Raw genomic sequence first — 57,671 nt, forward strand, 5'->3', positions numbered from 1 at the left:
GAGTGATGTACATTAAAAACTTAAGGATAGTAACTACGTCTAAGTCTTTTCCTGCTAATTCTTTAATGTATAGCCATATGGCTTGTAAAACAAAAATCAGCATGAGTATTACAAACACGCTGATAAAAGTTTTTAAGTAAGAGGTTAATATGTATCTATCTAGTATTTTCACCCCAAAAAATTAATCTAATTTGTTGATGTAGTAGTCCTTATATTTTTCTTGATCAAATGTAAATAAGGATTTTGATAATGTTTCGTTAGTTTTAAAAGAATTAACAGTTAGGGTTGTTTTAGTTCCGTTTTTGCCAATTTCAATTAGTCTATAAATATGTTTCGTTTTATTGTCTATACCTAAAAGCACATATTTGATTTCTGAAGAAGAATCTATAGGTGTTAATTTTACAAATTGTATTTTTCTACCTTGTACATTTTGTTCAATATCCATTTTGTATGTAAAACCATCTTCATAAAAGCTAAGCATTTTACTAGGTGTAATTGTGTTTTGATCTTCATTAGAAACTTTAGACACAGTAACTTCTTCATCTTCTGGGCTTATACTGTATAAATTTTGACCATCAAAAATACGTGTAATACCTAATATGTTAAGTCTATATTTTTCACCTTCCATGATTACGTCACCACGTGTTTCTTGTTTAATATTTTCTTCAGTATTTTCTAAAACATATTTAAAGTCAATACTAATGTTTTTGTAATTTTTTGCTTTAGTAGAAACCTCGTCTAGTAAAGCTTTTGCTTTAGCGTCTTGCGCATAAGTTGTTAGAGTAAAAATTGTACTTAAAAAAAGGAATAATAACTTTTTCATTTTAATTTGTTTCGTTTTCTAATAGTTGTTCTAAAGCTAGTAAATCAGGTACTAACACTTGTCTTGCTTTACTACCTTCAAATCCGCCAACAATACCTGCAGCTTCTAATTGATCAATAATACGACCTGCACGATTGTAACCTAATTTAAGTTTACGTTGTAGTAAAGAGGCAGATCCTTGTTGTGCTGTTACAATAATTTCTGCTGCTTCACGGAAGAGTTTATCTCTGTCCGATATATCTATATCAAGACTTGTGCCACTTTCTTCACCAACATATTCTGGTAATAAATAAGCATCAGGATATGCTTTTTGTGCACCAATAAAATCTACTATTTTTTCTACTTCTGGAGTATCTACAAAAGCACACTGTATACGTATCATATCATTACCTTGTGTGTAAAGCATGTCTCCACGTCCAATTAATTGGTCTGCTCCCGCACCATCTAAAATAGTACGCGAGTCTATTTTTGAAGTTACTCTAAAAGCAATACGTGCAGGGAAATTGGCTTTAATAATACCTGTAATTACGTTTACAGAAGGACGTTGCGTTGCAATAATAAGATGGATACCAATAGCACGTGCTAATTGCGCTAAACGTGCAATAGGTGTTTCTACTTCTTTACCAGCGGTCATAATTAAATCTGCAAACTCATCTACCACTAATACAATATAGGGTAAAAACTGGTGTCCGTCGTTAGGGTTTAATTTTCTAGCTTTAAACTTGGCGTTGTATTCAGAAATATTTCTACAAAGTGCATTTTTAAGCAATTCGTAGCGATTATCCATTTCTATACACAACGAATTTAATGTGTTAATTACCTTTGTGTTATCCGTTATAATAGCATCTTCACTATCTGGTAATTTTGCTAAATAATGTCTTTCAATTTTATTAAAAAGTGTAAGTTCAACTTTTTTAGGGTCTACTAGTACAAATTTTACTTCAGCAGGATGTTTTTTGTATAAAAGTGAAGTTAATACCGCATTTAAACCAACCGATTTACCTTGTCCTGTTGCACCAGCCATAAGTAAGTGAGGCATTTTGGCAAGGTCTATAACCAATGTTTCGTTACTAATGGTTTTACCTATAGCTATTGGTAATTGCATTTCTGATTTTTGAAATTTTTGAGATGCAATTACAGATCGCATTGATACGATTGTTGAGTTTTTATTAGGTACTTCTATACCAATAGTTCCTTTGCCAGGAATTGGTGCAATTATACGTATACCAAGCGCAGCCAAAGATAAAGCAATATCGTCTTCTAAGTTTTTAATTTTAGAAATACGCACACCTGCTTCCGGAACAATTTCGTAAAGTGTTACTGTTGGACCAATGGTAGCTTTAATACTATCTATACCAATTTTGTAGTTGTTTAAGGTTTCTACAATTCGGTTTTTGTTTTCTTCTAACTCTTGTTGGTTTATAGTTACACCTTCGTTATCATATTTTTTAAGTAGATCTAATGGCGGATATTGATATTTACCAAGCTCTAAAGTAGGGTCAAATTGTCCAAAATCTTCAACAAGCTTGTTAGCAAGATTATCAGTTTCAGATTCTTCTTCTTTTACTGTTTCTACTTCAATTTTAACGTCTTCTTCACCATTTTCTTCTTTAATCGAAGTTTTTAAAATAGGTTCTTCAACTTCTTCTTCATCTTTTGGTGTAGACACTTCAAATGTTGTAGATGTTTCGGTTGTCGAATGATTAGTAATTGTAGGTTCTACATCTTTATTGACTTCAAAAGCAGATTTTATATCTTCTGCTTCTTCAGAATGAGAATTATCAACAGGAGTAAAATCTTCTTTTAAATCGTCTTTAATTTCTGCTTTAGCTTTATTGAAAAGCGAAGCTATACGTTGCGGGGTAAATTTAAAACGAATTGCTAAATAGGTTATAAAAGCAAAAATTAATAGAAGTACAGTTCCTAATTTTCCTATATAATCTTGAAAAAAGGTATTGACTTCAAAGCCTATTGTTCCGCTTAAAATGTCATTTTTAGAAGTGAAAAATCCGAATAAAACCGAAAACCATATGATTATTAATGTACCCCAAAACCAATGTCTTCTCAATTTGGTTTTGCTTAAATCCATTAGTACAAATACACCTGAAAGAAAAGTTAAGCCAGAAAATATAAAAGACGCAATACCAAAACCACGTTGGATAAAAACATCACTTAACCAAGCACCAACTTTACTAAGCCAATTTTGTGTTTCGACATCTCTAGTTGTAAATTCTGATAAGGCACTTTGATCAGCTTTTCCGGTAAAAATAAAGGATAAAAAAGCAGTAAACAGCAAAAATCCAAGTATAACCAAAAAGCTACCTAAGACTAATTTTTGTTGATTGTTCAACGTAAAATCAGGTTTTTTAAAGCGCGGTTTGTTTTTGGTTTTAGATGTTTTTTTTGCTTTGGCCATTAATGGTTTTTTAATTTGGGTAAAAATACAAATTGTTAACGTTTATCCTAATGGATAATTGTTTAAAAAATCTTAGGAATATAAATTATTAAACCAATAATTGACGCAGCGATTGAAGCAATAAAAACAGCGCCAGCTGCAACATCTTTAATTATTCCAATTTTAGGATGATGATTGGGATGGATAAAATTTGCGACTTCTTCTACAGCAGTATTTAATCCTTCAATACTCATAACCATTCCAATAGCAAAGCATTGCATAATCCATTCTGTGTTAGAAATGGAGTAATAAAAGCCAGCAACAGTTACAATAATTGCAATAACAAATTGTATCTGTATACTAGCTTCTGTTTTAATTAAGCGTAACATACCTAAAAAGGCATATTTTACACTTTTAAGACGATTTATAATAAAAGGTTCTTTTGTATTACTCATTAGATAAAGCGCTTAGAGCTGCTTCATAGTTAGGTTCGTCTGCTACTTCTTCTACTTGTTCTGTGTAAATTACTTTTCCATTTTCATCTAAAATAACAATACATCTAGAATGTAAAGTTTCAAAAGGTCCATTTTTAAACGCTAAACCATAATCATTACCAAACTCACCTGTTTTAAAATCTGATAACATTTCTAAATTGTCAATACCTTCTGCGCCACAAAATCTAGACATAGCAAAAGGTAAGTCTCTTGATATGCAAATTATTTTCGTGTTTTCTACTTCTGATGCTTTTTTGTTAAAAGTTCTTACCGATGTTGCACATGTACCAGTATCAACACTAGGAAATATGTTTAAAACCACTTTGCTTCCTTTGTAATCAGCAAGTGTTTTTTCTGATAAATCTGTGTTAGTTAAATTAAAATTTGGAGCATCGTTACCTACTTTAGGTAAATTTCCAATAGTTTCTACAGGATTGCCTCCTAGGGTTATTTTTGCCATAACATTTAATTTTTTTCAAATTTAAAAATAATACGTTAAACACACTTTTTAAACACTGTTTATTATTATAATTTGAAATTATTGTTTTGTAAAATTACATAAACTTAACTTATACTTAAATAGTAATAATCAATTTTTTTGATCATTTTTTTGTAAATTTAATAGTTAATTTTAGTGAAATATTATAAAAACTATAAAACTATTAATATGAAAAGCAATTCTAATGAAAATCCTAATGGAGAGAACTTTGAAATTAATGAAAGTTCAGCAAAATGTCCTTTTCTTAGCGGAACTATCAAAAAAACTGCTGGTGGCGGAGTGAAAAACCGCGATTGGTGGCCAAACGAATTAAAATTAAATATTTTACGTCAGCACGCACCAAATTCAAACCCTTTAGACGATGATTTTGACTATGCTAAAGAATTTAATAGTCTTGACTTTGCAAAATTAAAGCAAGAGGTGATAGATTTAATGACAGACTCTCAAGATTGGTGGCCTGCAGATTACGGTCATTACGGTGGATTTATGATTAGAATGGCTTGGCATAGTGCAGGAACATACAGGGTAGGAGATGGTCGTGGTGGCGCTGGTGGCGGTAACCAAAGATTTGCACCAATTAATAGTTGGCCAGACAATGGTAACCTTGACAAAGCAAGACTTTTACTTTGGCCTATAAAGAAAAAATACGGACGAAAAATATCTTGGGCAGATTTAATGATTTTAGCAGGAAACTGTGCTTTAGAGTCAATGGGTTTTAAAACCTTTGGATTTGCAGGAGGAAGAGAAGATATTTGGGAACCAGAGCAAGATGTGTATTGGGGAAGTGAAACAGAATGGGGCGCAAATGAAGCGCGTTACAGCGATAGTAAAGATGTAGAAGAAAGAGATCTCGAAGATCCTTTAGCAGCAGTTATGATGGGTTGGATTTATGTAAATCCTGAAGGACCAGATGGAAAACCAGATCCTATGGGTTCTGCTAAAGATGTTAGAGAAACTTTTGGTCGTATGGCGATGGATGATGAGGAAACTGTAGCGTTAGTGGCTGGTGGACATACGTTTGGGAAAGCTCATGGTGCAGCAGATCCTAGCAAATATGTTGGTGTTGAACCACATGGTGCTTCTATTGAAGAAATGAGTACGGGTTGGAAAAACACATTTGGTACTGGAGTTTTAGACGATACAATTACTAGTGGAATAGAAGGTGCTTGGACACCAAACCCAACACAATGGGATCACGATTATTTTGATGTATTATTAAATTATGATTGGGAATTAACCAAAAGTCCTGCTGGAGCATACCAATGGAAACCAACTGAAGCATCTAAAGCTAGAAAAGCACCAAAAGCTGGAGATCCAAATGGTACTCAAGATTTAATGATGACTACTGCAGATATTGCTTTAAAAACAGATCCTGAATATTTAAAAATTTCTCAGAAATTCCATAAAGATCATAAAGCGTTTGAAGATGCTTTTGCACGTGCATGGTACAAATTAACACATAGAGATATGGGACCAATAGACCGTTATTTAGGTCCTGAAGTACCAAAAGAACAATTGTTATGGCAAGATCCAATTCCTAAAGTAAATTATAAATTATCTGAAGGCGATATTTCTAATTTAAAAGAAATGATTTTAGATTCTGGATTATCAATATCTCAAATGGTAACTACTGCTTGGGCATCTGCTTCAACGTTTAGAGGATCGGATAAACGTGGTGGCGCTAATGGTGGAAGACTTCGTTTAGAACCACAAAGAAGTTGGGAAGTTAATAATCCAAAAGAATTAGATAAAGTCTTATCAAAATTAGAACGTATTAAAACCGATTTTGAAGGAGAAGTTTCAATAGCAGACTTAATTGTACTTGCGGGAAATGTTGGTGTTGAACAAGCAGCTAAAAAAGCAGGTCATAATATAGAAGTGCCATTTGCACAAGGTAGAGGCGATGCTTCACAAGAACAAACAGATATTGAAGGATTTAATTATTTACAACCTATCGCAGATGGCTTTAGGAACTATATTAAATCTGATTTAGAAATTGCAGCTGAAGACTTACTTGTTGATAAAGCTAATCTTTTAACGCTTACTGTTCCAGAAATGACTGTTTTAGTTGGAGGATTAAGAGTTTTGGGTGCCAATTTTGACGATTCTGATTATGGTGTATTTACCGATAAAAAAGAAACGTTAACAAACGATTTCTTTACAAATATTTTAGATTTTACGTACACATGGAGTGCTACAAGTGAAGACGATAGATATTTTGAAGGTAGAGACAGACGTACTGGAGAAGTGAAATTTAAAGGAACACGTGCCGATTTAATTTTTGGTTCTAATACCGAATTAAGAGCTATAGCAGAATTTTATGGCGCAAATGATGCACAAGAAAAATTTGTAAAAGATTTTGTAAAAGCTTGGACAAAAGTGATGAATTTAGATCGATATGATTTAAAAAAATAATCAAACAATTTTAATTTAAGAGTGCTTGCGTGTCAAGCACTCTTTTTATTTTATACAGCTATGACAGAAAACGAATTATTTTTTGCCACAATACAATCTGGCAATGAAGACAATATAAAAGCGCAATTAAATAGAAACCCAGAATTGGTTAATATTAAAGATCAAAGAGGTTTTACACCATTAATTTTTGCAACTTATTTTAATAAAGAAAATATTGCCGAAATTCTTTTAGAATATAAAGCAGACATTGACGGTAAAGATGCATCTGGTAATACAGCATTAATTGGTGTTTCTTTTAAAGGAAATACTTCAATTGCAGAAAAACTATTGCAACATGAGGCAGACATTAATGCTAAAAACAATGCTGGTATTACAGCATTAATTTATGCAGCAATGTACAATCAAGTAGATATGGTAAAACTATTGCTTAATTATAAAGCAGATAAAACAGTTGAAGATAAAGAAGGAAAAAAAGCTTTAGATTATGCAATAGACAAGAAACTTGATGTTATTGTTAATCTATTAAATAATTAAAATTTTCTAACTAAAGAATATTGTTAAAAGTAAAACCTCAGAAAAAATCTGAGGTTTTTTATATTAATAACTTATCTTTTTTTTAGCTAAAATGCTTCATGCGCTAATTCCATATTTAAAACAGCACCTGTAAGGTTACCAGAATACACAGCATTAGCTACAGATCTTAACCTATTAGTATTATCACCACAAGCATAAATTCCTGAAACCGTTGTTTTCTGCATCTCGTCAACTTGTATGTAACCTTGTTCTGTAAGTTTGCAACCTAATTTATTAGGTATATTTGTGTGTTGTTCAAATGGTAATTGCGCATAAATGGCATCAAAAGGTTCAGTAGTGCCGTCTTTGTAAATTACATGTTTTACTGCACCATTTTCGTGTACTATTTCTAATATTTCTTTTTCAATTAAATTAATATTATTTTGTTTTAAATGCGTTAGTTGTTCTTCTGTAAAATCAGGTTTTCCTTGTGTTATTACACTAAATTTTTTAGTTAAATTGTGTATTAAAGGTATCATATGGTACGCCTTATCGCCATTAGACATTATGGCTGTTTTTTTATTTCTAAACTCATAACCATGACAGTACGGGCAATGTATAACAGATTTTGCCCAAGCGTCTTTAAAGCCTTTTATGTCGGGTAAAATATCTTTTATTCCCGTGGCTATTATAAGTTTTTTAGCCTCGTAATATGTACCAGATTGTGTGCTGATTTTAAAACCGTGTTCTGTTTTTTCTCCATTTTTAGCAACATCTGAAACTAGTTTTACAGTATTGTAAGCTAATACTTGTTTTCTTGCTTTATCGGCAATAATATGTGGCTTTTCGCCATCTTGTGTAATAAAGTTTTGTGAGTGTGGTGTGTTACTATTACAAGGTTTTCCGGCATCTATAATTAATACATCTCTAAGTGAGCGTCCTAAAGTCATTGCTGCTGATAAACCAGCATAACTACCACCAATTATTATAACATCATATATATTTTTCATAGGTATCTTTATTTACTTAACAAATATAATGAATATGATTTTAATGCAACTTTGTTGCAATAATGTTTTGTTATGAACTTATAGGTATATTTAATATTAAAATAAATAAATCTCAGAATTGTCTGAGGTTTGTAATAATAGTGTTTTACATGGATTAATTGTTTGTTGCTGTTAACTTTAACTCCAAAACACATATACAGAGGAAATCGTAAAATGTATTATTTCTGGTGTTTAAGAAATTTGTGCTTAATTTGGAGGATGGTTTTGTAGTTTTATTTGAATTGCTTTTTTTAGAGATTCATAATATTTTTCATCTAGTTCTAATGGTTAATAAGTTTATTACATGCTGTTGGAAGAACCATAACTAACTCATCGTGTTTTGTTGCTTTTTCAAATGTTGTAAAATGAGAAAAGTGATTAAGAGTTTTGTAACTGTTAACATCATCAACTAATTGAGCGATTCTATTTTATACCTAACTTATTATTTATAATAATTTTGTGCAAGCAATAACCTTTTCAATAGTTTTGTTAGCTTCATTTTTTCGCCAATGCATGTATAAATCTATAGTTTGATCTAAATCTATAAAACGCACATTATTAAATTTTGAATGTTTAAAAGAATAGGGTAGAATAGAAATACCGAGTCCTTTAGACACAAGATTTAGAATCATACCACCAAAATCTGATTCGATACTAATATTTGGCTCAAAACCAAGTTGATTGAATAAATTGCGTAATAAAGATGAAAAAAATGTGGTTTGATGCAAACCAGTAATTATAAAATTTTCGTGTTGCAGTTTCTTAATATTATCAATGGAATTTTTATCCAGCCAATGATCACTAGGTACTGCAATACAAATAGGCTCGGTTGAAAGTTTTATAGTTTGTATGTTAGTATGCTGAATATTATCGCGGCTAAAGGCAATATCTATATCGTAGTTAAGTAATAGTTTTTGGTGGTTTTCGTCTGTAAGTTCGGCTAATTCTAGTTTTAAATCTGGTAGATTTGTTTTAATGATTTCTAAGAAATTTGGTAGAAAACTAAAAGTAATAGAACCTGGATATGAGATAGATATATGTCCTGCATTACCTTGATCTATTTTTTTAGCTTGACGATGTATTTGGTCTAGTTCATTCATGGTTTTGCTCCAATGTTGTTGCAGGAATTTGCCAGCATCGGTTAGTTTTACATTTCTTTTGTTTCTTTCAAAAAGTGAAAAACCTAGTTCGTCTTCTAAAGCTTGTATTTGCCTTGTTAATGATGATTGTGAGATATACATTTTTTCGGCAGTGTTCCAAAAATGAAGCTCTTTGGCTAACACTAAAAAGTATTTTATTTGCTGTGTAGTCATAACAAATGCATTTATTGCATTAATAGAGTAAAAGTATGTATTTTTAAATTAGTATTGTCATGATTTCTTTGCTTAACAAATTTGTTTTCACTTAAATATTAAAAACGATGTTAGGTATTGAAAATTTTACAACTTTTATGGCTACCGCTTTATTTTTTATAATGACACCAGGAATGGATACTTTTTTTGTGTTAAATAAGTCTATTAGTTATGGTAGGAAATCTGGAATAGCATCTGCTATTGGTGTAAACGTTGGTGTTTTAACGCATACGTTTTTTTCTGCTTTAGGATTAACGGTTATTATTGCCCAGTCTGAAATAGGATTTATTTTAGTGAAATATATTGGTGCAATTTTTATAGTGTATTTAGGTTTTATAAGGCTTATAGATACTAAATTACAACTAGCAAATACCCAAGAGAATGACGCTGCTAAAACGTCTAAAAATGATTTTTGGTCTGGATTTTTAACAAATTCATTAAATCCTAAAGTTGCATTATTCTTTTTGGCGTTTTTTCCTCAGTTTATTAAAACATCAGAAATAGAAAACCCGTTACCTTTTGTATTGTTAGGGTTGACTTATGCTTTAATAGGGGTAATTTGGTATGTGATTTTAACGCTGTTTGCAAGTAGGTTTTCAACCTCTATTAAAAACAATCCAAAAGCAGGGTTATGGATTAATAGAGCAAGTGGTTTAATATTTATATTAATGGGCTTGCAGATTGCTTTTGGTTAAATTTTAAAATAAAAAAACCGCTTTGTTTTTACAAAGTGGTTTTAAGTTTTGTTTTTTATAACTTCTATTTATCAATCGATCCTAAAACGCGTTGCATAAAGCTGTTTACCGCTTCTTTTTTAGGCGTACCATCTTTTATCATTTTATTGACTTCAATAGCACCATACATATTAGAGATTAACTCGCCAATAACATCTAATTCTTCATCTTTTAATGAAGGTACTTCGGTTAAGGCTTCTAAAGTTTCTATAGTTTCAACTACGTAATCTTCGTCGTTGTCTTCTATAAACTGTGTAAGGTGTTTTATTACAGGTAATTTCATAATTTATAATTAAGCAACTTCGTTAACTAAATCTTTTAAAACGTCAAATTTGTTAGTTTGTACTTGATTAACAAAGTTTCCGTTTTTAAATGTTGCAAATGTTGGTAAGTTATCTACCGTTGCTAATTTTCTTGACTCAGGAAATTTTTCTGCGTCAGCGATAACAAAGGTTACATTTTCTAACTCGCTAGCCAATTTTTTTACTTTAGGCTTCATTATTCTACAGTTACCACACCATGTTGCAGAGTATTGTACAACTACAGTTTCATTACTGTTTACTAACTCTTGTAGGTTATCTTGGTCTAATTCTTTAAGCATAATTGAAAGTTTTAGTGTAAACACCAAATTCTAAAATATAGAATTTGGTGTTTTTTAAATTAAGGGATTATTCTAGTTTGCGTGAGTTGCTAAGTAACTAGCAACGCCATCTCTGTTAGCATTCATTGCTTCTTTACCTTCTTCCCAGTTTGCAGGACAAACTTCTCCTTTTTCTTGTACGTGAGTTAACGCATCGATTAATCTTAAGTATTCACCAACGTTTCTACCTAATGGCATGTTGTTAATGCTTTCGTGTTGTACGTTTCCTTCTTCGTCAATGATGTATGTAGCTCTGTAAGTTACGTTATCTCCTTCTACAGTTACAACACCAGTTTCTTCGTTGTAAGTTTCGTTAGTAATATCTAAAATACCTAATGTAGAAGCTAAGTTACGGTTAGAATCTGCTAAAATTGGGTAAGTTACACCTTCGATACCACCGTTATCTTTTGGAGTGTTTAACCATGCAAAGTGTACTTCTGGAGTGTCACAAGAAGCACCAATTACGATAGTATTTCTTTTTTCAAATTCTGCTAAAGCAGCTTGAAAAGCGTGTAATTCTGTTGGGCAAACAAAAGTAAAGTCTTTTGGGTACCAAAATAATAATACTTTCTTATTGTTGTTTTTTGCTTCTTCAAGAACGTTTAATTTAAAGGTGTCACCCATTTCGTTCATTGCGTCTACGTTTAAATCTGGAAATTGTTTTCCTACTAATGCCATGATTAAATTTTTATATAATTAATTAATAAATTTTAAGTCGCAAATATAAGCAGGACTTGAAGATTTATGTATTAAATAAATTTTAAAAATTTATGAAGCTATAGTTTTTGGTTATAGATATTTTTAAAAACAATAAGATAAAATTATTTTTTGGTAAGTTGTCTTATTTTTATTGAAAAAGCAGCAAAAATTAATGTGGTTATAGGGCTTAGCCAATTAAAAATAGCATAAACAAAATATTCTGCTACACCAACACCTAAAACGCCGCTTTGATAAGCTCCGCAAGTATTCCAAGGAATTAAAACAGAAGTTACTGTACCCGAGTCTTCTAGCGTACGACTTAAGTTTTCTGGTGCTAAATTTTTGTCTTGATATGCTTTTTTAAACATTTTACCAGGAATTACAATTGCTAGGTATTGGTCTGAAGCAATTGCATTTAAACCTAAACAACTAAAGACAGTACTTGCAAAAAGACCAAATACGGTTGTTGCTATTTTTAAAAGCTCGTTAGTAATTCTGGCTAAAGCACCAATTGCATCCATAATACCACCAAATACCATTGCGCAACAGATTAATAAAATGGTCCATATCATACCATTCATTCCTCCAGATGAGAATAGTTCGTTAAGTTTTTCGTTATCTGTAGCTATTTGAGTATCTGTTAAAATAGAATTAAAAATTGCAGCAAATTTAGAATTTGATAAACTTGTTAAAATTTCAGGTTGAAAAATAAAAGCAAATATTGCAGCAAGAACAACTCCTGTTAATAATGCAATAAGAGGTTTGGTTTTCATTAAAATTAAAGCAATAACTACTACAGGAACAATAAATAGAAGCGGAGTAATATTAAACGTATTATTTATACTTGTTAAAAGATTACTTATATCTGCATTACCTGTTGTATCAATAGTTGCGCTTAAAATAGAAAATATAATAATTGTAACTAACACAGTAGGTACTGTAGTAAAAGCCATATATCTTATGTGTGTAAATAAGTCTGTGCCAGCCATAGCAGGAGCAAGGTTTGTAGTATCGCTTAAAGGCGACATTTTATCTCCAAAATAGGCTCCAGAAATTACAGCACCAGCAATCATTCCTGTTGGTATACCTAGCGCACTACCAATACCTATTAAAGCAATACCTACAGTAGCAGATGTTGTCCAAGAACTACCTGTTGCGATAGAAATTATAGCAGCAATAACTACAGAAGCAGGTAAGAATATTTCTGGACTTAAAACTTGTAAACCATAATATACCATAGCAGGTATAATGCCGCTTACTAGCCATGTTCCTGCTAAAGCACCAACTAAAAATAAGATAAGAATAGGTACAAAAACACTTTTTAAGTTTTCCCAGATTTCTTTTCCCATTAAGTTAAAAGATACCTTGTTAAATACACCTACTATTGCCGCAATACCACCACCAATTAGTAATATAATTTGATTGGTATAAGCACCAAACCATTCTTGATCATTAACAAAAAAGATATTATAAGCAAGCAATGCCATTAGGCAGATTACTGGTATTAAGGCTTCTAAAAAATTTAGTTCTTTATTTTTTACAATTCTTTGCTCGTTAATTTCAATATCAGAAAGGTTGTTATCTTGCATGTTTAGTTAGTTTTCAATTGTAATGTTACGATTTTAGACAGAGCTATGCAAATTGAAATTATCTTTTAGGTTAACTTAACAGATCTGTTAAAACGATATTTAAAACTTAAGTTTTAAGTATAGATATTAATAGATTGATAAATGTTATTTTTTAAAAATTTAAGTAAAAAACTAATCTTTAAACTATTATAATTTAGCTATTTATAAAGATTAGTTTTATCACTTTAGTTATAGTTGTATCTAATTAGTATTACAGTATACCAACTTCTTTCATACATTGATTCATCATATTGTATGTACGCTCTATATCGGCATCTAATCCAATAGAAAATCTAATTAATCCATCACTTAAACCCATTTCTTCTTGTTCATCTTCAGGTATTTCAGAAGATGTAGAAGTTCCTGGAGCAGAAAATAAGGTTTTATAAAATCCTAAACTAACAGCTAAATAACCTAAGTTTTTTTCTTGCATTAATTCCATTAAAGCATTAGCCTTATCTAAGCTACCAACGTCTATGGTAAGCATGCCTCCAAAACCATACTGTTTGTTCATCATATTTTTAAATAATTGATGAGAAGGATGAGATGTTAATCCAGGATACACAGTTTTTAACCCTAATTTTTCAAATTTTTCTGCTAAGTAACTAGCATTATGACTATGTTGTTGCATACGTATATGCAGTGTACGTAAGTTTTTTAAAATAGAAGAAGCGCGTAAACTATCCATTGTACTACCTAGTAGCATACAAGCACCATCATTAACACTTCTTAATTCGTTAATAAAGTCTTGTGTGCCGCAAACAACACCTCCAACAGTATCACTAGACCCATTAATAAATTTAGTTAAACTATGTATTACAACATCTGCTCCTAATTTTGCAGGTGAAATGGATAAAGGCGAAAACGTATTGTCTACTACTAATTTTAAATTATGTTTTTTTGCAAGATTAGCTAGTCCTTCAATATCTGCTACTTCTAATAAAGGGTTACTAACACTTTCACAATACAAAACTTTGGTATTTTTTGTAATTGCGGCTTCAACAATATCTAATTTTGTTATATCAACAAAAGACGTTGTAATGTTTAATCTAGGAGCAAAATTCTTTAAAAAAGCATAAGTACCACCATAAATAGTTCTGCTAGAAACCACATGGTCACCAGCTCCGCAAAGCTGCATAATTACAGGTGTAATTGCACCCATTCCAGAAGCTGTAACATTTGCAGTTTCTGTACCTTCCATAGCGGCTAACGCTTCGCCTAAATATAAATTTGAAGGAGAAGAATGGCGTGAGTATAAATAACAACCATCTGCATTACCTTCAAAGGTATCAAACATGGTTTTAGCTGATAAAAAAGTATATGTTGAAGAGTCTGAAATAGAAGGGTTTACACCTCCAAATTCTCCAAAATACTGTAAATCCTGAATATTATTTGCTGGTTTAAAAGACATAGTTTTAAGTTTTATTACATCAAAATTGGTAAATAATAGAATTTAAAACAATGATGTTAATATATTTTAGAAAATTAAACTGAATTTTAATAATTTTACAGAAATTTAGTAATGTATTTTAAATATAATAATTTGTTTTATAGAAAATTTTTCAACTATGGTATTTGATGATATTGATAAAAAATTACTTCAACTTTTACAAAACGACAGTAAACAAACCAATAAAGCTTTAGCAAACCAATTAAACTTATCTGTTACAGCAGTTTTTGAGCGTATAAAAAAATTAGAAAATCAAGGTGTTATAAGTAAATATGTAGTCTTAGTAAATAAAGAGAAAATAGATAAGTCTTTTGTTACTTTTTGCCACATAAAACTAATACAACATATGCAAGAATATGTAATTCAGTTTGAAAAAGAAGTAAATAAATTAACCGAAGTTATAGAGTGTTATCATATAAGCGGAGATTATGATTATCTTTTAAAAGTAGCGGTAAAAGATATGGAAGAGTTTAGAAAATTTATGGTAGAAAAATTAACCAATATAAAACATATTGGTAGCACACATAGTATGTTTGTTATCAGTGAAGTAAAACATACTACAGCAATTTCGGTTTAAATAAAAATATTTATATTGTGGTGTAAATGTTAGCTATTATCCCTTATGAAATACTCTAAAATTAAAGAGCTTTATAGCACAATTTTTGATTCTTACGCAAAACCTTCTTTAGAGACTCACATAAATAAAATTATAGAATTAGATCAGTTTTTACCCTACAGTTCTACTTTTTTTTGCGTTACAAACACACAAGATTTAACTTTTGAATATGTAAGTAAAAATTTTACTAGCTGTTTGGGGCTAGATGATAACGATTTAAAGATTAAAGGTATGCGTTATTTTTGGAGTCGTATTCATCCAGATGATGTCGAAATATGGCTTTCTGCCATGCATCATTTAATGGACTTTACCTTATCCGAAATACCTATTAAACAAAGAAATAAAGCAAATTATACTTGGAATTATCGCTTTAAAAACGAAAAAGGAACCTATGTAAATATAGTGCAAAACACAACTCCTTTAGATTTTGATAATGAAATGAAACCCATTATAGGTTTAGCACATTATACCGTTTTAGATCCTAAAATAAATATGCAAATTACAGCAACAGCAAAGCTTTTAAATGATCAAAATGAATATGAAACGGTTTACTTTAACAACTTCTCACAAAAACTACTTAAAGAAGGAATTTCTAATAGAGAACGTGATATTATTAGACTTTTGGTGTTAGATAAAACAAGTAAAGAAATTTCAGAAAGTCTAAATATAAGTTCTCACACAGTAGATACACACAGAAGAAATATCTTGAAAAAATTAAAACTTTCATCTACAGGAGAACTAGTAGCAATGATTAAATTAAATAATATAATTTAAAAATACTCAAATTGAGTATTGCACAAACTTTAAGATATACTCAATTTTACAATGCTATTAATCAATAAATATAAGCCTGTTTTAAATCAGATTTAGAACTCTTGTTTGATTTAACAATGGGCTTTTTTAGGTTATATAGTTTCTTCTAAAGCTTAGACAAATTATTCAAAATTATACTTAGAGGTTTACATTCAAAATCGTATTTTTGTATTAGTTTTTAATAAAATTAATTTCCGCAAAAGCGAAAAATCAACACATATGAGTCAATACGATGTAGCAATTATAGGTTCTGGACCTGGTGGATACGTAGCCGCAATACGTTGTGCACAATTAGGTATGAAAACCGCAATAATCGAAAAATATTCAACTTTAGGAGGTACTTGTCTTAACGTAGGATGTATACCAAGTAAAGCGTTATTAAGCTCTTCTCATCATTATGAAGAAGCAACAAAACACTTTGAAGATCATGGTATCGAAATTCCTGGAGAAGTTAAAGTAAATCTAGAAAAAATGATTGCGCGTAAGCAATCTGTAGTAGATCAAACTACTGGAGGTATTGACTTTTTAATGAAGAAAAACAAAATTGATGTTTACCAAGGTGTAGGAAGCTTTAAAGATGCAACCCACATAACTATTAAAGGAGAAAAAGAAGAAGAAATTGAAGCTAAAAACACTATTATAGCTACAGGATCTAAACCTTCTAGCTTACCATTTATAAACATTGACAAAGAAAGAATTATTACTTCTACAGAAGCTTTAAAACTTAAAGAAGTGCCTAAACACCTAATTATTATTGGTGGTGGCGTTATTGGTTTAGAGCTTGGACAAGTTTACAGACGTCTTGGTGCAGAAGTAACAGTTGTAGAGTATATGGATCGTATCCTTCCAACTATGGATGCAGGATTATCTAAAGAACTTAATAAAGTTTTTAAGAAAGCAAAATGCAACATGATGGTGTCTCACAAAGTACAATCTGTAGAGCGTAACGGAGATGAAGTTGTTGTAAAAGCAGAAAATAAAAAAGGTGAAGTTGTAGAGTTTAAAGGCGATTATTGTTTAGTGTCTGTTGGTCGTCGTCCTTATACAGACGGACTTAACGCCGAAGCTGCAGGAGTAAAACTTAACGATAGAGGACAAGTTGAAGTAAACGAGCATTTACAAACATCTGCAAGTAACATTTACGCAATTGGTGATGTTATAAAAGGAGCAATGTTAGCGCATAAAGCTGAAGAAGAAGGTGTTTTTGTTGCCGAAACTTTAGCTGGTCAAAAACCACATATTGACTATAACTTAATTCCTGGTGTAGTTTATACTTGGCCAGAAGTTGCAGCAGTAGGTAAAACAGAAGAAGAACTTAAAGAAGCAGGAACTAAATACAAAGTTGGACAATTCCCGTTTAGAGCTTTAGGTCGTGCAAGAGCATCTGGAGACATCGATGGATTTGTAAAAATTCTTGCAGATGAAACTACAGACGAAGTACTTGGTGTACATATGATTGGTGCACGTTGTGCAGATTTAATTGCAGAAGCAGTAACTGCTATGGAATTTAGAGCATCTGCCGAAGATATTTCGCGTATGTCTCATGCACATCCAACTTTTGCAGAAGCTGTAAAAGAAGCTGCTTTAGCAGCAACAGAAGATAGAGCTTTACATGTATAGTAAAACACTAAAAAGACTATTTATATAAAATTAAAGCGAGCTTTTTAGCTCGCTTTTTTTAATTTAAAAAATATATGAATCAACTAACATTAACAACGCCAGCCTTATTATTTTCAGCAATATCCTTAATCATGCTGGCTTACACTAACAGGTTTTTAGCTTATGCGTCTGTTGTAAGAAACTTAAAAGAAAAGTTTTTACAACAACAAGACGAAGCACTTTTACTTCAAATTAATAACTTAAGAAAACGGTTATACTTAACAAGATCTATGCAGATTTTTGGTATTTCTAGTTTGTTACTTTGTGTACTAACTATGTTTTTGGTTTACATAGAACAAAATGATATAGCCGTTTGGGTTTTTGGAGTTGCACTGTTATTATTAATTTTATCCTTAGGTTTTTTGATAAGAGAAATTCAGATTTCGGTAGATGCGCTAAATCATCATTTAACTGATATAGAAAATCATTTATCAGAAAAAAAGTAGAGTTTAAAAACGTTCTAGTTTAGCTATTACATCCTTTTTATAACTTCTGCTAATGGTTAAACACTTACCGTTTACAATCATTTCTTCATTGGTAAACGACTCAATACTTGCTAAGTTTACAATGTATGATCGGTGTATTCTTAAAAAATCTTTCTGTGGAAGTTTAGCTTCAATTGCACTAATAGTTTCTCGGGTAATGATAGACTGATCTTTTAGATGAATTTTTAGATAATCACTTAAACTTTCTATAAAAATAATGTCTTTAAACGTAATTTTTAACATACGTCTATCTGAACGAACAAAAATAAAATCGTTAGTTTCTGAAGGTTGTGTTTGTGTTTCAATTTGTTGCGTACTAACTTCAAAATATCTATTTATAGCTTGTAACAATCTTTCAAAAGAAATAGGTTTTAATAAATAATCTACAGCTTGAAGATTAAAACCTTCTACAGCATAATCACGATAGGCAGTAGTAAATATTATTTTAATGTTCTTATTTATTGATTTTGCAAATGCAATTCCAGAAATTTCAGGCATATTAATATCTAAAAAAATAAGATCTACTGCATTGTTATTTATAAAATTAAAAGCTTCAATAGCATTTTTGCATTGTGCGATAACTTCAATATTTTCTATTCTAGATAAGTGCGATGCTATGATCTCTCTAGCCACATTTTCATCATCTACAATTATACAAGAAATAGGATTACTCATTAGTTAGTTTAGATTTAATATTTAGCTGTAAGTTAACTGTAAATTTAGATGGTTCTTGAAAAATATCTAATTGATATTGATTTGGATATAACAATTCTAAACGTTTTTTAATGTTTTGTAAACCAATACCTTCATTTTGATTTTTCTTGTTTAAGCTACTATTAGAAATTTTAAAAATAATGATTTCTGAAGTTGTTTTTATAGATAAATCTATGTGCAAAACACCATTTTTTAAAGTTCCATGTTTAAAACTGTTTTCAACAAAAGGAATAAAAAGCATCGGCGCTATACTTATAGTATTTGAATGAATATCTTTAGTAAAAGACACGTTTAAGGTCTCATTAAATCGCATTTTTTCAAGACTTATATAATCTTCTATATGATTTATTTCATCTTCTAAACTAACAAACGGTTTATCAACTTGGTATAATAAATAATCAAGAAGATTAGATAGTTTTAAGATCATGTTTGGTGTGTCATCAGCCTTTTTTAAAGCAGCTCCATACATTGTATTTAATGTGTTAAACAAAAAATGTGGATGAATCTGCATTTTTAAATAATTAAGCTCTTGCTCTTTTAGTTTTAGCTGAGTTTCTAAAATTTTAGATTCTAATAAAGCTGTTTTTTTGTTCGATTTTAAGTTTAGCTGTAATAGTTTAAATGCACTTACCAAGATAACGACAAGATATACGCTAGAAGTTACTAAAATGATGTTTCTAGTAATTGGATTCATTTGATCAAATTCAAAATTTGATAAATAAATCAAACTAAAAAATATGGACAGCATAATTAAATACAACGAAATAATTAAGGTGTAAACACTATATACCGTAAACGCTGTATATCGTTTTGTTATTAAATAATCAGGTATTAATTTGTAAATAGATACATAAGTAGTCGCTATAGTAGTTGGCATTAAAAACGTGCTAAACATTAAAGTATCTTTAAAATGTTTACTTCCAGCACTAAAAAAATAAGTGAAAAATAAAAGCACAACAGACCAAAATAGTATGTGTTTAGTGGCTTTAAAAAGTAATAATTTGATTAATTTTTGAGTTTTCAATGCTTAAAAAAATATATACAATATTACAATTTTTAATTTTTGAGTTTTTATTTTGTAGACCAATAACCAATTTAGCAAGTGATTTGACATGTTGTTAAATCGATATCTAATTAGGTTGTTTATCGCATTTTGTAAAAGCCTAAGCTATTTAAAAATAAGTTTGTAGCAGGTTTAATCAAAAAATGAAATTATGACTTTACTAACTATTTTAAATCAACAATTTTTAGTTGCCAATCTTTTTTATGAAGGCGGACCGCTTTTTATGTCTTTAATACTATTGGCATTATTAACTTCGCTATTCTTTATCATTAAAGGTTTTATCTCTTTAAAATCAAACAAAGAGCAAACTTTTAAAATACTAAAACTAGCTATTGATGCTAGTTTGCTAGCTCTGGTTTTAGGTTTTTTAGGTTCTGTTTTAGGGCTTATTCAAGCGTTTGATAGTGTAGAAGCAATGGGTAATCCAGATCCATCTATATTTGCTGGCGGATTAAAAATATCTTTGTTAACGGCAACTTTTGGATTGTTTTCTTTTGTTGTAACTAGAATAGGAATATTTATTTTAAGACTTGCAAATAAATAAAACTAAAAAGCCAATCTTTACGATTGGCTTTTTTTATTTTTTCTTATTACGCTTATTATAATTTTTATCACCTCGTGTTTTAGGTTTTTTATATTTTTTAGCGATTTCGCGTTTGTAACTTCCACCTAAATTAACCTTTTTATTTTTTTCTTTTTTCTCATGAAAAGCAGGTCCTGGTGCATCTTCGTCAAGTCTTCGTTTTGTAGGATTGTAACGCTCTTTTATCACTTCGCGTTCTTCAGGAATTAATTCTTCAGAAATTGAAACTGTTTCAGGTATTTCAACTAAATTAATTTCCATTTGCATTAATTTCTCAATGCGTTCTAACGCGTCTTGTTCTTTTTCAGTAGAAAATACTAAAGCATGACCTTCACGTTCTGCACGACCAGTTCTACCAATACGATGCATGTAGTTTTCTGGATATTCAGGCGTATCAAAGTTTACAACATGGCTAATATTATCAATATCTAAACCACGTGCCATAACATCTGTTGCAACTAAAATTCGGTTAACACCTTCTCTAAATTGCTCAATACTACGAAGTCTGTAATTTTGCGTTTTGTTAGAGTGAATGACACATAATTCTTCTTTAAAAAATTCATCTAAATCTTCAAAAAGCCGATCTGCCATACGTTTATTAGATACAAAAACTAAGACTTTGTTGTAATTTTCTTCGTCTTTTAAAAGTTCGATTAAAAGATTCTTTTTTGTGTGATAATTTGGGACGCTGTATTTAGTTTGTTCTATATTTTCTAAAGGCGTACCAGAAACTGCAATCGAAACACGTTCTGGAGCAATAAAAAAGTCGGTAATTAAGTCGTCTACATCTTCCGTCATTGTTGCAGAAAACATAATGTTTTGTCTACGTTCTGGAAGTATATCAAAAATGTTGATTAATTGATGTCTAAACCCTAAATCTAACATCACATCAACTTCGTCTATCACTAATTTTTGGATAGATTTAAGCTGTAAAGCTCTACTAACCGCCAAATCGTATAATCTTCCTGGTGTAGCAACAATAATATCTAAACCTTGTGCTACAGCTTGTTTTTGGGTATTTATGTTTGTGCCACCATAAACACCAAGTACGCGTACATTGATGTATTTGGCTAGTTTTTCTATATCATCAACCACTTGTACTACAAGTTCTCTAGTTGGAACTAAAATTAAAACACGTGGATTATCCTGTCTTGAAAATTTTAAATTTCTTAAGATAGGCAACATGTAGGCGTAGGTTTTACCAGTTCCTGTTTGGGCAATTCCTACCACATCTTTACCACTTGCAACAATACTAAAAGCTTCTGCTTGTATTGGCGTAGGCGAGGTAAAGCCTAAATCGTCAATAGCATTGTATAATGGTGTGTTTAATTTTAAATCTTGAAAAGTCACAGCTATAATTTAGGCTACAAAACTACTACTTATATTTTGTTTATTCTAAATGCTGCTTATGTATTTGTATACTGTAGCTAGCTGTAAATGTTTTATTTGCTGCTAATTTAATAATACCTTCTTTTTTAGTAATGTCTTGGTTGGTGTTTTCGTGATCTGCAATTCCCAACCAAGGTTCTATACACACGTAAGGCGCATTTGGTTTAGCCCAAATCCCTAAATATTTAAAATCAAGAAAACTAACATTTAAAATTTCTCCGTGGTTTTTACTTACTAAAGCTACTTTTTTAGAGCTTAAATCTTTAAAAATTAAAGCATCTTCATTAAATAAATCAGGTTTTAAATTAATGGTATTTTTGGTATTGAAAACTGGTTTTGTCTGGTCTGTAATAAGACCGTTATCCATATTTAGTAAGTAACTTTTTGCAGTTTCAGAATGTTCAAATTCTAAATGATAATCGGTGTAATTCTCATCATCATAAAAAGGACATTTAAACGCAGGATGACTACCAATTGAAAAATACATATCAGAATCGCCTAGATTTTTAACTGTATGAGTTAAGGTTAATGTGTTATCTGTAAGGGTATATTTCAATAAAAATTCAAAATCAAACGGAAACCATTCGCTTATTTGTTTGTTTTGTTTCAAGCTAAACGTTAAGCTATTTTCGGTTTGTTCTAAAAGTTTAATATCTTCATTATGTCTAACAAAACCGTGCTTTGGCATATGATAGGTTTTCTCATTAAAAACATAACTATCGTCTTTCATCGATCCAATTATTGGAAATAAATTTGGAGCGTAACTAGCCCAAACTTTTGGATCTGCATGCCACATAAATTGGCGGTTATTTTTAACTGAAGAAATCTCACAAAGCTCAGCTCCTTTAGCTTTCACTTTGATGTTTAATAAGTCGTTTGATAATTGAAACATAATATTGGTTTTAAACTACTGTCAAATTAATCGTTTTTTTCTTAAATCTGCTTAACTTTACACTTCAATTTTTTTATTTGAGAACACATAAAACATATAAAGTTGCTAATGTCCAACAGTTTAAACAGCATTTGTTAAACTGGAGCAACCAATTTGAAGATATTATTTGGCTGGACAGTAATAATTATAAACAGCAATATTCTAATTACGATGCGGTTTTGGCTGTAGATGCATTTACTAGTTTACAAACCGATTTTCATCAAGCTTTTGATAAACTAAAAGATTACCAAACTACGACTAACGATTGGATTTTTGGCTATTTATCATATGATTTAAAAAATGATGTTGAGCCTCTAAAATCAGAAAATTTAGACGGATTACATTTTCCAGATTTGTATTTTTTTCAACCTAAAAAACTATTTTTTTTAAAAGGAAATTCTGTTGAATTACACTATCTAAAAATGGTTGATGATGAAATGGATACAGATTTTGAAACTATATCAAATTTTGAAATTGTAGAACAACCTTCATATAAATCACCAATTAAAATTCATCTTCGTATTCATAAAGATGAATATTTTGAAAAGCTAAAAAAAATGTTAGCTCACATACATCGTGGTGATATTTACGAAGCTAATTTTTGTCAAGAATTTTATGCTGAAAATACAACGATAAATCCGTTAGAGATTTACAATAAGTTAAACGCCATTTCTACGCCGCCATTTGCTACATTTTTAAAGCAAAATGACAAGTATTTATTAAGTGCTTCACCAGAACGTTACTTAAAAAAAGAAGGAACAACTATAATTTCTCAACCCATAAAAGGAACCGCAAAACGTGACGAAGATTTTATGATCGATAGTTTGTTAAAACATGATTTGGTTGCTAATCCAAAAGAGCGTAGCGAGAATATTATGATTGTAGATTTAGTACGTAACGATCTGTCTTTAACTGCCAAAAAAGGAAGCGTTAAAGTAGAAGAGTTGTGTAAGGTGTATACGTTTGAGCAAGTCCATCAAATGATATCTACAGTAAAATCTCAGGTTAGGGAAGATGTACATCCAGTAGATGTGATTAAAACCACGTTCCCGATGGGAAGTATGACTGGCGCTCCAAAAATTTCGGCAATGAAAATTATCGAAGATTTAGAAGTTACAAAACGCGGATTATATTCTGGTGCTGTCGGTTATTTCTCACCAGAAGGCGATTTCGATTTTAATGTAGTGATAAGAAGTATTTTATACAATCAATCTAAAAAGTACGTAAGCTACTCGGTTGGTGGCGCAATAACAGCAAAAAGTGACCCAACACAAGAGTATGAAGAATGCTTGATTAAAGCCAAAGCTATGCGAACAGTTTTGGAGGATTAGTCAGACAATTGTTGAGAAGTAATAAATAAGGGAAAAAGGGATAAGTAATAAGGGAAATGAGATAAGTTAGAATATTTGGGAATTTTAAAATAATATATATGAAAGTTAAGAGTTATAGGGATTTAATTGTTTGGCAAAAGTCTGTAGATTTAGTAACTGAAGTATATAAAATTTTAAGATCATTTCCTGAAGAAGAAAAGTTTGGACTAACTTCGCAACTTAAAAGAAGTTGTATTTCAATACCTTCAAATATAGCAGAAGGTTATGGAAGAAAATACATAAAAGATTATGTGCGTTTTTTACAAATTTCAAGAGGATCATTGTTTGAAATGCAAACACAATTTCAGATTTGTATAAACCTTGGGTTTACCACTAAAAAACAAATAAATACTATTTTAGAAACCTCTATCGAAATTGAAAAAATGTTAAACGCTTTAATCAAAAAATTAACAGCCAACACCTAAAACCTAACAACTAATGCCTTTTGCCTAACACCTAACACCTTATTCCAACTAATGCCTAATCTAGCAAATACATTCAAAAATCACATAAATCAACAACTTCCTTTTTTAAAAGAAAGTAAGCTGTTGATTGCTATTTCTGGCGGCGTAGATTCGGTGGTTTTAACGCATTTGTGTAAAGAGGCAAAGCTGGATTTTGCTTTGGCACATTGTAATTTCAATTTAAGAGGAAATGAAAGTGACGCTGACGAGAGTTTTGTTTTAAATCTAGCTGAAGACTTAGATGTTGAAGTATTTATCCAAAATTTTGACACAGAAAGTTTTGCAAAAAACGAAAAACTATCCATACAATTAGCCGCAAGACAACTTCGCTACGATTGGTTTTTTGAACTATCAGAACAATTAAATTTTGATTACATTTTAACAGCGCATCACGCTGATGATAATTTAGAAACCTTTCTAATCAACTTAACACGTGGTACAGGTTTAGAAGGTTTAAAAGGTATTCCTGAAGTTAATGAAACTATCGTTAGACCGTTGTTATCATTTTCAAGAGAAGAGATTGAAGATTATGCAAAAACAAACCATTTAAAATGGAGAGAAGATAGCAGCAATGCCTCTACAAAATACTTACGCAATAAGTTGCGTCATGATGTGATTACTGTTTTAAAAGACATAAATCCAGATGTTTTAGCAAACTTTCAAAAGACATTGACGCATTTAAATGATAGTTCAGCTATCGTAGAAGGTGCTGTAGATTCCTTTTTAAATAAAGCAATTGTAACCATTGACGATAACCAAATTTCATATAAAATTTCAGAATTTGAAGAGTTAAATAATCCAAAAGCTTATTTATTTGAAATCTTTAAAGATTATGGTTTTACACAATGGAAAGACATTAAAAATTTACTAAAAGCGCAAAGCGGAAAGTTGGTATTTTCTAAAACGCATCAACTATTAAAGGATAGAGATTATTTGATTTTAAGTGAATTTTCTTCAAAAGAAAACAATCAAACAGTTACAATTCTTGAAGATCAAAACGAAATAAAATTACCAAACGGAATTTTATGTATAGAGTCTGTCGAAGAAATAGGCGAAACAGATAAATCCACCATTTATATTGATAAAAAAACGTTAAAGTATCCTTTAACTGTAAGACATTGGGAAAAAGGCGACTATTTTTACCCATTAGGAATGCAAGGAAAAAAGAAACTTAGCAAGTTTTTTAAAGACGAAAAATTATCTTTGCTAGACAAACAAAAAACCTTGCTATTGTGTAGTGATCACCAAGTGGTTTGGGTGATAAATCACAGAGCAGATAATAGGTTTAAACTAACTAAACAAACCCAAGACATTTTAAAAATTAAATATCAAAAATGAAGCATTTATTAGCTTTTTTAATTGTACTGTTTTCAATTCAAACTGTTTTTTCTCAAATAGAACCTGTAAAATGGTCTACAGAAGTCGAAAAAATTAGTGATACAGAATATAATCTGATTTACAAAGCAGATATAGAAGATCATTGGCATTTATATTCTCAAACTTTACCAGAAGGTGGCGCAATTCCTACCGAGTTTATCTATAATGAAGATGCTTTAAAAAATGATTTTAAATTAGTTGGTAAAGCTACAGAAAGCGAGAGTATTACTAAGTTTGATAAAGTATTTCAAATGGATTTGACTTATTTTGATAATGCAGCAACTTTTACTCAAAAAATAAAGCTTAAAAATCCCAATATATCACAAATTGAAGCCGAAATTAGTTATCAAGCTTGTGATGATGCCAGATGTATTTTTGAAAGTGAAATCGTTACTTTTACTTTAAAAGAAGGTCAATCTCAAGTTTTTGAACCTGTAAAATGGAGTTCAGAAATTAAAAAATTAAGCGATACAGAGTATCAACTAATTTATACCGCAGATTTAGACGAGAAATGGCACATTTATTCTCAAAAAAATACAAGTTTAGACGGACCAATTGCTACTGAATTCACTTTTAATGATATCAATAAAGATTACGAATTAGTAGGAAAAGTTGAAGAATCTAAAAGCGTGACTAAATATGAAGCAGCTTTTAAAATGGACGTGACTTATTTTGAAAACAAAGCGATTTTTACTCAAAAAATAAAAGTTTTAAATCCAGCCTTAAAAAAAATAGAAGCAGAAGTGTTTTTTCAAGCTTGTGATGACGAGAAATGTTTAGCACCAACTACATTTGAGTTTGTTAATAATTTAGATGGAACAGAAATTTTAATAGAAACCACTAAAATTGATGCTGAAAATTTAGATAAATCAAGACAATTAGATTTAAATATTACAGGTTGGAACAATTACAAACAAGAAGAAGTTAAAGAAAAAACCAACTTTGGTATTTTCATTCTTGGTTTTATTGGCGGTTTAATAGCATTATTAACACCTTGTGTGTTCCCAATGATTCCCTTAACAGTTTCATTCTTCACAAAAAGCGCAGAAAACAGTCAAAAAGGTATTGCAAATGCAATATTATACGGATTTTTCATTCTTTTAATTTATGTGCTTTTAAGTTTACCATTTCACTTTTTAGACTCTTTAGATCCAGAAATTTTAAATACTATTTCAACCAATGTATGGCTTAATATTATCTTCTTTTTAATCTTAGGCTTTTTCGCGTTTTCATTTTTTGGTTTTTACGAAATCACATTACCAGCGTCTTGGGGAAATAAAATGGACGAAAAATCATCAAGCATAGGTGGTTTTATTGGTATATTTTTTATGGCGTTAACCTTAGCAATTGTTTCGTTTTCTTGTACGGGACCAATTTTAGGTTCATTATTAGCAGGATCATTAACAAGTGATGGTGGCGCAATGCAATTAACTGCAGGTATGACAGGTTTTGGTTTAGCTTTAGCATTACCGTTTACCTTATTTGCAATGTTCCCAAAATGGTTAAATGCATTGCCAAAATCGGGTGGTTGGTTAAATAGCGTTAAAGTAGTTTTAGGATTTTTAGAACTGGCTATGGCGTTTAAATTTTTATCAAATGCAGATTTAGTGTCGCATTGGGGACTTTTAAAACGTGAAATTTTCTTAGCAATATGGATAATTTTAGGTATTGGGTTGTTCCTTTATTTAATAGGAAAAATCAAATTTCCGCATGATAGTCCATTAAAAAAGTTAAGCTTTTTAAGGATTAGTACAGCTGTTTTAGTCATCTCATTTGTTATTTATATAGCACCAGGAATATTAAAAAATCCAACATGGGACTTAACAGCGTTAAGTGGTTTTCCGCCACCAATTTCATATAGTATTTATGAAAAAGATTCAGAGTGTCCTTTAGGTTTAGATTGTTATAAAGATTTAGATGAAGGTATTGCTGCAGCAAAAGCTGCAAACAAACCAATTATGTTAGACTTTACAGGTTGGGCTTGTGTAAACTGTCGTAAAATGGAAGAACAAGTATGGAGTCAGAGTAAAATCTATAAAATACTTAAAGAAGAGTATATCATTATTTCATTATACGTAGATGATCGTAAAGAACTGCCAAAAGAAGAGCAATTTAAATACGTAAAACCTAACGGAAATTTAAAAAATATTAGAACGATAGGCGATAAATGGGCGACCTTACAAACGCTAAACTTTCAAAATAACTCACAACCATTTTATGTGTTGTTAAATCATAATATGGAATTGTTAAATCACACAACTGCGTACACACCAAACGCAGACGAGTATTTTGAATGGCTCCAAAAAGGCGTTGAAAACTTCAAGAAATAAAAAACTAATCCTGCAAATGCAGGATTTTTTTTAGTTTAATTTTGTGACATAAATAAATAAGAATGAAAACAATCCAAGGTCAAATAGTAGACATACAAAATAGAACAATTTTTAGCGGAAGTATTTTAGTAGAAAACGGAAAAATTAAAGCTATAAAAAAAGAAAAGCATAATGTAAAACACTACATTTTACCTGGTTTTGTAGATGCACATATTCATATAGAAAGCTCGATGTTAGTACCTAGCGAGTTTGCAAAAATAGCCGTCAAACACGGTACGGTTGCAACTGTTAGCGATCCGCATGAAATCGCCAACGTGTTAGGCGTAAAAGGTGTCGAGTTTATGATTGAAAACGGAAAGCAAACACCATTTAAATTTAATTTTGGAGCGCCAAGTTGCGTGCCTGCAACCACTTTTGAATCGGCTGGAGCTGTTATAAATTCTGATGATATAAAAACCTTAATGGCAAATCCAGACATTAAATATTTAGCCGAAATGATGAATTATCCTGGCGTTTTATTTGATGATTCTGAGGTTTTAAAAAAGATAGAATGGGCAAAACATTATAACAAACCTATTGATGGTCATGCGCCAGGTTTACGTGGTGACGATTTAACCAAATATATTAGCGCAGGTATTACAACCGATCACGAGTGTTTTACCTACGAAGAAGGCTTAGAAAAATTGCAAAAAGGAATGAAAGTCCTTATTCGTGAAGGTAGCGCCGCCAAAAACTTCGAAGCGCTTATAGATTTACTTCCAAAGCATTATCAAAACATCATGTTTTGTAGTGACGATAAACATCCAGACGACTTATTATTGCATCATATAAATAAATTATGCGCCAGAGCAGTCGCAAAAGGTAACGATGTCTTTAACGTGTTACAAGCAGCGTGTATAAATCCTGTAAAGCATTATAATTTAGACGTTGGATTATTAAATGAAGGTGACACTGCAGATTTTATTGTAGTTGAAGATTTAAAAGCATTTAAAACATTACAAACCTATATTAATGGCGAATTAGTTTTTGATAATGGTACATTTTTAATGCCTCATATTAATTTTGAAAACCTTAATAATTTCAACACAGAGAAGAAGCAGGTTTCCGATTTTAAAGTAGAAAGTCAAGCAAAAAATATTAGAGTAATTGAAGCTTTAGATGGCGAGTTAGTGACTAACCAAATCTTGGCAGAAGCTACAATAGAAAACGGAAATTTAGTCTCTAATACCCAAACTGATATATTAAAAATGACGGTTGTTAATCGTTATAAAAATGACACGCCAGCAATAGCATTTATCAAAAATTTTGGATTAAAAGAAGGCGCAATCGCAAGTTCGGTTGGTCACGATTCTCATAATATTATTGCTGTTGGCGTAGATGATGAAGCGATTTGTAAAGCAGTAAACTTAATTATTGAAAATAAAGGTGGAATTTGCGCAGTTTCTAACACAAAACAAGACGTTGTACCATTACCAGTTGCAGGAATTATGAGCGACCAAAATGCCGAAACAATTGGAAAAGCCTATGCCAAATTAGACCAAATGGCAAAAGATTTTGGCGCCACTTTACACGCGCCTTATATGACGTTATCGTTTATGGCATTGTTAGTTATACCTGCATTAAAGTTAAGTGATAAAGGCTTGTTTGATGGTGGTAAGTTTGAGTTTACAAGTGTAGAAGTCTAATGCCAATTTTAACAACAACATACAAACCCAATTTACTATTCCGTAATGGTCATATAGCTACGATTTATTCAGGATTATGGCGTAGGGTAAAAGGTGTCAACCAAAAACGCGAACGTATTATTTTACCAGATCAAGATTTTTTAGATTTAGATTGGAGTTTTTCAACTAAAAAAACCAATCAGTTACTAATAGTTTTACATGGTTTAGAAGGTAACGGTAATAGACATTACGTACTTGGGTCGGCTAAAATAGCTAACCAAAATAATATGGATGCTGTTTGTGTTAATTTTAGAGGTTGTAGTGGCGAAGTCAACAAAAGTTTTCAGTCGTATCATTCTGGTAAAACAGACGATTTAGCAGACGTTATTAATCACATTACAACGCATTATCACTACAATACAATTTACTTAAACGGATTTAGTTTAGGCGGAAACGTTATTTTAAAATATTTAGGTGAAACGGAAGATATACCAAAGCAAATTAAAGCAGCAGTAGCAGTTTCGGTACCAGTTTATTTAAAAGGATCTTTGCAACGTTTGATGGCTTTAGAAAATAAAATGTATTCCATTAAATTTTTAAGAGATTTAAAGCAAAAACTGAAAGAAAAACAGGTTTTATATCCTGAAAAAATTTCAAATTCCATAATAAAGTCGGTAAAGACTTTAAAAGATTTTGACGATGCTTATACTTCAAAAGCACACGGTTTTAAAGATGCTTACGATTATTATGAGCAATCTAGTAGTCTTCAGTTTTTAAACCAAATTTCAGTACCGACGTTATTAATTAATGCGCTTAACGATTCGTTTTTATCAAAAGAATGTTATCCAATAGAAGAAGCCAAAAGCAATCCCAATCTATTTTTAGAACTACCAAAATATGGCGGTCACGTTGGTTTTCATCATAAAAACAATATTTATTATACAGAATCTAGAATGATTTCATTCTTAAATCAAATTTCTAATTCATTTTAATGTTTAAATGCGTCAGGAAATCCTTCGATTGTAATATTCCAAAGTAATGGAAGGATAAAGTAAACAAACAAGGTTAATAAAATGATTGATACTAAATTCATCACAAATCCCTTTTTTACCATATCTGGTATACGTAAATAACCAGATCCAAAAACTACAGCATTTGGTGGCGTTGCAACAGGTAGCATAAAAGCACAAGACGCCGCAACAGCAGCTCCAACCATTAATACAAATGGATGAATATCTATTGAAATAGCCATAGGAGCCAACACCGGTAAAAGCATTGCGGTTGTTGCTAAATTGGATGTGATTTCGGTTAAAAAATTAACCGCAGCAATTAATAATAATAGTAAAATGATAGTGGTTACGCCTGCAAAAGTGGTCATTTGTTCTCCGATCCATTTGGCTAAGCCAGTGGTTTCAAAACCTTTTGCTAAAGCCATTCCGCCACCAAACAATAAAATAATTCCCCACGGGATTTTTACCGCATCATCCCAATTCATCAACTTTGTTCCTTGTTTTTTAGACGGTAACAAAAACAATACAATAGCAAAAGAAATAGCAATAATAGTATCATCTAAAGCCGGTAAAATGTTTTTAAATAAAAAGGAACGCGTAATCCAAAAAAAGGCGGTTAGACCAAAAACAAAAGCGACCAATTTTTCTTCGTAACTAATTTTGCCTAAAGCATTTAATTGACGGTTAACTTCGGCTTTTCCTCCATAAAATTCTTTCTTTTCAAATTTAAAAGCAACTTCGGTTAGGTATTTCCAACAGATAAATAATAATATAATTGAAATAGGAAACCCAAACATAAACCATTGTAAAAAGGTGATTTCGTAATTATAAATATCTGAAACGACTCCGGCTAACACTAAATTTGGTGGCGTACCAATTAATGTGGCAATTCCACCAATAGAAGCACTGTAAGCAATTGCTAACATTAAGGCTTTTCCAAAGGTTAAGTTTTCGTCTTCTGGTGTGTTTGGATTATCTTTTAACTGTAAAATGATAGCTACACCAATGGGAAGCATCATCACCGAGGTAGCCGTATTACTAATCCACATAGATAAAAACGCGGTAGCTAGCATAAACCCAAGGATAATTCGTTTTAAATTAAACCCAATAATTTTAATGATATTTAAGGCAATACGTTTGTGAAGATTCCATTTTTCAATAGCAATAGCGATTATAAAACCGCCTAAATATAAAAACACAAATTTATGTCCAAAAGCACTTGTAGTATCACTTAAATTAAGTCCGCCAGACAATGGGAAAAGTGCAATTGGCAATAATGCAGTTACCGCAATTGGTATTGCTTCTGTAATCCACCAAATAGCAATCCAAGCTGTAGCAGCTAATACAGCACGACCTTCTGTAGATAAACCTTCAGGTTTAAAAAATAATAGTAAGAGTACAAAAACGATAGGTCCTAAAACCAATCCAATTTTTTGAGTGTTTTTCATTTGCATTGAATTGAATAAAACGAAAGTAAAGAATTTATTATTTATTAATAACCTCGATTTAAAACTATATTAAAAATGACAATTCATTCAAAATTTATATATTAACACTCTAAACCAATCATTTATGCTTAAAAAAGTATTTGGAAGTGCCGTTTTTGGTGTCGAAGCAACAACTGTAACCGTAGAAGTTAATGTAGATACCGGTATCGGTTATCATCTTGTTGGATTGCCCGACAATGCTATAAAAGAAAGTAATTATCGTATTGCAGCTGCGTTACAAAATAACGGTTATAAAATACCAGGAAAAAAGATAATTATTAATATGTCTCCAGCAGATTTACGTAAGGAAGGCTCTGCTTATGATTTAACGTTAGCTATTGGGATTTTAGCAGCATCTAAACAAATTAAAGCCGAAGATTTAGACCGTTATTTAATTATGGGCGAGTTGTCTTTAGACGGAAATTTACAACCTATAAAAGGTGCGTTGCCCATTGCAATTAAGGCTAGAGAAGAAGGTTACAAAGGATTTATTCTACCTATGCAAAATGCTAAAGAAGCAGCAATAGTAAACGATTTAGAGGTTTTTGGTGTAGAAAATATTAAAGAAGTAATTAATTTTTTTGATAAAGGTGAAGCATTGCAGCAAGTTAAAATTGATACCAGAAAAGAATTTGAAAAAAATCTAGATTTCCCCGAGTTTGATTTTGCAGACGTTAAAGGTCAAGAAAGCATTAAACGTTGCATGGAAATTGCTGCAGCTGGAGGACATAACATTATTTTAATTGGTCCACCAGGTGCAGGAAAAACTATGTTAGCCAAGCGTTTGCCTAGCATTTTACCACCAATGACGTTGCATGAAGCTTTAGAAACCACAAAAATACACAGTGTCGTTGGTCGTGTAAAAGACACAGGATTAATGTCGCAAAGACCATTTAGAAGTCCGCATCATACCATATCTAATGTCGCTTTAGTTGGTGGCGGAAGCTATCCGCAACCAGGAGAAATTTCTTTAAGTCATAATGGTGTGTTGTTTTTAGACGAGTTGCCAGAATTTAAAAGAGAAGTTTTAGAAGTAATGCGTCAACCTTTGGAGGATAGAGAAGTAACCATTTCTCGTGCGAAATTCACGGTTACTTATCCATCATCATTTATGCTAGTTGCTAGTATGAATCCAAGTCCTGGCGGTTATTTTAACGATCCAGATGCGCCAGTAACTTCAAGTCCAGCCGAGATGCAACGGTATTTAAGCAAAATTTCTGGTCCGTTGTTGGATAGGATAGATATTCATATCGAAGTAACGCCAGTACCTTTTGAAAAATTGTCGGATGATCAAATAGCAGAAAGTTCTGTAGATATTAGAAAGCGAGTAACTAAAGCTAGAGAAATCCAGACAAAACGTTTCAAAGATTTTGAGAATGTACATTACAATGCGCAGATGTCTACCAAACAAATACGTAAATATTGTAAGTTGGATGATGCTTCACTTCAGCTTTTAAAAACAGCAATGGAGCGATTAAATCTTTCGGCTAGAGCTTATGACAGAATTTTAAAAGTAGCCAGAACTATTGCCGATTTAGAGCAAAGTGAAACCGTTTTGGGTAATCATATAAGCGAAGCAATTCAGTATAGAAGTTTAGATCGTGATGGTTGGCTGGGTTAGTTGATTTATAACATTAACAAAATTTTTCCTACTTTTATGAAGTAAATGAGTTATTAATCAAACTAAAATTAACCAAATGCCAAAACCACAAGGAATAATCTCTGCTCAAGAAGCACAGACATTAAACGACAACTGGACAAACTTAAGAGCAAAAGCTAATGAAGCAGCTGCAGGACAACCAGACAATAGATCATCTTGGTACTCTTTAGATGATATGCAAAACTTTTTAGACTATATAAAAGAAAATAACGATAATGTTAATGGCGTTCGTTTTTATTTAGGTGTAGAAACTACTAAAGAAGACCCAAAAGGAATGACAACTATTTTTATGGTTCCAACACAAGAACAAGACGGTAAAAATATTGATATTGAAGGCGCAGAAGGTATGGATAGAGGCTTAAGAGGCGATCCGCCACCTGCTAATTATCCTCAATAATTAATGGATTCTTTTATATATTTTATAAAATCAAATTACGATTTACTTTTTAAAAGTGCAGAAGTTTTAGCAGCTATTATTGGTATATTTTTGTTTAAAAAATATAAAAATGATAATGCTGCTAGGCTTTTTATATATTTTTTAATTTACGTTAATATAGTTGAAACAGTAGGAGCTTATACACATGTTTTAAGAGGTTATCCTGATGATAATTGGGTTAACTTAGCCTTAAAAAACACCGTTTTTTATCAAAATACTTGGTGGTATACCTTAATGTGGGATATAGGCGTATCTATATTTTTATCCTTTTATTTTTTCAAAGTATTAAAAACAAATTTCTTCAAAAAAGTTGTCAAGTACTTTAGTGTAATTTTAATATTATATCAAATTATACTATTTATTTACAAGTTTGACCTATTAATTAACAGTAGTATTTTAAATATTACAATGCTTCATATGATTTTGGTAGTCGTATTAACTTCACTTTATTTTATAGAGTTAATTAATAGCGATTCAATTATTAAATTTTATAAATCATTACCCTTTTATGTAGCAACTGCAACCTTAATATTTACAATAATACAGACACCAATCTATTTTTTTGAAAGCTACTATAATACAAATGATGAAAGTTTTATAGCACTACAAAGAACGATTAACGTATTTTCTATTATACTAATGTATTTTACTTTTGGTTATGGTCTTATTAAATCAGAGCCAGATACAACTACTTAAAATAATTAAGTAGTAAACTAATAAGCATTAAATTGCTATAATGATTATACTAAATTTTTTTTATTACATTTAACCACATATTAGCTATTAATTTAAACTAACCAAAAATGAAAAATTTACTTAGCCTAATTATAGGATTAATTATCGGTGCTTTTGTTTCTTATTATTTTTTCTGTCCTTCTGGATTAACAACAGCTCCACCAACTAGCGTTGTACCAAAAGGAATCATATCTCCAAGTCAAGCCCAAGATTTAAGTGATAATTGGACCACTTATAGAAAAGCAGTAAACGACTCAGTAGCTTATAAAGGAGAAGAAAACCGTTCATCTTGGTATTCTATAGAAGATATGGAGTATTATGTTAATTATGCTCAAGATTCTTTAAACGCTAACGGAATACGTTTATATTTAGGAGTTAACACAACTTTTGGTGATGGAGGTTTAACAACTATATTTATGGTACCAACTCAAGAAGGAGATACAAGATCTTCTCCTCCTAAAGATATCTCAAATGCAGATGCTTTAGATATGGGACACAACGGAATTCCTCCAGGACACGGTTACCCAAATTAAGAGCTTTGGAAAAGTTTTTTATTGAAAATTATTCATACCTAACTTATTTTGTTGAGTTAGTAGCAGTTATTGCAGGAATTATTACGTACAAAAAACATAAAGGAACACCAGCTACTTTTTTTATTAAAATTATTTGGTTTAGTTTTTTTATAGAACTTATTGGAAGTTATTCTAATTACTATAATACTTTTGAGTTTTTAAAACCTATACTTAATTCTATTTTTAAAGTTAACTATTGGTGGTTTACCTTAACCTATTTAATAGGTGTTGTAATATCTATATCCATATTCTATCAGAAAATTTTAGAAAACATCAGATTTAAACTGTTTTTAAAATATTTAACTGTAGCTTATTTTTTATCTGCAGTTATATATTTGCTAATAAATCCAGACTTGTTTTTTAGTCAAATACCGCCTATAATATCAATTTTGGCAGGTATATTAGTCTTAACATCTTGCGTGCTTTATTTGGTAGAATTATTGTTAACAGATAAGATTATAAATTTTTACAAATCAGTTTATTTTTATATAACAGTAGGACTATTTTTTTGGTGGATTGTAGTTACACCTTTAACATTTTATGACGTTTATATGGTTAATAGTGATTGGAAATATATTCTTTTAAAATGGCAGGTTTTTCTGTCCTTAAATTTTATGATGTATATTGTATTTGCTGTAGGGCTATTAATATCTAAACCAGAAAAAGTCAATGAGTAATTTTATAATTTTATTATTAAAAGATCCAGCAACATCAACAGCTGCAGAAAGATATTTGCTTATTTACATGATATTTGTTTTAATAGCAATTACATCTTTAGTAATCTTATTTTTTATAGTATTCCAAAAAAGAAAAAATAAGCTTTTGATAGATAAAATTAAGCAGAAACAAGCATTTGAAAAAGAATTATCCAATGCGCAGACAGAAATACAAGAACAAACTTTAAAAAATATTGGTTGGGAACTTCATGATAATGTTGGTCAATTATTGGCAGCTGCTAGTATGCAACTTAATATCTTGAAAACAAAATTAGGTGATGATGACGTGTTAAATTCATTTAAAGATGCTTCAGATACTGTAAAAGAAAGTCTAAAAGAAGTACGTATGCTTTCTAGATCATTAAATAATGAAGTTATTTTAAATATAGGTTTTGAAAAGTCTATCAGTAATGAATTAGATCGCCTTAAAAAGATGAAGTTTGCTAGTGCAGAGCTTAATGTAAAAGGAGATATAGTAGAATTTGAAAATAAAAAACACGAAATAATTATTTTTAGAATTCTTCAAGAGTTCTTTTCTAATACCGTTAAGTATTCTGAAGCAAAAAACCTATTTGTTATTTTAGATTATCAAGAAAATCACCTGAAGATTATAGCTAAAGATGATGGTGTAGGTTTTGATATGACCACTGTTAATAAAGGCGCAGGATTATTAAATATGCAAAGTCGAGCAGAATTAATTAATATGGAATATCAATTAATATCTCAACCAGGTGATGGTGTTACTTTAGAACTACTTTATCCTTACAAACACGATACTTTAGATCCATTTTAATAAATATTTTAATTTTTTTAATTTACCAGAATAAGGTGCGTATCGCAAGGGAATATCTAGCCAATTTGCTTTTTTTACAATAGCTTTTTTATGGCTAAAAGTATCAAAAGTATACTTTCCGTGATAAGCGCCAATCCCACTATTGCCAACACCTCCAAAAGGTAATTTATGATTTGCAAAGTGAACAACAGTATCATTAATACAACCACCACCAAAAGAAAATTCTTTAATTAATTTTTTGGCTTGTGTAGTATTTGTACTAAATACATAAAGGCTTAATGGTTTTGGATAGCGGTTTATAATTTTATGCACTTCATTTAAATTTTTAAATGAAGTAACAGGTAAAATAGGACCAAATATTTCATCTTCCATCACTTTACTGTTTAATGAAGGTTCATCAATTATTGTTGGAGAAATATAAAGATCTTCCATATTAGTTTGCCCACCAATTACGCAGTTTTCGTTTGTTAGCATTTCTGATAGTCGATTGAAGTTTTTCTTATTAATTATACGAGCAAAATCTGAAGATTTTTCAGGGTTTTTGCTGTAAATAGTTATAAGTTCATCTTTTAAAACTTCATAAAACTTATTCTTAATAGACGCATCAATTAAAATATAATCTGGTGCAATACACGTTTGACCTGCATTAATAAACTTACCCCAAACAATACGTTTTACAGTTAGTTTTATATTAGCAGTTTTATCAATAATACAAGGGTTTTTTCCTCCTAATTCTAATGTTATAGGTGTAAGATTTGGTGCAGCTGCTTTAGCTACAATTTTACCAACACCAACGCTACCAGTAAAGAAAATGTAATCCCAAACTTGATCTAAAAGTTTGGTAGAAGTATCTACACCACCTTCAACCACGGTTACAAATTCTGGTGGAAAAACATTTTTTATAATTTTTGTAAGTAAAGCTGATGTATTAGGTGTTAACTCGCTTGGTTTTAGCACTACAGTATTTCCTGCTGCTACAGCACCAATTAATGGAGCTAAAGCTAGTTGGTAAGGATAGTTCCATGGTGCGATAATTAAAACTGTTCCGTAAGGTTCAGAATATAAATAGTCTGATGAAGGAAAATTTAATAGGCTAGGAAATACACGTTTTGGTTTTGCCCATTTGTTTATATTATTTATTGTACGTTTTAAGTCTTGTAAAACAATTGCTGTTTCAGTTATAACAGATTCAAATTCTGGTTTTTTAAAATCGTTATAAAGCGCTTTAACAATAAGATCTTCTTGGTTAATTAATTCTGATTGAAGCTGTTTTAGTAATTGCTTTCTGTAGGCAATAGTTTTGGTTTTACCAGTTTTAAAAAAATCTTTTTGAGAATTTACTATAGCTTCAATCATGCCTTATTTCTTTTTTAATAAAAATAAGAATTATTAAACTAAATACAGGCGTCCCAAACAGGATCTTTTGGTAATGGTGCTGTAATATCTAACTCTTCTTTAGAAACAGGATGAATAAATTTAATATTTCTGGCATGTAGACTTATACTAGCATCTTTGTTGCTTCTATCAAAACCATATTTTAAATCGCCTTTTATTGGACAACCAATAGTGGATAATTGAGTACGTATTTGATGGTGTCTACCTGTTTCTAAAGTAACTTCTAATAAGTAGAAATTATCTAGTTTTTTGATAATTTGATAGCTTAAAATAGCTTTTTTACTGTCTTTAACTTCTGTAGAATGTGCGTAAGATTTATTGTTTTTAGGATTCTTTTTTAGCCAATGAACAAGTCTATCTGAATCTTTTTTAGGTTTATTTTTAACTAAAGCCCAATAGGTTTTGGTTATATCTTTAGTTGCAAACATCTTGTTTAATCTTGGTAATGCTTTACTAGTTTTAGAGAAAATCACCAAACCAGAAGTAGGCCTGTCTAATCGATGAACCGTTCCTAAATAGACATTTCCTGGTTTGTTGTATTTATCTTTTAAATAAGATTTGACTACATCGCTTAACGGTTTATCACCAGTTTTATCACCTTGCACAATATCTCCAGCACGTTTATTAACCACAATTATATGGTTGTCTTCGTATATAACTTGAAGATTTTTTTTGTTGGATAGATGCTTCGATTTTTGGATCATTCGATGATTAGATTTTTAGATTAACTTAAAGAAGAATTAAACTTTGAAGTCATTTTTATTATTGAATTTAATTCATTCAATAAAGATTCTAAATCTTCATCTGAAATAAAGTTTAAATCAGAAGCTATAAGAAGTTGAGTTTCAATTTCAAAAGCAGAACCTAATGTTATTTGTAAAAACCTAGCAAAATCTTTATTTGATTTTCTTGAAGAACCTTCAGCTATATTAGATGGAATTGATACAGCAGCTCGTCTTAATTGATTTGTTAGCCCAAATTTTTCAGATTCAGGAAAGTCAGAAGTCACTTTATAAATAGCAGAGCAAAAACTTCTACTACGTTTCCAAATTTCTAAATCCTTAAATCTATGCATAAATAATAGTCTAATTAATCCAACAATCTAACAATCTAATAATCTAATAATCGGTGATTAATACTGTTCCTTCTCACTAGGAAAATCAACCGATTTTACATCATCCACATATTGAGATATTGCAGAAGTCATATCGTCATAAAGATTCATATAGCGGCGTAAAAATCTTGGATTAAATTCATGTGTCATGCCAATCATATCGTGTAAAACTAATACTTGACCATCTACACCATTACCAGCACCAATACCAATTACAGGAATTGACACACTTTCTGCAACTTCTTTAGCTAATGTAGCAGGGATTTTTTCTAGAACAATAGCAAAACAACCTGCTCTTTCTAACATTATTGCATCAGATTTTAGTTTTTCAGCTTCAAATTCTTCTTTAGCTCTTACTGTATAAGTTCCAAATTTATAGATAGATTGTGGCATAAGCCCTAAATGTCCCATTACAGGTATACCAGCGTTTATTATACGTTTAATAGATTCTTTTACTTCTTTTCCTCCTTCAAGCTTAACAGCATGTCCGCCAGATTCTTTCATAATTCTAATAGCAGATCGCAACGCTTCTTTAGGATCACTTTGGTAAGTTCCAAACGGTAAATCTACCACTACTAGCGCACGTTTTACAGCACGAATTACAGAAGAGGCATGGTAAATCATTTGGTCAAGAGTAATTGGTAATGTAGTTTCATGACCTGCCATTACATTACTTGCAGAATCACCAACTAAAATTACGTCTACACCAGCGCCATCTACGATAGTAGCCATAGTATAATCGTAAGCGGTAAGCATAGAAATTTTTTCGTTATTAGCCTTCATATCGACTAATGTTTTTACAGTAACTCTCTTATATTCTTTTTTTGCGGTAGACATAATTTTTAATTTGATAGACTGTAAAAATACTAAAATTAAGGCGTATTGCTAAATTTTTCTTTTAGTTGAAAATCTTATATTTACAATAAATTATATCTAAGATGAAATCAATTTTCTATGTTTTTTTGCTTTTTATTTCTGTCGAAACTTTTGCGCAAAGTGAAGCTGAAGTACAAAAAACTATCGAAACGTTTTTTGAAGGTTTTCATACACAGGATTCTACACTATTAAATAAAGTGGTTTATAAAGATGTAACGTTACAAACCATAGCGACTAACCGAGAAGGAAAAACCATTTTACATACCGAAGACTATTCAAAATTTATAACTTCAATTTTATCAATTCCTAAAAATCAAAAATTTGAAGAAAAGCTATTGAGTTTTGATATTAAAATTGACGGAAATATGGCAAATGCTTGGACACCTTACCAGTTTTGGTTTAACGACCAGTTTAGTCATTGTGGCGTTAATTCATTTCAGTTAATAAAAGTAGATAATGCTTGGAAAATCTTCTTTTTAGTAGATACCAGACGTAAAGTTTGTGAAGAATAATTATATCTGATGTTTTCTTGGGCTAATTCGAAGCAAAAGTTAAGTATTTAGAAAATAGGGCAGAAGAGAGACATAAATTTTTGGATTTGCACTTAGATAAATATCATATTTTATTCATTTATTTCGGTGTAGTTAAATCCAAAAAATGATTCATAGAAGCACAAATTAATTCTGTCTCCGATTTCTTTAGATAACCATAATTCGTGCTTACTAACAACAGTTTCCTTTTTATTAATTAGGTCAACTACTAGAGTATTAATTTCAGGTTTTCTAAAACCACTTTCTTCACGGTACTTATTTGTAATATAAAACGAATCACATTTAGTTTTTTGTGATAAATAAATATTTAATTCGTTGAAAGCAAAAAATATAATGCCAGTAGTTATCATTAATACTAGTGCGCTCATTGTGCCATCATCATTTTTCTTAAGGCTAAATCTTAAAATTAATGGTTTTACTTTCTTTAATACTAAATACCCTAGAAATATCCCAATAATACTTACGATTGCAGTAAAAATGTAAGGACTATTGTATTTTGGAATATCTTTAAAAGCAATAATTGTAAGAAATAAACTTACGAATAATGAGCTGAAGATAAATAGTCCGAGTATTATCGCATTTTTTTTTTGACTTAGTCACTTTCTTTTTATGTTGTTTCTAACAATCAGACAAACTTACTCTAACTGCTAATCCACCTTCACTAGTTTCTTTGTATTTAGTATGCATATCCTTTGCGGTTTCCCACATGGTATCTACTACTTTGTCTAGTGGTACTTTTACGTTTTTAGGATCTGTATCTAAAGCTAATTCGGCAGCATTAATAGCTTTTATTGCGCCCATACTATTACGTTCTATACATGGTATTTGTACTAAACCAGCAATAGGATCGCAGGTTAGACCTAAATGATGTTCCATTGCAATTTCTGCAGCAATCATCACTTGTTCTGGTGTACCACCAAGTAATTCGGTTAAGGCACCAGCAGCCATAGCAGAAGATACGCCAATTTCAGCTTGACAGCCGCCCATTGCAGCGCTAATTGTAGCACCTTTTTTAAAGATGCTACCAATTTCACTAGCTACTAAAAGAAAACGCTTTATGTCGCTAAAATCGCCATCATGATTTTCAATAACCATATAATACATCAAAACAGCAGGAATTACACCAGCACTTCCGTTAGTTGGAGCTGTAACCACACGACCTAAAGATGCGTTAACTTCATTTACAGCTAAAGCAAAACAGCTAACCCATTTAAGGATTTGTCTAAATTTAACTTCACTTTCTCTTATACTTTCTAGCCATTCTTGCGGTGTTGTGTAAGGTACTTCGATATTTAATCGTTTGTGTGTATCGTAGGCACGTCTTCTTACATTTAATCCGCCTGGTAGATTACCTTCGGTATGACAACCAATAAACATACATTCTAACATGGTTTGCCAAATGCGATTTAATTCGAAATCTATTTCTTCGTCAGAGCGAAGTGATCTTTCGTTTTCAAGTACAATTTCAGAGATACTAAGATTTTCTTTATGACAAAATTCAAGCAACTCTGTTGCTTTGTGAACAGGGTATGGAAATTCTTTAAGCAGTTCTACATTTTCTTCATGTACAGTACGTTCTTCTTTAACCACAAATCCGCCACCAATAGAGTAGAATGTAGACTCATGCGTTTCATTTTCCGCGTAAGCGGTAAACTTAATTCCGTTTGCATGAAACGGTAAAAACTCACGGTTAAACACAATATCTTTTTCGGGTTCAAAAGGAATCACTAACTCATTGTTTAAAACTAATTTGTGCGTGTTAGTGATAGACGCAATTACAATGTCAATAGTATCGGTAGGTATACGTTCTGGATCAGCACCACTTAAACCTAGCATAACGGCTAAGTCAGTAGCATGACCTTTTCCTGTTAAGGATAATGACCCATATAGGTCAACTTTTACATTAATAATGCGGTCAAAAAAGTTATCTGCTTTTAGCTCATAAATCCAGCGTTCGGCAGCACGCCAAGGTCCTAAAGTGTGAGAACTTGATGGGCCTACGCCAATTTTAAGCATATCAAAAACCGAGATACATTCCATTTACGAAAACGTTATATTTTTCGCAAATATACATTTGTTATTTGTGTTACAATAAAAAAGAGAAAATATTAACTATTAATAAAGTTTATCGTCTTTTAAACGACTTTATATCAAGTAGCTCTATAACATTATTAATATCCGAATAATCAACTCTACCAACGTTATCTGCAGGAACAACTACAACTCTAAATATTTGATTATTTGTCCAAACAGGATCTAAAGTACTAAAATTAGTATCTCCTTCTAAGAAAAACCTTACATCGTTTTGAGTAAAATCAAAGTTGTAAGTTAAAGATGTATTGTCTTCAAAAGTGGTGCTTTGAGGTAACAATCGCCAGATATCTTGACCGTTATCTGTATCCCATAAAATATACACAAGTGTCATGTCGTAAGGAAACAAATCAAAACCATATGGCTCTATAAATTCATAATTATTTTCAGCAGTAAAATCTATTGCAATTTCAAAAGCACTAGAAACAATTAATCCTCCATCTTGACCATCAAATCCAGGAGGACCTTGCGGACCTTCACAAGCAAATAAAAAAGCGACAATAACTAAGGACAATAATTTTTTCATAACTAAAATTTTAATTTTTATAAAGTTACAATTATGTTTTAAAATACTGTGTTTATTGATTATCTAAATTTAAATATGACATCGTGTCAGTAAAAATGTCTTGGCATATTAATTGACTTAATGACGTCGAATAAGTTTTTAAAACACAACAAAAAAATAAATTATATAAAATTATGAGTAAGATTATTGGAATCGATTTAGGAACAACTAACTCTTGCGTTTCTGTAATGGAAGGTAACGAACCAGTAGTTATCCCTAACGCAGAAGGTAAGCGTACTACACCTTCTGTAATCGCTTTTGTTGAAGGCGGAGAGATAAAAGTTGGTGATCCAGCAAAACGTCAAGCAGTAACAAACCCAACAAAAACTGTTTATTCTATTAAACGTTTTATGGGTAACAAATATTCTGAGTCTAAAAACGAAGCAGAACGTGTACCATATAAAGTAGTAAAAGGTGATAATGATACACCTCGTGTAGATATTGACGGTCGTTTATATACACCACAAGAATTATCTGCAATGGTACTTCAAAAAATGAAAAAAACAGCTGAAGACTACTTAGGACAAGACGTAAGCGAAGCAGTAATTACTGTACCAGCTTACTTTAATGATAGTCAACGTCAAGCTACTAAAGAAGCAGGAGAAATTGCTGGTCTTAAAGTTAGACGTATCATCAACGAGCCTACAGCAGCAGCTTTAGCTTATGGATTAGATAAAAAAGGAACAGATCAAAAAATTGTAGTATTTGACTTTGGTGGTGGTACTCATGACGTATCTATATTAGAGTTAGGAGATGGCGTTTTTGAAGTATTATCTACAGACGGAGATACACATTTAGGTGGTGATGATGTAGATGAAAAAATCATTAACTGGTTAGCAGACGAGTTTCAAGCTGAAGAAAACATGGACTTACGTAAAGATCCAATGTCTTTACAACGTTTAAAAGAAGCTTCAGAAAAAGCTAAGATAGAATTATCATCTTCTGAGCAAACTGAAATCAACTTACCATATATCACAGCTACAGCAAGCGGACCAAAACACTTAGTGCGCACATTAACACGTAGTAAATTTGAGCAATTAATAGACGATTTAGTAAAACGTACTATAGAGCCATGTGAGTCTGCATTAAAGTCTGCAGGATTAAGTAAAAGTGACATTGACCAAATTATCTTAGTTGGTGGATCTACACGTATTCCAGCAGTACAAAAAGCAGTAGAAAGTTTCTTTGGTAAAGCGCCAAGTAAAGGTGTAAATCCAGACGAGGTTGTATCTTTAGGAGCAGCAATACAAGGTGGTGTATTAACAGGAGATGTAAAAGACGTATTATTATTAGACGTAACACCATTATCTTTAGGTATTGAGACTATGGGTAACGTATTTACTAAGTTAATCGAAGCAAATACAACAATCCCAACAAAAAAATCTCAGGTATTTTCTACCGCAGCAGATAATCAGCCATCAGTAGAAATCCATGTATTACAAGGAGAACGTGCTATGGCGGCAGATAATAAAACGATTGGACGTTTCCACTTAGACGGAATTCCACCAGCACAAAGAGGTGTACCACAAATTGAGGTAACTTTTGATATTGATGCTAACGGTATTATTAAAGTATCTGCAACAGATAAAGCAACAGGAAAATCTCAAGATATTCGTATTGAAGCGTCTTCTGGATTAACTGAAGATGAAATCCAAAAGATGAAAGCAGACGCTGAAGCAAATGCAGAAGCAGATAAAAAAGCAGCAGAAAGCGCTAAGAAGTTAAACGAAGCAGACTCTATGATTTTCCAAACGGAAAAGCAATTAAAAGAATTTGGTGATAAATTATCAGAAGATAAGAAAAAGCCAATTGAAGATGCTTTAGAAGAACTTAAAAAAGCTTACGAAACAAAAGATTTAGCAGTAATCGAGCCAGCGTTAGAAAAAATTAACGAAGCTTGGAAAGTTGCTAGCGAAGAAATGTACAAAGCACAACAAGAAGCACAAGGAGCAGCTGGTGCTACAGACGCAGGTGCAGGCGCACAAGGTCAAGCAGCAGACTCTGGTAGTGATGTTGAAGACGTTGACTTCGAAGAAGTGAAATAATTTATCATTTCTTAGTAAAACTTAGAATCTAAATAAAACTAAAAACGCAACTATTAATTAGTTGCGTTTTTTTGTTTTGAATATTTTATCGATATTGTTAATCATTAAAACCGATTAATCAATACCTAATGAAAAAATTCTACTTCTTATTTGCTTTACTTTTTACAATAACATTTTCTTTTTCTCAAAATGAGTTTGTTATGATTTGGGAAGTGGCAGGAACTAACCCTTCTGCTTGGAGTATTGAAATACCAACTACTGGAACAGGTTATAATTACACAGTAGATTTTGGTGACTCTTCAACTCCAATAAATAATGTTTCAGGAAATATTACACACAATTACTCAGCTGCAGGTACTTATACTGTTAGTATAACAGGAGATTTTCCTAGGATATATTTCCCAAATACATCTCTTGATAATAAATACAAAATTAAAAGTATTGAGCAATGGGGAAATGTTCAGTGGACGTCAATGGAAAGTGCTTTCAAAGATTGTGATAATCTTGTTATTAATGCAATTGATAGCCCCGATTTGAGTCAGGTTACTGATATGAGTTATATGTTTTACGGAATAGATTCAATTAATCAATCTATTAATAATTGGAATGTTTCAAACGTTACTGATATGAGTTTTATGTTTTCCGAAATGGATGCGGTAATGACTTCGTTAAGTAATTGGAATGTTTCAAACGTTACCAATATGAGTCATATGTTTAATGGATCTGAATTTTATAATCAAACTTTAAATATAGATAGTTGGAACGTGTCTAATGTGACAGATATGAGTTACATGTTTAGTTCTGGAACTAACTCTTTTAATGAACCCTTGAATAATTGGGATGTATCTAGTGTAGTTACTATGGAAGGTATGTTTTATTCTAATCATTCTTTTGATCAGCCTTTAAATAATTGGAATGTTTCTGCTGTTAATGATATGTCTCAAATGTTTTCTAACACAAGCTTTAACAAACCCATAAATAATTGGGATGTGTCAAGTGTTATTAATATGGAGAGCATGTTTGAAAATAATCATGAATTTAATCAAAATATTAATTCTTGGAATGTCTCAAGTGTTATTAATATGGAGGACATGTTTTATTATTGTATTGCATTTAATCAACCCGTGAACAATTGGAATGTTTCTAATGTTTCTAACATGAAGAGAATGTTTTATAATGCTCATGTTTTTAATCAACCAATGGACAATTGGAATGTATTTAATGTGACAGATATGTCTTATATGTTTTATAGATCATATGCATTTAATCAAAATATAGACTCATGGAATGTTATAAATGTAGCAACAATGCAAAGTATGTTTCAGGATGCTATTACTTTTAATCAACCAATTAATAATTGGGATGTTTTAAATGTTGCCAATATGAGAGATATGTTTAATGGTGCCTCCTCTTTTAATCAACCATTATATTTATGGAATGTTTCAAATACTTGGAATCTTTATGGAATGTTTGATGATGCTAGTAGTTTTAATCAAGATTTAACTAATTGGGATTTTAATACTCAGTTTATTGATTTAAGAAACTTTTTAAGCGGCTCAAACTTAGATATTCAAAACTATGACAATCTATTATTAACCTTTGCAAATTCAGGTATAACTAATGAAGAAATAGGAGTTTTAGGTTTAAATTATTGCAATATTGATGCAAGAAACTATTTATTAAATCAAGGTTGGGTTTTTTTTTATGATTCTTTATCAACAGATTGTAACATAATATTTGGTTCGGTTTACTATGACTTTGATAATAATGGATGTACTAATACTGATATAGAAATGTCTAATCTTATTGTTGATTCTAATAATGGTACTAATTCGTATTCTACTTTTGTGACTAATAGCAGTTATGATATTTCAGTATATGGAGGTAATCAAACCGTTTCATTAATAAATTTACCTTCATATTTTACGGCAACACCGCAAAGTCAAACCGTAGATTTTTCAACCACATCTACAGAGCAAGTAGATTTCTGTATAACAGCTAACCAAGTTGTAGAAGACTTAAATATTACTATTTTATCATTAGATGATGCTAGACCTGGTTTTGAGTCTAATTACAAACTAATTGTTCAAAACGTAGGTACAGAAACTTTAAATGCAGTTACAGCAAATGTTGTATTTGATAATTCCAAACAATCTTTTGTCTCTTCAAACCCAACAGCTACAAGCACAACAGCAAATACTTTAGATTTTAGTATTGGCACTATACAACCATTTGGTAGTGCAGAAGTAGAGTTTGTTATGCAAACCTTAACACCGCCAACAGTAAATGCAGATGATGTGTTAACATTTACAGCTACAGTATTACCAGATGCATCAGATTATACACCAAATGATAATGTGTTTACTTTAGATCAAATTGTTGTTAATGCTTATGATCCTAACGATAAACGCGTGTTACAAGGTGATGAAATTACAATGTCTCAAACAACAGATTATTTAGATTATATTATTAGATTTCAAAACACAGGAAGTGCTAATGCTACTTTTGTAAGAATAGAAGATATTTTAGACCCAGATTTAGACTGGAGTACGCTTAAAATTACAAGTGCAAGTCATGCTTACGATGTGAAAATTACTAATGGTAATGAAGTCGAGTTTTTATTTGAAAATATTAATTTAGCTTATGAAGCTGCAGATGAACCAAACAGTCATGGTTACATAGCCTACAAAATAAAACCAAAACCAACAGTACAATTAGGTGATGTGTTTAGTGGTGATGCAAGTATTTATTTTGACTATAACTTGCCAATTATAACAAATACAGTATCTACAACTGTTGTAAATAATTTAAGTATAGATGAATTTTCAGTAAGTCAATTAATTTCTATTTATCCAAATCCAGTTAAAGAAAGTCTATTTTTAAAAACTAAAAACGGAGTATCTATAACGTCAGCTAAAATCTCTGATTTAAAAGGAAATAAGTTGATAGATATAAATAATTCAGTAGAATATATTAATACAGAAGCATTGTCTTCAGGGATATATTTGCTGTCAGTACAAACCAATCAAGGTAAGATAAGTAAGAAAATTATAAAGAATTAATTATTTTGTCGTTCAGAGTGTCACACTGAGCGCAGTCGAAGTGCAAGCAGGTATCTAAATAAAACTAAAAACGCAACCTTTTCGGTTGCGTTTTTGCATTTATATAACCTACATTTGTAGTAAAATTAGTAGATGACTTTTTCAGAAAAAATAAAAGCAAATTATCAACCTAAACGCCTTGCTGTAAAATTAAATGCAAAAGGCGAGCAATTTGTTGTAAAAGGTCATCCTTGGGTATTTTCTAATAGTATTGTTAAGATAAATGACGATGCAAAAACAGGTGATTTAGCTATAATCTTCAGTAAAAACAAAAACAAAGTTATTGCTTTAGGTTTGTTTGATGCTAATTCGCCTATTCGTATCAAAATCATACACAATTCTCAAGAAAAGGTTGAAGTCAACTCAGCTTTTTTTCATCATAAAATAGAAAACGCATTTGCATTAAGACAACCGTTATTGCAAACCAATACTAATAGTTATCGCTTATTGTTTGGCGAAAATGATGGATTTCCTGGGTTAATAGCAGATGTGTATGACAAAGTTTTGGTCGTTAAATTATATTCTGAAATCTGGCTACCTTATATAGAAACCATTATTCCTAGTTTACAGCAAATTTCTAAAGCTGAAACTGTTGTTGTCAGATTAAGCCGAAGTCTAGAAAATTCGTCTAATCACCAATTAAAAGATGGCGATGTTATTTATGGTACTTTAGAAAATGAAGTTGTAGAATTTGTTGAACACGACGTAAAATTTTCTGCTCACGTCATTAAAGGTCACAAAACAGGTTATTTTTTAGATCATCGTGCTAACAGAAAACAAGTAGGCGAGTGGAGTAAAGACAAAACTGTATTGGATGTATTTAGCTACGCTGGTGGTTTTTCGGTACACGCGTTATATAATGGCGCAAAAGAAGTAACCAGTTTAGATATAAGTAAACAAGCTTTAGAAGTAGCTATCCAAAATGGAAAATTAAACGATTATACTGGAATACATAAAACCATAGCAGGTGATGCTTTTGAAGCGCTTAAACAACTTATTAAAGACAAGAAAACGTTTGACGTAGTTGTTATAGATCCTCCAAGTTTTGCAAAACAAGCATCAGAAATAGATTTAGCTAAAAAGAAATACGCACAATTAGCCCAATTAGGAGAACAACTTACTGCTAAAAATGGACTATTAGTTTTAGCCTCATGTTCTTCTAGAGTTGTTCCTCAAGCGTTTTTCGATATAAATAAACAAGTGTTATTAGATAGTAATAGAATTTTCAACTTAATTTTAAAAACTGGACATGACATTGATCATCCAGTAACCTTTCCAGAAGGAGAATACCTTAAATGTGGTTATTATAGATTTCAAAACTAAAAAGTGTTATGCGTGCATAATATTTTTTGTATATTTATGCGATCAAATAAACTGATAAATATGCAAACTAAACTTACAGAGTTACTTAATATAAAACATCCTATCATAATGGCGCCAATGTTTTTGGTGTCTAACGTTGCAATGGTTAAAGAAGCAATGAATTCTGGTATTGCTGGATGTATACCAGCATTAAACTATCGTACTTTAGAAGAATTAAGAGCAGCGATTAAAGAACTTAAAGCTAGCAAGCCTGAAGGTGGCGCATTTGGTTTTAACTTAATTGTAAACAAGTCAAACCCTAAAGCTAAAGCACAATTAGATGTGTTGTGCGAAGAAGGTTGTGATTTTATTTTAACGTCTTTAGGTAACCCAAAAGAAACGATAGAACATGCTCACAAAGTAGGTATCAAAGTGTTTTGTGATATTACCGATTTACGTTTTGCCCAAAAAGTAGAAAGTTTAGGCGCAGATGCTGTTGTTGCAGTAAATAATGAAGCTGGCGGACATAGAGGAAATATCTCACCAGAAGAATTAATTTCAACTTTAAAAAATAATTTAAATATTCCTGTTATTTCTGCTGGTGGCGTTGGCTGTAAGGCAGATATTGATAAAATGTTAAGTTATGGCGCTGTTGGCGTATCAGTTGGAAGTCCATTTATAGCGTCTGTAGAAGCTGGCGTTACAGAAGAATATAAACAAGCTTGCGTAGATTATGGCGCAGAAGATATAGTAATGACCGAGCGTATTTCAGGAACACCATGTACCGTCATTAATACACCTTATGTTAAAAAAATTGGTACAAAAGCTACTTGGATAGAAAACCTGTTAAACAAGAATAAAAAATTGAAAAAATGGGTTAAAATGATTCGTTTTTCAATAGGAATGAAAGCAACCGAAAAAGCAGCTAAAAAAGCTACTTACAAAACGGTTTGGGTTGCAGGTCCAAGTATAGAATACACTAAAGAAATTTTACCTGTAAAAGACATTATTGCAAATCTTGTCTAAGATGAAATACTTATGCTTAATCCTAGTTTTAATAGTCTCTTGTGCAAAAAAAGAGACTATAAAAACTGGTGATGTTATTTTTAGAGAACCTGTTTCAATTAGTCAACTTTCTGAAGCTATAAATGAAGTCACGCAAACCCAAAAAGTGACCAATTATACGCATATGGGTATTTGTTTTATCGAAAATGATTCGATAAAAGTCATTCATTCAGATGCAGATTTAGGCGTTGTAATTCAATCGTTACAAGTGTTTTTACAACCAGAAGATTCTACAACTTATTTTGCAGATGTTTACCGTATAAATCAGCTTGAATCTGCTCAAGCTTCAAAAGCTATTAGTAACGCAAAAGCATTGGTTGGTCAGCCTTATAATACCACTTATATTTTTGAAGATGAAGGTTATTATTGTTCAGAATTTGTCTACGAAGCCTTCAAAGATCATCAAGTGTTTCAATTAGAACCAATGACGTTTAAAGATCCAAAAACCAATCAGTTTCACGAAGGTTGGATTAGTCATTACAAAGCATTAAATATCGAAATTCCTGAAGGTAAGTTAGGTTGTAATCCTAACGGAATGGCTAATAACAAGCACCTAACTTTAGTAAAAAGCTTTAGAAATTAGTTAATAAAATATTAATCTCTGAAATTGATTTTTGAAGGTTTTTTAAGTTTTGTAACTTGTAGAAAACCAACTTAAATCTTAATGAAACGAATTTTATATTTTTTTATAATTCTGTTAATAATAGCGTTAGGCTTGCTATACTGGTCAACTTCGTCTACAGACCAAGTTTTCAAAAAGTCAGAATTAATTAATATTAAAAATATCAATTCAGTAGATTTTAAAACTAAAGATTCTGTATTAGTTGCAGCAAGCGATTTGTATCAAGCAGATGAGGTAAAAAAACTAATGCAAGGCGAGCAATACCGTAAAGCTTGGTCAACACCAGTAAAAGTACCAGTTATGTATTTAGATACATTATTTGGTGGCGTTACTATAGAAAAAGAAGGTGGCGGTAAGCAAACCCATTCTTTAAAATTAAAAACCAAAAATGATATCGAATTAACCTTACGTAGCGTTAATAAAGATCCAGAAGCATTAATTCCGGAATTTGCAAAAACTTTAGGATTAGAAAATATTGTGGTAGATGGTATTTCGGCACAACATCCTTACGCAGCTATTTTGGTGGCTAAATTAGCAGATTACGCCAAAGTGCATCACACAAAACCTAAATTAGTTTTTGTTCCTAAACAGAATACCTTAAAACACTATAATGATAAATACGGAAATCGGTTATTTCTTTTAGAATATGAAACCGAAAGCAAAACCAATTGGACAAAAGAAAATAATGTAGTTGAAATATTAGACACAGACGATTTACAAGAGTTAAAATTAGAGCAAAAAGAAAAACTTACTGTAGATAAAAAAGCTTTGATTCGTGTCCGACTTTTTGATTTATTAATTGGCGATTGGGACAGACATACCAAACAATGGGGCTGGATTGTAAAACAAGAAAAAAAAGTGCTAAAAGCTATACCAATTGCAGGAGATAGGGACAATGCTTTTTTTAGTGTAGATGGCGTTTTACCAACCATACTTTCAGATAAAAATGTAGTTCCAGAATTAAGACCATTTACATCAGAAATAGATTTTATGCCAGGATTAGTCTATCCTTTTGATCAATATTTTCTTATAAATACGTCCGAAGAATTATTTGTTGAGCAAGCAAAACAGCTTCAAAAATTATTAACCGATGAGGTTTTAGAACAATCGTTGTCTGTTTGGCCAAAACAAATAGCAGAAATAGATGGAGAAGAAATCATCTCGAAAATAAAATCAAGACGTGACCATTTAATAGAATATGCCAAGCAATTTAAAGTAGAAATTGATAAAAAAGGTTTAGTAAATCAACCGTTAAAAGGTTCGGAAGACATTAATTTACCTCAAAAATTATTACAGTGTTTTGAGTGTAATAATTAAAATTCTTCTAAAATAGTTAGTAAATTTACAGCTCAAAATTATAACGATGCAATACACAAAAGAAGAAGTGCTAGCACAAGCCAATAAAGCTAGTAAAAATACACTAATGGAAACTTTAGAAATAGAAATGGTAGATTTTGGACCAGATTTTTTAGTAGCCAGAATGCCAGTTACTTCAAAGGTACATCAACCAGATGGTGTGTTACATGGTGGCGCAACAGCAGCGTTAGCAGAAAGTGTAGGTAGTTTTGCATCGGTGATATTTACAGACTCTAATTTAATGGTTAGAGGCTTAGAAATTACTGCAAACCATGTAAAAAGTATTAGAGAAGGTTTTGTGTTTGCAAAAGCAACATTTTTACACAAAGGTCGTACCACGCAATTATTGGATATTAGAGTTACCGATCAAGATGAAAACTTAATTTCTATCTGTAAATTGTCAACTATTTCTTTACCAAAAAAGAAGTAATTAATGCAGCAATCGTTTTTCAATCAATTACAAAATCGTTTAGAAAATCAGTTACCTTTTGTAGCGTATCGTAAGCCAAATGAAACGAGTGTTTCTGCTATTTTACAAAAGAATAACGCTTTAAATTATTGTCAAGATTTTACTAATTCTGGTTTTGTGTTTTCACCTTTTGAAAATATTGAAAACGCCATTATTTTTCCTTTAAATCAAAGTGAAATTATTGAATTTAAAGATGAAATAATTTTAGATGAAACTGAACATTCTCAATCAAATTTCAATTTAGAAAATAGAGAAGAAGCAAAGCAATTTCACGTTAATTTAGTTGAAAATGCTGTAAAAGCAATTAAAAACGAAAGTTTTAAAAAAGTAGTTGTTTCCAGAGTTGAACAATCGCCATTTAATAGTTCAGAAACTATTTTGCTATTTAAAAGATTGCTAAATAATTACAAGACCGCAATGGTGTATTGTTGGTACCATCCAAAAGTAGGTTTGTGGTTAGGAGCAACACCAGAAACGTTATTAAAAATTGAAGGTAACCGATTGCAAACAATGTCGTTAGCAGGTACACAACCGTATGTAAATACTACTGATGTAACTTGGCAAAATAAAGAAATTGAAGAACAGCAATTTGTGACCGATTTTATTGTTAATAGCCTAAAACCTTTGGTAAATAGTGTAAGTACGACAAAACGACAAACGATAAAAGCTGGTCAATTATTACACTTACAAACAAAAATTTCGGCAGTTTTTGATAAAGCTAATTTCAACTTTAAAAATGTTTTAAAAGCGTTGCATCCTACGCCAGCAGTTTGTGGATTACCTAAAGCGCCAGCAAAAGATTTCATTTTAAAAAATGAAAATTATAATCGTGAGTTTTATACCGGTTTTTTAGGCGAACTTAATTTTACTCAAACAAAATCAAGAAATACCAACCGTAAAAATGTAGAAAATAATGCCTACCAAAGCATTAAAACTGTCACTAATTTATTTGTTAATTTACGTTGTCTTCAAATAAAAAATAATCAAGCATTAATCTACGTTGGTGGCGGAATTACAAAAGATTCTAACCCAGAAAAAGAATGGGAAGAAACAGTTGCTAAAAGCTTAACCATAAAAAGCTTACTTTAGGCTAGATTTCTTTTAAAATCAAATTCATTTAGACTTAAAAATTGCGTATTTTTGTAAGTAGAATGAAGTACCCAAAAATTCCTTTAGCACAGACCGTTGTTCAGCTTTGTAAAGCTAAACAAATTCAACATATAATTTTATCGCCAGGTAGTCGTAATGCACCATTAACCATAGGTTTTACGCATGACGATTATTTTAAATGTTACAGTATTGTAGACGAGCGTTGTGCGGCATTTTTTGCTCTAGGTATAGCACAACAAATTAAAGCGCCAGTTGCGGTTGTTTGTACATCTGGTAGTGCTTTATTAAATTATTATCCAGCAGTTTCAGAAGCGTTTTACAGCAATATTCCATTAGTCGTTTTAAGTGCCGATCGACCAAAATACTTAGTTGGTATTGGTGATGGACAGACGATTAATCAAGAAGATGTCTATAAGAATCACATTCAATATTCGGCAAACTTAAAATTAGATTTAGATGAAAAAAAATCTAATACACAAGACGATTTGCCAATCATGAAAAGTATTGAAAATAGGATAGAAAACTTTTTAGGATTACAACATAGTATTCAAGACTATAATGAAGCCGAAATTAATAAAGCCATTAATATTGCTTTAGAAAATGAAGGTCCAGTACACATTAATATTCCGTTTGACGAGCCACTTTATGATAGAGTAGACGCACTTACTGTAAATCCAAAAGTGATACTACCTAATGTAGAAGATGAAATTGAGAGCGATTACCAAACGTATGCTGAAATTTGGAATAAAGCAGATCGAAAACTGGTTTTAGTTGGTGTTTTAGATCCTAATTCTGTAGAGCAAAAATTTATCAATCAATTGGCAGAAGATGATAGTGTTTTGATTATGACAGAAACTACATCAAACCTTCATCATTCTAAGATTGTACCAAGTATAGATAAATTAATAGCAGCGTTAACACCTGAAGAATTTCAAGTTTTAAAACCTGAAATTATATTAACTTTTGGAGGTTTAATAGTTTCAAAAAAAATAAAACGCTTTTTAAGAGATTATCAACCAAAACACCATTGGCATGTTGGTAAAAATAAAGCTAACGATACATTTTTTGTTCTAGATAAAGTCTTTAAACAAAATATAAATTCATTTTTTAATGCTTTTTTACCACTAACTATTGCTAATCAAAGTAAATATGCTTCATTTTGGTTATCACAATTAGAAAATCGTAGAAAAAATCATATTGATTACTTAAATAAAATAGAATTTACAGATTTTAAAGCATTTCATTCTATTTTAAATACTGTACCAAATAATTGGCAACTTCAAGTAAGTAACAGCTCTACTATTAGATATTTGCAATTATTTGATGTTAATCCTACTTTAGAAGTATTTTGTAATAGAGGAACAAGCGGTATAGATGGTAGTACAAGTACAGCAATTGGAGCAGCGATAGGTAATACAAAACCAACACTTTTTATTACAGGTGATTTATCCTTTTTTTATGATAGTAATGCTTTATGGAATAATTACATCCCTAAAAACTTCAGAATTATTGTTATAAATAATGAAGGTGGCGGGATTTTTAGGATTCTTCCAGGTCATAAAAACACTGTTAATTTTGATTATTACTTTGAAACTAAACACCATTTAACAGCAGAACATCTTTGTAAAATGTATGGTTTTGATTATGAAAGAACTAAAGATGTATTTGAATTGAATGAAGCTTTATCAAAATTTTATGAACCATCAAACAAACCAAAGTTGTTAGAAATTTTTACACCATCTACCCAAAATGATGATGTTTTACTTAATTACTTTAAAGAAATAAAATAATTTTATCGTAAAAAAATACCTTTTATCGTATTTGTTATATTTGTGAATAGTAACCATTTACAATAAATCAAAAAATTGTACCTTTAAAGTAGCTAAAAAACATTAATCTATAAAAAGTTATTATTATGAGTAAACGCGATGAATTAATTACTAAATATGCAGCAGATTTAAAAGATAAATGTGGTGTAAATCCTGATATGGATTTGTTAACAAAAGTAACGATAGGTTGCGGACCATCAATTTACAATGCAGATGCAGCAACTGTTTCTGGATCTGATCAATCAGAATTAGATACAGTAAAAAACAATTTTTTAATTAAAAAATTAGGTTTAAATGATGGGCCAGAATTAGATAAAGCAATAGATGCTGTTATGGAAACTTACGGTAAATCTAACAGAAATAAATATAGAGCTGTTGTATACTATTTATTAACTAAACATTTTAATAAAGAATCTGTATACTAATAGATAAAAAATATTAAAAAAAGCGTTACACATTTCTGTAACGCTTTTTTTATATGCTTACATTTGCAAAATGATACAAATAGGAGAATATAATACACTTGAAATTTTAAGAGACACACAACCAGGATTATTTCTTGGTGATAGTGAAGGTAACGAAGTATTGTTGCCAAACAGATACGTACCAGAACACTTTGAAA

At 31.0% G+C, this 57,671-nt stretch carries 56 protein-coding genes (2 of these 56 running past the window's edge); 32 read left to right on the top strand and 24 right to left on the bottom strand.

Going from position 1 to position 57,671, the window contains the following annotated elements:
* The 5 genes from ACEQT4_RS04315 to tpx form a co-directional block, all read right to left on the bottom strand.
* Positions 1–172 carry the beginning of an LptF/LptG family permease gene (locus ACEQT4_RS04315; protein WP_370226190.1) on the bottom strand. Its footprint begins 1,679 nt before the window's first position, so only the first 172 of its 1,851 coding nucleotides appear in the window; the start codon lies at positions 170–172; the stop codon falls past the left edge of the window.
* A 9-nt stretch (positions 173–181) separates the two neighbouring features.
* Entirely contained in the window at positions 182–823 is a 642-nt protein-coding gene (locus ACEQT4_RS04320; protein ID WP_370226191.1) for an outer membrane lipoprotein carrier protein LolA, read from the bottom strand.
* Between the two features lies 1 nt (position 824).
* Positions 825–3,239, bottom strand: coding sequence for a DNA translocase FtsK (locus ACEQT4_RS04325; RefSeq protein ID WP_370226192.1), 2,415 nt, complete (start codon positions 3,237–3,239; stop codon positions 825–827).
* A 62-nt stretch (positions 3,240–3,301) separates the two neighbouring features.
* Complete coding sequence (locus ACEQT4_RS04330) at positions 3,302–3,673, bottom strand: diacylglycerol kinase family protein (protein ID WP_027878808.1); 372 nt, start codon at positions 3,671–3,673, stop codon at positions 3,302–3,304.
* Positions 3,666–4,172 carry a thiol peroxidase gene (tpx, locus tag ACEQT4_RS04335; protein WP_370226194.1) on the bottom strand — a complete coding sequence of 169 codons (507 nt, stop codon included), beginning with the start codon at positions 4,170–4,172 and terminating at the stop codon, positions 3,666–3,668. The genes ACEQT4_RS04330 and tpx overlap by 8 nt, the downstream gene beginning before the upstream one ends.
* A 207-nt stretch (positions 4,173–4,379) precedes the next feature.
* Between tpx and katG the strand changes: the two genes are divergently transcribed.
* Positions 4,380–6,626, top strand: a complete 2,247-nt coding sequence (katG, locus tag ACEQT4_RS04340) for a catalase/peroxidase HPI (protein ID WP_370226196.1) — start codon at positions 4,380–4,382, stop codon at positions 6,624–6,626.
* A gap of 60 nt (positions 6,627–6,686) precedes the next feature.
* The gene (locus ACEQT4_RS04345) at positions 6,687–7,160 is read left to right on the top strand and encodes an ankyrin repeat domain-containing protein (RefSeq protein WP_370226198.1); all 474 of its coding nucleotides are present in this window, start codon (positions 6,687–6,689) and stop codon (positions 7,158–7,160) included.
* Between the two features lie 86 nt (positions 7,161–7,246).
* On the opposite strand, the gene ACEQT4_RS04350 is transcribed toward ACEQT4_RS04345, so the two are convergent.
* Positions 7,247–8,149 (bottom strand): NAD(P)/FAD-dependent oxidoreductase, encoded by a 903-nt coding sequence (locus ACEQT4_RS04350; protein ID WP_370226200.1) that lies wholly within the window; start codon positions 8,147–8,149, stop codon positions 7,247–7,249.
* Between the two features lie 485 nt (positions 8,150–8,634).
* Complete coding sequence (locus ACEQT4_RS04355; RefSeq protein WP_370226202.1) at positions 8,635–9,501, bottom strand: LysR substrate-binding domain-containing protein; 867 nt, start codon at positions 9,499–9,501, stop codon at positions 8,635–8,637.
* A gap of 107 nt (positions 9,502–9,608) precedes the next feature.
* Here ACEQT4_RS04355 and ACEQT4_RS04360 point away from each other — a divergent pair, with 107 nt between their 5' ends.
* The gene (locus tag ACEQT4_RS04360) at positions 9,609–10,235 is read left to right on the top strand and encodes a LysE family translocator (RefSeq protein WP_370226203.1); all 627 of its coding nucleotides are present in this window, start codon (positions 9,609–9,611) and stop codon (positions 10,233–10,235) included.
* 64 nt (positions 10,236–10,299) lie between these two features.
* On the opposite strand, the gene ACEQT4_RS04365 is transcribed toward ACEQT4_RS04360, so the two are convergent.
* From ACEQT4_RS04365 to ACEQT4_RS04385, 5 genes are all read right to left on the bottom strand, one after another.
* Positions 10,300–10,557 carry a hypothetical protein gene (locus ACEQT4_RS04365; RefSeq protein ID WP_106678114.1) on the bottom strand — a complete coding sequence of 86 codons (258 nt, stop codon included), beginning with the start codon at positions 10,555–10,557 and terminating at the stop codon, positions 10,300–10,302.
* 9 nt (positions 10,558–10,566) lie between these two features.
* Positions 10,567–10,875 (bottom strand): thioredoxin family protein, encoded by a 309-nt coding sequence (locus ACEQT4_RS04370; protein ID WP_370226205.1) that lies wholly within the window; start codon positions 10,873–10,875, stop codon positions 10,567–10,569.
* 72 nt (positions 10,876–10,947) lie between these two features.
* Complete coding sequence (locus tag ACEQT4_RS04375; protein WP_027878814.1) at positions 10,948–11,592, bottom strand: peroxiredoxin; 645 nt, start codon at positions 11,590–11,592, stop codon at positions 10,948–10,950.
* Positions 11,593–11,735: 143 nt separating this feature from the next.
* Positions 11,736–13,202, bottom strand: a complete 1,467-nt coding sequence (nhaC, locus tag ACEQT4_RS04380) for a Na+/H+ antiporter NhaC (RefSeq protein WP_370226206.1) — start codon at positions 13,200–13,202, stop codon at positions 11,736–11,738.
* Positions 13,203–13,452: 250 nt separating this feature from the next.
* Entirely contained in the window at positions 13,453–14,652 is a 1,200-nt protein-coding gene (locus ACEQT4_RS04385) for an aminotransferase class I/II-fold pyridoxal phosphate-dependent enzyme (RefSeq protein WP_370226207.1), read from the bottom strand.
* 157 nt (positions 14,653–14,809) lie between these two features.
* Between ACEQT4_RS04385 and ACEQT4_RS04390 the strand changes: the two genes are divergently transcribed.
* The 4 genes from ACEQT4_RS04390 to ACEQT4_RS04405 all read left to right on the top strand — a co-directional run bounded on the left by ACEQT4_RS04390 (position 14,810) and on the right by ACEQT4_RS04405 (position 18,225).
* A complete protein-coding gene (locus ACEQT4_RS04390) occupies positions 14,810–15,268 on the top strand; it encodes an Lrp/AsnC family transcriptional regulator (protein WP_106678104.1) in 459 nt (152 codons plus the stop codon).
* A 45-nt stretch (positions 15,269–15,313) separates the two neighbouring features.
* On the top strand, positions 15,314–16,081 hold the full coding sequence (locus ACEQT4_RS04395; RefSeq protein ID WP_370226209.1) for a LuxR C-terminal-related transcriptional regulator: 768 nt from the start codon (positions 15,314–15,316) through the stop codon (positions 16,079–16,081).
* Positions 16,082–16,339: 258 nt separating this feature from the next.
* Entirely contained in the window at positions 16,340–17,740 is a 1,401-nt protein-coding gene (gene lpdA, locus ACEQT4_RS04400; RefSeq protein ID WP_370226210.1) for a dihydrolipoyl dehydrogenase, read from the top strand.
* 74 nt (positions 17,741–17,814) lie between these two features.
* Positions 17,815–18,225 carry a DUF2721 domain-containing protein gene (locus ACEQT4_RS04405; RefSeq protein WP_027878820.1) on the top strand — a complete coding sequence of 137 codons (411 nt, stop codon included), beginning with the start codon at positions 17,815–17,817 and terminating at the stop codon, positions 18,223–18,225.
* Positions 18,226–18,228: 3 nt separating this feature from the next.
* On the opposite strand, the gene ACEQT4_RS04410 is transcribed toward ACEQT4_RS04405, so the two are convergent.
* Positions 18,229–18,939 carry a LytTR family DNA-binding domain-containing protein gene (locus tag ACEQT4_RS04410; protein ID WP_027878821.1) on the bottom strand — a complete coding sequence of 237 codons (711 nt, stop codon included), beginning with the start codon at positions 18,937–18,939 and terminating at the stop codon, positions 18,229–18,231.
* Positions 18,932–20,002 (bottom strand): sensor histidine kinase, encoded by a 1,071-nt coding sequence (locus ACEQT4_RS04415; RefSeq protein ID WP_370226212.1) that lies wholly within the window; start codon positions 20,000–20,002, stop codon positions 18,932–18,934. The genes ACEQT4_RS04410 and ACEQT4_RS04415 overlap by 8 nt, the downstream gene beginning before the upstream one ends.
* A gap of 190 nt (positions 20,003–20,192) precedes the next feature.
* Here ACEQT4_RS04415 and ACEQT4_RS04420 point away from each other — a divergent pair, with 190 nt between their 5' ends.
* The gene (locus tag ACEQT4_RS04420; RefSeq protein WP_370226213.1) at positions 20,193–20,585 is read left to right on the top strand and encodes a MotA/TolQ/ExbB proton channel family protein; all 393 of its coding nucleotides are present in this window, start codon (positions 20,193–20,195) and stop codon (positions 20,583–20,585) included.
* A 33-nt stretch (positions 20,586–20,618) separates the two neighbouring features.
* Here the strand turns inward: ACEQT4_RS04420 and ACEQT4_RS04425 are convergent, their stop codons facing one another.
* Positions 20,619–21,974: a DEAD/DEAH box helicase gene (locus tag ACEQT4_RS04425; RefSeq protein ID WP_370226215.1), complete on the bottom strand. Its 1,356-nt coding sequence runs from the start codon at positions 21,972–21,974 to the stop codon at positions 20,619–20,621.
* Positions 21,975–22,014: 40 nt separating this feature from the next.
* Entirely contained in the window at positions 22,015–22,905 is an 891-nt protein-coding gene (locus ACEQT4_RS04430) for an aldose 1-epimerase family protein (RefSeq protein ID WP_370226217.1), read from the bottom strand.
* A 77-nt stretch (positions 22,906–22,982) separates the two neighbouring features.
* On the opposite strand from ACEQT4_RS04430, the gene pabB reads away from it, so the two are divergent.
* The 6 genes from pabB to ACEQT4_RS04460 all read left to right on the top strand — a co-directional run bounded on the left by pabB (position 22,983) and on the right by ACEQT4_RS04460 (position 31,141).
* Positions 22,983–24,275, top strand: coding sequence for an aminodeoxychorismate synthase component I (gene pabB / locus ACEQT4_RS04435; RefSeq protein WP_370226219.1), 1,293 nt, complete (start codon positions 22,983–22,985; stop codon positions 24,273–24,275).
* A 98-nt stretch (positions 24,276–24,373) separates the two neighbouring features.
* Positions 24,374–24,739 (top strand): four helix bundle protein, encoded by a 366-nt coding sequence (locus ACEQT4_RS04440; protein ID WP_370226221.1) that lies wholly within the window; start codon positions 24,374–24,376, stop codon positions 24,737–24,739.
* A 51-nt stretch (positions 24,740–24,790) separates the two neighbouring features.
* A complete protein-coding gene (tilS, locus tag ACEQT4_RS04445) occupies positions 24,791–26,116 on the top strand; it encodes a tRNA lysidine(34) synthetase TilS (RefSeq protein WP_370226222.1) in 1,326 nt (441 codons plus the stop codon).
* Positions 26,113–28,485, top strand: a complete 2,373-nt coding sequence (locus tag ACEQT4_RS04450; protein ID WP_370226224.1) for a protein-disulfide reductase DsbD domain-containing protein — start codon at positions 26,113–26,115, stop codon at positions 28,483–28,485. The genes tilS and ACEQT4_RS04450 overlap by 4 nt, the downstream gene beginning before the upstream one ends.
* 62 nt (positions 28,486–28,547) lie before the next feature.
* Entirely contained in the window at positions 28,548–30,170 is a 1,623-nt protein-coding gene (ade, locus tag ACEQT4_RS04455) for an adenine deaminase (protein ID WP_370226226.1), read from the top strand.
* Entirely contained in the window at positions 30,170–31,141 is a 972-nt protein-coding gene (locus ACEQT4_RS04460) for a YheT family hydrolase (protein ID WP_370226228.1), read from the top strand. The genes ade and ACEQT4_RS04460 overlap by 1 nt, the downstream gene beginning before the upstream one ends.
* Here ACEQT4_RS04460 and ACEQT4_RS04465 read toward each other — a convergent pair.
* Positions 31,138–32,607, bottom strand: coding sequence for a DASS family sodium-coupled anion symporter (locus ACEQT4_RS04465; RefSeq protein WP_370226230.1), 1,470 nt, complete (start codon positions 32,605–32,607; stop codon positions 31,138–31,140). The genes ACEQT4_RS04460 and ACEQT4_RS04465 overlap by 4 nt on opposite strands.
* 124 nt (positions 32,608–32,731) lie before the next feature.
* Between ACEQT4_RS04465 and ACEQT4_RS04470 the strand changes: the two genes are divergently transcribed.
* From ACEQT4_RS04470 to ACEQT4_RS04495, 6 genes are all read left to right on the top strand, one after another.
* Positions 32,732–34,267 (top strand): YifB family Mg chelatase-like AAA ATPase, encoded by a 1,536-nt coding sequence (locus ACEQT4_RS04470; protein ID WP_027878832.1) that lies wholly within the window; start codon positions 32,732–32,734, stop codon positions 34,265–34,267.
* 76 nt (positions 34,268–34,343) lie between these two features.
* A complete protein-coding gene (locus ACEQT4_RS04475) occupies positions 34,344–34,703 on the top strand; it encodes a hypothetical protein (RefSeq protein WP_370226232.1) in 360 nt (119 codons plus the stop codon).
* 3 nt (positions 34,704–34,706) lie between these two features.
* Positions 34,707–35,438 carry a hypothetical protein gene (locus tag ACEQT4_RS04480; RefSeq protein WP_370226234.1) on the top strand — a complete coding sequence of 244 codons (732 nt, stop codon included), beginning with the start codon at positions 34,707–34,709 and terminating at the stop codon, positions 35,436–35,438.
* Positions 35,439–35,545: 107 nt separating this feature from the next.
* Complete coding sequence (locus ACEQT4_RS04485; protein ID WP_027878835.1) at positions 35,546–36,010, top strand: hypothetical protein; 465 nt, start codon at positions 35,546–35,548, stop codon at positions 36,008–36,010.
* A 5-nt stretch (positions 36,011–36,015) separates the two neighbouring features.
* A complete protein-coding gene (locus ACEQT4_RS04490; protein WP_370226236.1) occupies positions 36,016–36,726 on the top strand; it encodes a hypothetical protein in 711 nt (236 codons plus the stop codon).
* The gene (locus ACEQT4_RS04495; RefSeq protein ID WP_370226238.1) at positions 36,719–37,558 is read left to right on the top strand and encodes a sensor histidine kinase; all 840 of its coding nucleotides are present in this window, start codon (positions 36,719–36,721) and stop codon (positions 37,556–37,558) included. Before ACEQT4_RS04490 ends, ACEQT4_RS04495 begins: the two co-directional genes overlap by 8 nt.
* On the opposite strand, the gene ACEQT4_RS04500 is transcribed toward ACEQT4_RS04495, so the two are convergent.
* The 4 genes from ACEQT4_RS04500 to panB are packed head-to-tail and all read right to left on the bottom strand — an operon-like array spanning position 37,544 to position 40,904.
* The gene (locus ACEQT4_RS04500) at positions 37,544–38,914 is read right to left on the bottom strand and encodes an aldehyde dehydrogenase (protein WP_370226240.1); all 1,371 of its coding nucleotides are present in this window, start codon (positions 38,912–38,914) and stop codon (positions 37,544–37,546) included. The two genes, ACEQT4_RS04495 and ACEQT4_RS04500, sit on opposite strands and share 15 nt — an antisense overlap.
* A 38-nt stretch (positions 38,915–38,952) precedes the next feature.
* Positions 38,953–39,657, bottom strand: a complete 705-nt coding sequence (locus ACEQT4_RS04505) for an RluA family pseudouridine synthase (RefSeq protein ID WP_370226242.1) — start codon at positions 39,655–39,657, stop codon at positions 38,953–38,955.
* A 20-nt stretch (positions 39,658–39,677) separates the two neighbouring features.
* Complete coding sequence (locus ACEQT4_RS04510; protein WP_370226244.1) at positions 39,678–40,028, bottom strand: four helix bundle protein; 351 nt, start codon at positions 40,026–40,028, stop codon at positions 39,678–39,680.
* 57 nt (positions 40,029–40,085) lie between these two features.
* A complete protein-coding gene (gene panB, locus ACEQT4_RS04515; protein WP_027878841.1) occupies positions 40,086–40,904 on the bottom strand; it encodes a 3-methyl-2-oxobutanoate hydroxymethyltransferase in 819 nt (272 codons plus the stop codon).
* Between the two features lie 101 nt (positions 40,905–41,005).
* On the opposite strand from panB, the gene ACEQT4_RS04520 reads away from it, so the two are divergent.
* The gene (locus tag ACEQT4_RS04520; protein WP_370226246.1) at positions 41,006–41,455 is read left to right on the top strand and encodes a nuclear transport factor 2 family protein; all 450 of its coding nucleotides are present in this window, start codon (positions 41,006–41,008) and stop codon (positions 41,453–41,455) included.
* A gap of 110 nt (positions 41,456–41,565) precedes the next feature.
* On the opposite strand, the gene ACEQT4_RS04525 is transcribed toward ACEQT4_RS04520, so the two are convergent.
* The 3 genes from ACEQT4_RS04525 to ACEQT4_RS04535 all read right to left on the bottom strand — a co-directional run bounded on the left by ACEQT4_RS04525 (position 41,566) and on the right by ACEQT4_RS04535 (position 44,111).
* The gene (locus ACEQT4_RS04525; protein ID WP_370226248.1) at positions 41,566–41,862 is read right to left on the bottom strand and encodes a hypothetical protein; all 297 of its coding nucleotides are present in this window, start codon (positions 41,860–41,862) and stop codon (positions 41,566–41,568) included.
* Positions 41,863–42,112: 250 nt separating this feature from the next.
* Positions 42,113–43,534: an L-serine ammonia-lyase gene (locus ACEQT4_RS04530; RefSeq protein WP_027878844.1), complete on the bottom strand. Its 1,422-nt coding sequence runs from the start codon at positions 43,532–43,534 to the stop codon at positions 42,113–42,115.
* 85 nt (positions 43,535–43,619) lie between these two features.
* Positions 43,620–44,111: a hypothetical protein gene (locus tag ACEQT4_RS04535; RefSeq protein WP_027878845.1), complete on the bottom strand. Its 492-nt coding sequence runs from the start codon at positions 44,109–44,111 to the stop codon at positions 43,620–43,622.
* 173 nt (positions 44,112–44,284) lie between these two features.
* On the opposite strand from ACEQT4_RS04535, the gene dnaK reads away from it, so the two are divergent.
* The 11 genes from dnaK to ACEQT4_RS04590 all read left to right on the top strand — a co-directional run.
* Positions 44,285–46,195: a molecular chaperone DnaK gene (gene dnaK / locus ACEQT4_RS04540; RefSeq protein WP_027878846.1), complete on the top strand. Its 1,911-nt coding sequence runs from the start codon at positions 44,285–44,287 to the stop codon at positions 46,193–46,195.
* Between the two features lie 128 nt (positions 46,196–46,323).
* Entirely contained in the window at positions 46,324–49,257 is a 2,934-nt protein-coding gene (locus ACEQT4_RS04545; protein WP_370226251.1) for a BspA family leucine-rich repeat surface protein, read from the top strand.
* Positions 49,258–49,389: 132 nt separating this feature from the next.
* Positions 49,390–50,619, top strand: a complete 1,230-nt coding sequence (locus ACEQT4_RS04550; protein WP_370226253.1) for a class I SAM-dependent rRNA methyltransferase — start codon at positions 49,390–49,392, stop codon at positions 50,617–50,619.
* 60 nt (positions 50,620–50,679) lie between these two features.
* A complete protein-coding gene (locus tag ACEQT4_RS04555; RefSeq protein WP_370226255.1) occupies positions 50,680–51,624 on the top strand; it encodes an NAD(P)H-dependent flavin oxidoreductase in 945 nt (314 codons plus the stop codon).
* 1 nt (position 51,625) lies between these two features.
* The gene (locus ACEQT4_RS04560; RefSeq protein WP_370226257.1) at positions 51,626–52,246 is read left to right on the top strand and encodes a YiiX/YebB-like N1pC/P60 family cysteine hydrolase; all 621 of its coding nucleotides are present in this window, start codon (positions 51,626–51,628) and stop codon (positions 52,244–52,246) included.
* Between the two features lie 81 nt (positions 52,247–52,327).
* Positions 52,328–53,602: a hypothetical protein gene (locus ACEQT4_RS04565; RefSeq protein WP_370226259.1), complete on the top strand. Its 1,275-nt coding sequence runs from the start codon at positions 52,328–52,330 to the stop codon at positions 53,600–53,602.
* A 46-nt stretch (positions 53,603–53,648) separates the two neighbouring features.
* Positions 53,649–54,071 (top strand): PaaI family thioesterase, encoded by a 423-nt coding sequence (locus tag ACEQT4_RS04570; protein ID WP_027878851.1) that lies wholly within the window; start codon positions 53,649–53,651, stop codon positions 54,069–54,071.
* Positions 54,072–54,074: 3 nt separating this feature from the next.
* Entirely contained in the window at positions 54,075–55,199 is a 1,125-nt protein-coding gene (locus tag ACEQT4_RS04575) for a chorismate-binding protein (RefSeq protein WP_370226260.1), read from the top strand.
* 62 nt (positions 55,200–55,261) lie between these two features.
* A complete protein-coding gene (menD, locus tag ACEQT4_RS04580) occupies positions 55,262–57,010 on the top strand; it encodes a 2-succinyl-5-enolpyruvyl-6-hydroxy-3-cyclohexene-1-carboxylate synthase (protein ID WP_370226262.1) in 1,749 nt (582 codons plus the stop codon).
* 125 nt (positions 57,011–57,135) lie between these two features.
* Complete coding sequence (locus ACEQT4_RS04585; protein WP_106678042.1) at positions 57,136–57,474, top strand: DUF2853 family protein; 339 nt, start codon at positions 57,136–57,138, stop codon at positions 57,472–57,474.
* Between the two features lie 70 nt (positions 57,475–57,544).
* On the top strand, positions 57,545–57,671 hold the beginning of the coding sequence (locus tag ACEQT4_RS04590; RefSeq protein WP_370226264.1) for a S1 RNA-binding domain-containing protein. Its footprint extends 710 nt past the window's final position; the window shows 127 of its 837 coding nt (coding positions 1–127); the start codon lies at positions 57,545–57,547; the stop codon falls past the right edge of the window.

Origin of the sequence: Mesoflavibacter sp. (assembly GCF_964226795.1) — a bacterium.
Taxonomy (GTDB): Bacteria; Bacteroidota; Bacteroidia; order Flavobacteriales; family Flavobacteriaceae; genus Mesoflavibacter; species Mesoflavibacter zeaxanthinifaciens.

Coding starts and splice junctions, on each gene's coding strand:
- ACEQT4_RS04320 (WP_370226191.1), bottom strand. CDS start 823: ATGAAAAAGTTATTATTCCTTTTTTTAAGTACAATTTTTACTCTAACA.
- ACEQT4_RS04325 (WP_370226192.1), bottom strand. CDS start 3,239: ATGGCCAAAGCAAAAAAAACATCTAAAACCAAAAACAAACCGCGCTTT.
- ACEQT4_RS04330 (WP_027878808.1), bottom strand. CDS start 3,673: ATGAGTAATACAAAAGAACCTTTTATTATAAATCGTCTTAAAAGTGTA.
- tpx (WP_370226194.1), bottom strand. CDS start 4,172: ATGGCAAAAATAACCCTAGGAGGCAATCCTGTAGAAACTATTGGAAAT.
- katG (WP_370226196.1), top strand. CDS start 4,380: ATGAAAAGCAATTCTAATGAAAATCCTAATGGAGAGAACTTTGAAATT.
- ACEQT4_RS04345 (WP_370226198.1), top strand. CDS start 6,687: ATGACAGAAAACGAATTATTTTTTGCCACAATACAATCTGGCAATGAA.
- ACEQT4_RS04350 (WP_370226200.1), bottom strand. CDS start 8,149: ATGAAAAATATATATGATGTTATAATAATTGGTGGTAGTTATGCTGGT.
- ACEQT4_RS04355 (WP_370226202.1), bottom strand. CDS start 9,501: ATGACTACACAGCAAATAAAATACTTTTTAGTGTTAGCCAAAGAGCTT.
- ACEQT4_RS04360 (WP_370226203.1), top strand. CDS start 9,609: ATGTTAGGTATTGAAAATTTTACAACTTTTATGGCTACCGCTTTATTT.
- ACEQT4_RS04365 (WP_106678114.1), bottom strand. CDS start 10,557: ATGAAATTACCTGTAATAAAACACCTTACACAGTTTATAGAAGACAAC.
- ACEQT4_RS04370 (WP_370226205.1), bottom strand. CDS start 10,875: ATGCTTAAAGAATTAGACCAAGATAACCTACAAGAGTTAGTAAACAGT.
- ACEQT4_RS04375 (WP_027878814.1), bottom strand. CDS start 11,592: ATGGCATTAGTAGGAAAACAATTTCCAGATTTAAACGTAGACGCAATG.
- nhaC (WP_370226206.1), bottom strand. CDS start 13,202: ATGCAAGATAACAACCTTTCTGATATTGAAATTAACGAGCAAAGAATT.
- ACEQT4_RS04385 (WP_370226207.1), bottom strand. CDS start 14,652: ATGTCTTTTAAACCAGCAAATAATATTCAGGATTTACAGTATTTTGGA.
- ACEQT4_RS04390 (WP_106678104.1), top strand. CDS start 14,810: ATGGTATTTGATGATATTGATAAAAAATTACTTCAACTTTTACAAAAC.
- ACEQT4_RS04395 (WP_370226209.1), top strand. CDS start 15,314: ATGAAATACTCTAAAATTAAAGAGCTTTATAGCACAATTTTTGATTCT.
- lpdA (WP_370226210.1), top strand. CDS start 16,340: ATGAGTCAATACGATGTAGCAATTATAGGTTCTGGACCTGGTGGATAC.
- ACEQT4_RS04405 (WP_027878820.1), top strand. CDS start 17,815: ATGAATCAACTAACATTAACAACGCCAGCCTTATTATTTTCAGCAATA.
- ACEQT4_RS04410 (WP_027878821.1), bottom strand. CDS start 18,939: ATGAGTAATCCTATTTCTTGTATAATTGTAGATGATGAAAATGTGGCT.
- ACEQT4_RS04420 (WP_370226213.1), top strand. CDS start 20,193: ATGACTTTACTAACTATTTTAAATCAACAATTTTTAGTTGCCAATCTT.
- ACEQT4_RS04430 (WP_370226217.1), bottom strand. CDS start 22,905: ATGTTTCAATTATCAAACGACTTATTAAACATCAAAGTGAAAGCTAAA.
- ACEQT4_RS04440 (WP_370226221.1), top strand. CDS start 24,374: ATGAAAGTTAAGAGTTATAGGGATTTAATTGTTTGGCAAAAGTCTGTA.
- tilS (WP_370226222.1), top strand. CDS start 24,791: ATGCCTAATCTAGCAAATACATTCAAAAATCACATAAATCAACAACTT.
- ACEQT4_RS04450 (WP_370226224.1), top strand. CDS start 26,113: ATGAAGCATTTATTAGCTTTTTTAATTGTACTGTTTTCAATTCAAACT.
- ade (WP_370226226.1), top strand. CDS start 28,548: ATGAAAACAATCCAAGGTCAAATAGTAGACATACAAAATAGAACAATT.
- ACEQT4_RS04460 (WP_370226228.1), top strand. CDS start 30,170: ATGCCAATTTTAACAACAACATACAAACCCAATTTACTATTCCGTAAT.
- ACEQT4_RS04465 (WP_370226230.1), bottom strand. CDS start 32,607: ATGAAAAACACTCAAAAAATTGGATTGGTTTTAGGACCTATCGTTTTT.
- ACEQT4_RS04470 (WP_027878832.1), top strand. CDS start 32,732: ATGCTTAAAAAAGTATTTGGAAGTGCCGTTTTTGGTGTCGAAGCAACA.
- ACEQT4_RS04475 (WP_370226232.1), top strand. CDS start 34,344: ATGCCAAAACCACAAGGAATAATCTCTGCTCAAGAAGCACAGACATTA.
- ACEQT4_RS04480 (WP_370226234.1), top strand. CDS start 34,707: ATGGATTCTTTTATATATTTTATAAAATCAAATTACGATTTACTTTTT.
- ACEQT4_RS04485 (WP_027878835.1), top strand. CDS start 35,546: ATGAAAAATTTACTTAGCCTAATTATAGGATTAATTATCGGTGCTTTT.
- ACEQT4_RS04495 (WP_370226238.1), top strand. CDS start 36,719: ATGAGTAATTTTATAATTTTATTATTAAAAGATCCAGCAACATCAACA.
- ACEQT4_RS04500 (WP_370226240.1), bottom strand. CDS start 38,914: ATGATTGAAGCTATAGTAAATTCTCAAAAAGATTTTTTTAAAACTGGT.
- ACEQT4_RS04505 (WP_370226242.1), bottom strand. CDS start 39,657: ATGATCCAAAAATCGAAGCATCTATCCAACAAAAAAAATCTTCAAGTT.
- ACEQT4_RS04510 (WP_370226244.1), bottom strand. CDS start 40,028: ATGCATAGATTTAAGGATTTAGAAATTTGGAAACGTAGTAGAAGTTTT.
- panB (WP_027878841.1), bottom strand. CDS start 40,904: ATGTCTACCGCAAAAAAAGAATATAAGAGAGTTACTGTAAAAACATTA.
- ACEQT4_RS04520 (WP_370226246.1), top strand. CDS start 41,006: ATGAAATCAATTTTCTATGTTTTTTTGCTTTTTATTTCTGTCGAAACT.
- ACEQT4_RS04525 (WP_370226248.1), bottom strand. CDS start 41,862: ATGAGCGCACTAGTATTAATGATAACTACTGGCATTATATTTTTTGCT.
- ACEQT4_RS04530 (WP_027878844.1), bottom strand. CDS start 43,534: ATGGAATGTATCTCGGTTTTTGATATGCTTAAAATTGGCGTAGGCCCA.
- ACEQT4_RS04535 (WP_027878845.1), bottom strand. CDS start 44,111: ATGAAAAAATTATTGTCCTTAGTTATTGTCGCTTTTTTATTTGCTTGT.
- dnaK (WP_027878846.1), top strand. CDS start 44,285: ATGAGTAAGATTATTGGAATCGATTTAGGAACAACTAACTCTTGCGTT.
- ACEQT4_RS04545 (WP_370226251.1), top strand. CDS start 46,324: ATGAAAAAATTCTACTTCTTATTTGCTTTACTTTTTACAATAACATTT.
- ACEQT4_RS04550 (WP_370226253.1), top strand. CDS start 49,390: ATGACTTTTTCAGAAAAAATAAAAGCAAATTATCAACCTAAACGCCTT.
- ACEQT4_RS04555 (WP_370226255.1), top strand. CDS start 50,680: ATGCAAACTAAACTTACAGAGTTACTTAATATAAAACATCCTATCATA.
- ACEQT4_RS04560 (WP_370226257.1), top strand. CDS start 51,626: ATGAAATACTTATGCTTAATCCTAGTTTTAATAGTCTCTTGTGCAAAA.
- ACEQT4_RS04565 (WP_370226259.1), top strand. CDS start 52,328: ATGAAACGAATTTTATATTTTTTTATAATTCTGTTAATAATAGCGTTA.
- ACEQT4_RS04570 (WP_027878851.1), top strand. CDS start 53,649: ATGCAATACACAAAAGAAGAAGTGCTAGCACAAGCCAATAAAGCTAGT.
- ACEQT4_RS04575 (WP_370226260.1), top strand. CDS start 54,075: ATGCAGCAATCGTTTTTCAATCAATTACAAAATCGTTTAGAAAATCAG.
- menD (WP_370226262.1), top strand. CDS start 55,262: ATGAAGTACCCAAAAATTCCTTTAGCACAGACCGTTGTTCAGCTTTGT.
- ACEQT4_RS04585 (WP_106678042.1), top strand. CDS start 57,136: ATGAGTAAACGCGATGAATTAATTACTAAATATGCAGCAGATTTAAAA.